Origin of the sequence: Pseudomonas sp. HN11 (assembly GCF_021390155.1) — a bacterium.
Classification (GTDB): domain Bacteria; phylum Pseudomonadota; class Gammaproteobacteria; order Pseudomonadales; family Pseudomonadaceae; genus Aquipseudomonas.
Genome location: NZ_CP089985.1, coordinates 5,857,285 through 5,911,479, shown reverse-complemented (window position 1 = coordinate 5,911,479; position 54,195 = coordinate 5,857,285). Strand labels below are relative to the sequence as shown.

Genomic DNA, 54,195 nt, shown 5'->3' with positions numbered 1-54,195 from the left:
CGACCTGATCCCTCATGAGATCATCGTCACCACCGGTGACACCCATGCCTACAGCAACCACATGGAACAGATCCGTACCCAGCTGGCGCGCACGCCGAAGAAGCTGCCGGAGCTGGTGATCAAGCGCAAGCCTGCGTCGATCTACGACTATAAGTTCGAAGACTTCGAAATCGTCGGTTACGACGCCGACCCAAGCATCAAGGCCGACGTGGCCATCTGATCAATGCCCGTGGCTGCGCCCTACATGCGAGGGCTCAGCCTCGCTGGTTGCCACACTTCCGCTGACTTCCAGCCGCTGCAGAATCCCGCACTCGGGCCCGCCGCCACAGCGTTGGCGCAAGTCCAGCAATTGCTCTTGCAACGCCAACAGCCCATCGATCCGCGCCTTCACATGGTGAATGTGCTCGTCAATCAGCGCATTCACGTTTTCGCACTGGTCCTGGGGGCTGTCGCGCAGGCCCAGCAGGCTGCGGATTTCTTCCAGGGTCATGTCCAGGCTGCGGCAGTTGCGGATGAAGACCAGCCGCTCTGTATGCGCCTGCGTGTACACGCGGTAGTTGGCATCGGTGCGAGCCGGGGGCGGCAGCAGACCTTCCTTCTCGTAGTAACGGATGGTTTCCACCGGGCAGTCGGTCAGTTTGGCCAGTTCACCGATCTTCATCGCAGCAATCTCCAAATGGGTGCTTGACCCTATAGTGGCTACAGGGTCTTTACTTGGCAACAGGCACCTTTACGGACGCGACAGAATGAGCGACTCCATCCACACCCCGCATAAACACGATCACGACCACGATCATGGCCCGAAAAAACTCACGCCTGTGCATGACCACGGCAACGGCGGCTCCTGCTGTTCCGGTACCCCGGCTCCCGCTCTGGTGCAACTGAGCGAGGCGCCTACCGCCGGCTCGCGGCTGAGCACCTTCCGCATCGAAGCCATGGACTGCCCCACCGAGCAAACGCTGATCCAGAACAAACTGGGTAAGCTGGCCGGCGTGCAGCAGCTGGAATTCAACCTGATCAACCGCATCCTGGGCGTCACCCATGACTTGCCGAGCACTGCGCCGATCATCGAGGCCATCAAATCCTTGGGGATGCGGGCTGATCCTGTCGAAGAAGGCACTCCGGTTGCTGAGCCGCCCACCAAGAAACACTGGTGGCCACTGGCATTGTCTGGCGTTGGCGCGTTGGGTGCCGAAGTGCTGCATTTCACCAATGCCGCACCGACGTGGGTGATCGCGCTGGTGGCATTGGTGTCGATCCTCAGCGGCGGCCTCACCACTTACAAAAAGGGCTGGATTGCCCTGAAAAACCTCAACCTGAACATCAATGCCCTGATGAGCATCGCAGTGACTGGCGCGATTATGATTGGCCAGTGGCCGGAGGCGGCTATGGTGATGTTCCTGTTCACCGTGGCCGAGTTGATCGAAGCCAAGTCCCTGGACCGTGCACGCAATGCCATCAGCGGTTTGATGCAGATGACGCCCGAACAAGCCACGGTGCGGCAGGCCGACGGTTCGTGGGCTGAACAAGAGGTCAACAGTATTGAGTTGGGTGCGATCGTGCGGGTAAAGCCCGGCGAGCGCATCGGCCTGGACGGTGAAGTCACTGCCGGCCAATCCACCATCGACCAGGCACCGATCACCGGTGAAAGCCTGCCAATCGAGAAAACCGTGGGCGATAAAGTCTTCGCCGGCACCATCAACCAGGCCGGTTCCCTGGAGTACGCAGTCACCGCTGCGGCCAATAACTCCACCCTGGCGCGCATCATTCATGCGGTGGAGCAGGCTCAGGGCGCACGGGCGCCGACCCAGCGGTTTGTCGACAGCTTCTCGAAGATCTACACCCCGGCGGTGTTCCTGTTCGCCCTCGGCGTGGCTCTGATTCCGCCATTGTTCATGGCCGGCGCCTGGTTCGACTGGATCTACCGCGCCCTGGTACTGCTGGTGGTGGCATGCCCGTGTGCGCTGGTGATTTCCACGCCGGTGACCATCGTCAGCGGCCTCGCGGCGGCGGCGCGCAAAGGTATCCTGATCAAGGGCGGCGTGTACCTGGAGGGTGGTTACAAGCTCGACTACCTGGCCCTCGACAAGACCGGCACCATCACCCACGGCAAACCGGTGCAAACCGATTACCTGGCGCTGTTCCCTAGCGTCGCAGACAGCGCGCCGGCCCTGGCCGCCAGTCTGGCCGGGCGTTCCGATCACCCGGTGTCGCTGGCGATTGCCAATGCGGCTGTGGATAAAAACCTGCCGGTCCACGTTGTGGACAACTTCGAGGCTCTGGCCGGACGTGGCGTGCGCGGCGACATCAACGGCGACACCTATCACTTGGGCAACCACCGCCTGGTGGAAGATCTGGGCCTGTGCTCGCCGGAGCTGGAAGAAAAACTCTTTGCCCTCGAAAAACAGGGCAAGTCCGTGGTGCTGTTGCTCGACAAGTCCGGCCCGCTGGCACTGTTCGCCGTGGCCGACACGGTCAAGGACAGCAGCCGAGAAGCCATCGCGCACCTTCACGAGCTGGGCATCAAGACCCTGATGCTCACTGGCGACAACACCCACACCGCCCAGGCGATTGCCGCCCAGGTCGGCATCGATCAAGCCCAGGGCGACCTGTTGCCGACCGACAAACTGCAAGCCATCGAAACTCTCTATGGCCAAGGCCATCGGGTGGGCATGGTCGGTGACGGCATCAACGACGCCCCGGCGTTGGCCCGTGCCGAGATCGGTTTTGCCATGGCTGCGGCCGGCACCGACACCGCCATCGAGACCGCTGACGTGGCGTTGATGGATGATGATTTACGCAAGATTCCGGCATTCATTCGTCTGTCGCGGCAAACCTCGAGTATCCTCAAGCAGAACATCGCCCTGGCGCTGGTGATCAAGGCGATCTTCCTGATCGTCACTTTCCTGGGCCTGGCTACCATGTGGATGGCGGTGTTTGCCGACATGGGCGTGGCCCTGCTGGTGGTGTTCAATGGCCTGCGCCTGTTGCGCAAATAATTGATGTGAGGGTGATGTGCTGAGTGCCGAGTTGAAGGCGTTTTTCATGGTCGCCCGCCTGGGCAGCATCACCCAGGCGGCGAAAAAGCTCGGCCTGAGCCAACCCACGGTCACCACGCAAATTCGTAACCTGGAAAGCCAGTACGGCGTCGAGTTGTTCTACCGCGGCGGCCGCCGCCTCACCGTCAGCGACGAGGGCGCGCGCCTGCTGCCAATGGTCAAGGAGCTGTTGCAGCAAGAGGCGGATATCGAGTTTTTCCTGCGCAACAGTGGCCAGGTCCAGGGTGCATTGAGGATTGCCGCCACAGCGCCTTACTACATCCTCGACCTGGTCAAAGCCTTTCGCGAACGCTTGCCGCAGGTGGAGGTCTCGGTGGAAATCGGCAACTCCCAACAAGTGCTTGAAGCCTTGGACGACTACCGCGTCGATGTCGCCGCGTCCTCGCAACTGCTGGAAGACCCGCGTCTGATTCGCCGTGTGCTGGGCACCGACCCGCTGGTGCTGGCGGTGCATCGCAATCATCCGCTGGCCAAGCTGGATCATGTGCCGCTGAGTGCTTTGGCCGGGCACACCTTGTTGATGCGCGAAGCCGGTTCCACCACACGACGCCTGACTGAAGAACTCTTGCAAAGCGCCAACGTGAGCTACGGTCCTCTGCTGGAAATCGGCAGCCGCGAGTCGATCCGTGAGGCGGTGCTGCGCAACATTGGCATCAGCATCATTGCGCGGCAGGAAGTGCCACACGATCCGCAATTGCGGGTGCTGACCTTCGAGAATGCGCCGCAGATTCCCGAGTATCTTTACTGCCTCAAGGAGCGCAAAGGCGCGCGGTTGCCGGCGGCATTTCTGGGGTTGGCGCAGGAAATGTCGCCGCTTTAACCAAAATCCACCAATACCACTATCACTCCCTTTTGCCTTTCTGCCACAACAGGGACGCATTGCCTGCCTAGCATGGGCTTCATCCGTTCGATGAGGTGCCTTGCATGAACACAACCCTGATCCAACCCGGCGCGCCGATGAAAGTGCGCGGTATCCAGAAACGCTTCGGCGCCTTTACTGCGCTGGACAACGTCTCCCTGGATGTCGCCGCCGGTGAGCTGGTGTGCCTGCTGGGCCCATCCGGTTGCGGCAAGACCACCTTGCTGCGCTGCATCGCCGGCCTGGAGCGTCAGGACAGCGGCGAACTTTACCTGGGCAGCCGTGATGTTTCCCTGCTGCCACCCCAGGCGCGGGACTACGGCATTCTGTTCCAGTCCTACGCGCTGTTTCCCAATCTTACCGTCGAAGCGAACATCGGCTATGGACTCACCGGCAGCGGCCGCGAAGAAGTGCGCAAGCGTGTCGGACAGATGCTGGAACTGGTCGGCCTGGTCGGCAGCGAAAAGAAATACCCCGGTCAACTCTCCGGCGGCCAGCAACAGCGGGTTGCCCTGGCCCGAGCGCTGGCGCCTGCACCTTCACTGTTATTGTTGGACGAACCGATGTCGGCCCTCGACGCCCGCGTCCGTGAGCATCTGTGCACCGAGCTGCGCCAATTGCAACGCCGCCTGGGCGTCACCACCCTGATGGTGACCCACAACCAGGACGAAGCCATGCTGATGGCCGACCGCATCGCCGTGATGAATAACGGCAAGGTTGAGCAATACGCCACGCCCCAGGAAATTTACGACCGTCCGGCCACGCCGTTCGTGGCGGAATTTGTCGGCCAGGGCAACTGGCTGCCGTTCAGCCGCAACAGTGCCAGCCACGCCCAGGTCGGTGGGATGCACATGCGCTTGGCTGACGATGCCGGCGTGGCCAAGTCCGGCCGTTTGTTCTGCCGTCCGGAAGCCATCAGCGTCAACCCGCAGGTGCATGAAGAGAATCTGTTCCCGGCCAAGGTTCGCGAGATCACCTTCCTCGGCAATCGCTGCCGCATGAGCTTCGAGCTTGAGCAATTGCCCGGCCATCCGCTGCTGGCCGAACTGGCCCCGGAAGCCATGCCGCGCCTGGGTGCTCAGAACATCTGGGTGGCCTTGCCGCCGCGCAGTTTGCAGGTGTTTGCCTGAGATGGTCGCTGTCATGACGCTGCCACGACAGGTGTCCCGCGCCGAAATAGGCGACCGCATTTTTGTAGTCGGTGGCAAACTGCTGTGGCTGTTGCTGCTGGGCCTCGCAGTATTGATGCCGCTACTGGCGATCTTCTGGCGCGGTTTCAGCAGTGAAGCCGGGCAGGGCGGTGGTCTGGTCGCGGCGCGTGAATTGGTCACCAGTGCCAACTTCCACTGGCTGCTGGGCAATAGTCTTAAAGTTTCCCTCAGTGTGGCGGCCATCGTCGTACCGCTGGCCTACCTGTTTGCCTACGCCCTGCAACGCACGTTAATCCCCGGCAAGGCGATCTGGCGCGGCCTGTCGCTGCTGCCATTGATGGCGCCGTCGATGTTGCCGGGCATTGCGCTGGTCTACCTGTTCGGCAACCAGGGCCTGTTGCGCGGGTTGCTCTCGGACAATATCTACGGCTTCTGGGGCATTGTGCTGGGTGAGGTGATCTACACCTTCCCACACGCCTTGATGATTCTACTGTCGGCGCTGTCCCTGGCGGATGCGCGCCTGTTCGATGCGGCCTCCAGCATGGGTGCCAGCTCGGCGCGGGCGTTTCGCAGTATTACCTGGCCTGCCACGCGTCAGGCGGTGTTCGCTGCGTTCTGCCTGGTGTTCACGTTGACCATCACTGATTTCGGCGTGCCCGTAGTGGTGGGCGGGGACTATCAAGTGTTGGCGCTGGAAGCCTACAAGGCAGTGGTCGGCCAGCAACAGTTCGGTCGCGGCGCGTTGATCGGCATGGTGTTGCTGCTGCCGGCATTGTTCAGCTTTGGTGTGGATACCTGGCTGCGCCGCCGTCACGGCGATTCCATGAGTGGCCGCGCGCAGGTGTTTCAACCGGTGCCGTCGCACTTGAGAGATGGTTGCTACCTGGCCATCGTGCTGTTGATTTGCGCCGCGTTGCTGCTGGTGTTCGGCATGGCGGTGTATTCGTCGCTGGTGAAGTTCTGGCCGTACAACCTGTCGTTGTCCCTCAACCACTACCAGTTCGAAGACACCGCCGGCGGCGGCTGGCTGGCCTATCGCAACAGCTTGGCCATGGCGCTGTGCACGGCGCTGATTGGCAGCGTGTTGATCTTCACCGGTGCCTACCTGATGGAAAAGACCAAGGGCCAGAAGGGCCTCAACCTGGCCCTGCGCATGCTCAGCTTTGTGCCGATGGCCGTACCGGGTTTGGTGCTGGGCCTGGGTTACGTGTTCTTTTTCAACCTCCGCGGCAACCCGCTGCATGTGTTCTACGGCACCCTGACCCTGCTTGTGGTGTGCACCATTGCGCATTACCTGACCACGGCACAGATGACCGCCACCACGGCGTTGCGCCAGCTGGACGCCGAGTTCGAAGCCGCCGCTTTGTCCCTCAAGGCGCCGCTCTACCGCCATTACCTGAAAGTAACCGTGCCGATCTGCCTGCCGGCGCTGCTGGATATCGTGCGCTATTTGTTCGTGTCGGCGATGACCACCGTGTCCGCCGCGATCTTCCTCTACAGCCCCGACACCATCCTTGCCGCCGTCGCCGTGTTGAACATGGACGACGCTGGCAACGTGGGTGGTGCGGCAGCCATGTCGACCCTGATCCTGTTCACTTCGGCCGGCGTCTCGCTGCTGCTGGCGTGGGCCTCACGTGGCGCGCTGCGCCGCTCCCAAGCCTGGCGCCAAAGCGCCCCCGGCCAATAAATATCCCTGAAGGAGGTGCTCCATGTTCAAGCCCCTGGCGCTGGTCGCTGCCGTACTGACTGCATTCAGCCTGAATGCCTTCGCCAAGACCGAGCTGACTGTGTACACGGCCCTCGAAGCCGAGCAGTTGAAGACCTATAAAAAGGCCTTCGAACAGGCCAACCCCGACATCGAGATCAAGTGGGTGCGTGACTCCACCGGCATCATCACCGCCAAGCTGCTGGCCGAGAAAGACCGCCCGCAAGCCGACGCAGTCTGGGGCCTGGCAGCCTCCAGCCTGGCGATCCTTGACCAGCAGGGCATGCTGGACAACTACGCCCCGAAGGACTTGGACAAGATCGGCAAGAATTATCGCGACGCCGCCAACCCGCCGGCTTGGGTCGGCATGGATGTGTGGGCCGCGACCATCTGCTTCAACACCGTCGAGGCCCAGAAGCAGGGCCTGACCAAACCAGTGAGCTGGCAGGACCTGACCAAGCCCGAGTACAAAGGCAAGATCGTGATGCCCAACCCGGCCTCGTCCGGCACCGGTTTCCTGGACGTCAGCGCCTGGCTGCAGACCTACGGCGAGAGGCAAGGTTGGCAATACATGGACGAGCTGCACCAGAACATCGGCCAGTACGTTCACTCCGGCTCCAAGCCGTGCAAACTGGCGGCTTCGGGTGAGTTCCCGATCGGGATTTCCTTCGAATACCCGGCTGTGCAGTTGAAGCGCCAGGGCGCTCCGTTGGACATCATCCTGCCGAAAGAAGGCCTGGGCTGGGACATTGAAGCCACTGCCGTCATGAAAGGCACCCACAACGCCGACGCCGCGAAAAAGCTCGCAGACTTCTCCGCCAGCCCGGCTGCCATGGACCTGTACAAGGACAACTTCGCCGTCCTCGCTCAGCCTGGCATTGCCAAGCCGCAGACCGAATTGCCGGCCGACTACGAGCAGCGCCTGATCAAGAACGACTTCGCCTGGGCCTCGAAAAACCGTGACAGCATTCTGACCGAATGGCGCAAGCGTTATGACGGCAAGTCGGAGAAGGTGGCCCCTTAGGATGAACAATCAAAGCGACCTGCTGATCATCGGCGCCGGCATTCTCGGCCTGTCCCACGCCTTTGCCGCCGCCAAGCGCGGCCTCAAGGTCAAAGTCTTCGAACGCAGCGCCACGCCGCTGGGCGCCTCGGTACGCAACTTCGGCCAGGCCCTGGTCACCGGCCAACCGCCGGGGCCGATGCTGGACCTGGCGCGGGAAAGCCGTGAGATCTGGGGCCATTGGGCGCGAGTCGTCGGGTTGCAACTCAAGCGCAACGGCTCGTACCTGTTCGCCCGCACAGAAGCGGAAGAACACCTGCTGGAAGCCTTCTGTGAGGGGCGTGCAAAAGAGCACGGTTACAACGTTGACCTGCTGCAAGGCGCGGCGCTGAAGGATCTGTATGGCGGCCAATTCCGTCATCATCGCGCCGCGCTGCACGGCAAGGACGATCAGCAACTGTATTCCCGTGACGCGATCCCGGCACTGATCAACTACCTGGCGCAAGAACTGAAGGTGGAGTTCTATTTCTCCACTTTGGTGCGCGACGTCGAGCCCGGCCATTTGCACAGCACCGCGGGGAGCTTTCGCGGTGAGCAGATCATTGTGTGCTCCGGCCATGACTACCAGACCCTGGTGGCTGAAGCGATGGCCGAACTCAACCCGAGTATCTGCCGCCTGCAAATGTTGCGTGCGCGGCCAACTGTGAACCTGAACCTGCAACACGCTTTGCTCACCGGCTTGAGCTGCGTGCACTACGGTGCTTTCGCCGACCTGCCGGAAGCCGCGCCGGTGCAAGCACAAATCCTGCGCGAAGCGCCACATCTGCATGAACACGGCATTCACCTGCTGATCAGCCCGACGCCCCATGGCGAACTGATCATTGGTGATTCCCATGACTATGGCAGCGACGCGTCGCCCTTCAATGCCGAGCAGGTGGATGATTGGATGATCGAACTGGCTGAACAGACCTTGGGCTGCAAGATCCAGGTGGTGGAGCGTTGGCAGGGTGTGTACGGCTCGCGGGGCCCGGGACCGTTTTCATTTCTGCGGGCTGCGCCGGGGGTGAGCGCGGCGTTGATGCACACCGGCGTGGGCATGAGTGTGGGGCCGGCGATGGCCGAGCGGAATATCACAACACTGTGGGGAGCGGCGTGATGAACCCGGAACAGGCGATTGTCGAGGTCTTCGGCTTGTACGAAAAACATGGCACGGCGGATTACATCGGCGAGCCGGTGTCGCAGATCGAGCACATGTCCCAGGCTGCGCAATTGGCCATGGCCGAAGGCTTTGATGATGAAGTGGTGCTGGCGGCGTTTTTCCACGACATCGGGCATCTCTGCGGCCAGGGTGGGGAAAACATGGGCGGTTATGGCGTGGTCAGTCATGAGCGGCTAGGCGCCGATTATCTGCGTCGCGCAGGGTTCAGCGAGCGCATGGCCACGTTGGTGGAGTATCACGTGCAGGCCAAGCGTTACCTGACCTTCAGCCAGCCGGACTACTACGCGCGTCTGAGCGAAGCCAGTCGTCGCACACTGGCTTATCAGGGTGGGGTGATGAGTGCCGAAGAAGCTCAGGCGTTTGCACAGGACCCGCTATGCGCTGTGAGTTTGCGCATGCGCTATTGGGACGAACAGGCCAAGCAAATGCACGTGCCGGTGCTCGACCTTGAAGTACTCAAGGCCAAAGCCCGGCAGGTGCTGGCGGCTTAGGTTTCGTCGAGGCGCAGGGCCAAGGCTTCGACCTGCTCCTGGCGCTCGGCCTGGCTCAACTTGGCGTGAGGATTGAGGGACGACCATTGCGGGTGGGCGCGAGCCTTGTGCAGTGCGTCCGGCAATTTACCTTCGCGCCAGGTCTTGTCCTGGGGCGTGTCGACCTTGATGCTGTGCATCGCCGCATGGCCGCGCAGGTTCAGGGCTTTGAGCAACTGGCGCTGACGCAGGGCGAGCAGGCGCAACACGCTGTCGTCGACAGTCAATTCACGTTGGCCTTTGATTTTGCCGAGCAATCGGTTGCCGTAGCTGCGCGCGGTTTGCAAGGCACCACCGGCAATCGCACCCGCGATGGCGGCGGCGCCCAGCGTTAATCCACCGACCAACAAATCCACCCCCGCACCGGCCGCCGCGCCTGCGGCGATTCCGCCACCGACGCGCACACCCAGTTGCTTGAGGGTTTCGGGGTTGAACAGGTCATCGCCCCAGCGCCCGTCCAGCAGCGGCAAATCGCTGGCGGCGGCGTCCTGCGGGCGAAAGCCGAACAGTTTGAGCAGCGCTTCCACACATTTTTGTTCACGTTGGCGCACAGCTTTGCGCAGGTCGCCGATGGCTTGTTGCTCCTCTTCAGTGACCACACTGCGGCGACAGGCGGCGCAGTCGATCAGTAATTCGGCGATCAAGCGTGCCGCACTTTGCTGGCGAGCCAGGCGCTGGGCCTCCTGGTCAAGAATCAACCGTTCCAGCTGTGGCCGTGCGTTTTCCAGCAGCAGGGCGAGGCTTTCATACAAGCGCCGTTCGCCATCTTCCGGCGGCGCCACGCTGTCGAATCGCACCAGCGCATGCAGGCCAAGGCGGGCCAGGGCTTCGCGCCAGTCCGGCTCGCGGTGGCCGCTGCTGCTGACGAAATTAAGCACCGGCAGCATCGGCTTTCCGCAACTGGCCAGCACCTGCAGCTCGTCGCGGTATTTGGCCAGCACCGGTTCGCGGGCGTCGATCACATACAGGCCGGCGTCCGAGGCCAGCAGTTGGCGCAGCACCTTGGCTTCCTGTTCGAAACGCTGGCGCGCTTCGCTGCCTTCCAGAAAGCGCGTCAGGCGGGCCGGGCCGTCGAGGCGTTCGCCGGGGCGGTCCAGGCGTTCCAGGTAGTCGAGCAAGGCGATGGCGTCTTCCAGGCCGGGCGTGTCATACAGCTCCAGCAAGGCTTCGCCATCCACCGACAAGCGTGCGCCTTCCACATGCCTTGTGGTGCTGGGGCGATGGGAGACCTCGCCGAAGCCCACGTCTCGGGTCAGCGTGCGCAGCAATGAGGTCTTGCCGACATTGGTGTGGCCGACCACGGCGAGTTTCAGGGGCTTAGTCATGACCGGTCTCCAGCCAGTTCAACGGCGCGCAGTCGGCGAACGGCAGCTCAAGCTGTTGCAACGCAGTGTGCCAGTCGCCCAGGCGCTCGGCGTCCAGGGCCTGACCGGGTGGCGCTTGCAGCAGCCACACGCGGGTGGCAGTGGCGCTGCGCGCCAGTTCAGCGATCAGCGCCAGGCTGCCGCGATCCGGCGAGCGGCGTGGGTCGCAAGCGATGGCCAGGCGTGCGGGCGGGAAGCGCGTGAGTTGTTCCAATAGTTTGTTGCGTGATTCGCGGCTGTCGAGGATGCCGGCGCTTTTCACGCTGGCGGGCAGTTTGGGCGGCCAGGGGTGGTGGTCGTCCAGTTCGATGGCGACCAGAAGAGCGCCGTCGCTTTCCAGTTCACTGACGCCGCCGCTGATGGGGTGCAGTTGTTCGGGCGCGGCATCGTTGACGCCGAGGCGTTCGCTGCTCGGCATCAGGCGATCGCGCAATTGACTGTAGCCGGGCAGGTTGAGGTCCAGGCGCAGGGCGGCGCGCCCGCGCTTCCAGCGCCACAGGCACAACAGCGCGAGGATCAGGCGTGGCAGCAGACCATAGACCAGCAGCACGCCGACCAGCCAGGCGGCCCAGGCTTGGCGGGCGCTTTCGATATTCAGGGCAGAATCGCCGCTGGCGCGGATCATCTCGACGGTTGGCACGTTGAAGCCCAGCAAAGCAGGCAGGGTGCCAAGGGCCTGGGTGACGGCGACGAAGGTGTCGGCACCGAGAATGGTGGTTTCCCACACGAAGCCGTAGCGGTGGGTGGCGAGCAGTGTAAGCAGAATCACCAGGGCACTGAGCAACGCCAGCAGCCACAGGCTGTTGACCAGCACACCCACGGCCCAGCGATTGAGTTTTTGCCGTTGCAGCAGCAGTAACAGTGCGGGGGCCAGTTGGGCGGCTTTGGCATCACGGGCGAATTTTTCGCTGAGCCACAACCATAGTCGCCCGAGGCTGGCACTGTGTTCGCCGGCAAACAGCAGGCCCAGCGCCCAACTGATCAGCAGGATCAGGTTCAAGCCAAGCAGGCTGCCCAAGGCCCAGAACACATTCACCGGCGTCAGACCATTCCCCAGCGCCGCGAAGGCCAGCCCGGCCCCGCTGATCACCGCGACGATTGCCAGCAGCACCAACGCCAGACGCGCACCTTGCAGCCAGCGGGTGAGGGCCACCGCTAGCCCATCGCGTTCGGCCAGGTGCAAGGCGCGCTGCTGGATACGTGTCGGCAGGTCGCCCCCGGCCGTGCGGGCCAGGCGGTTGGCTTCCTGGTCTTCCAAGGGGCCGGCGTGTTCTTCGCGCAGGCGCACGGTTTCTGTCAGCCAAAGTGTGTGCAGTGGAGTCACGCGTAGTCCTGTTGTGTTTGTGAGCCTGGAGCATAACCCCTGGCTCGGGGCTCTGGTATTCTCGTCGCCATGAAAAAAACTCTCCCTTTAAGCCTGATTGCAGCCCTCGGTGAAAACCGTGTGATCGGCGTCGACAACAGCATGCCCTGGCATTTGCCGGGGGATTTCAAATATTTCAAGGCCACCACGCTTGGCAAGCCGATCATCATGGGGCGCAAGACCTGGGATTCCCTGGGCCGACCGTTGCCGGGGCGCTTGAACCTGGTGGTTAGCCGTCAGACCGGCCTGGCGCTGGAAGGTGCGGAAGTTTTTCCGTCGCTGGACGCGGCGGTAGAGCGCGCTGAGGAATGGGCCAAGGCGCAAGGCGTGGACGAACTGATGCTGATCGGCGGTGCGCAACTGTATGCGCAGGGGCTGGAGCAGGCGGATCGCCTGTATTTGACGCGGGTGGCGTTGAGTCCGGAAGGGGATGCTTGGTTTCCGCAGTTTGATACGAAGCAGTGGAAGCTGGTGTCGAATGTCGAGAATGCGGCTGAGGGAGATAAGCCGGCGTATAACTTCGAGGTTTGGGAAAAGGCCTAGTCGGAACCGGACAAGGCGTACTTGCAGAAGAAGCCTTTATGCGCCACTGTAATGACTAATGTCTTTACAGTGAGGGCTATCCCATGGCTTCTATTAACGTACGTATCGACGACGACCTTAAGGCTCGTGCTTATTACGAGCTGGAAAAGCTCGGCGTCACCCCATCGGAATTGATGCGCCAAGCATTGCAGTATGTGGCAGAGCGCGGCCAGTTGCCCTTCAAACCTGTCCTCATGACTGAAGATGATGAGGCCTTGTTTGTAACCGTCCGGGAGCGGTTGGCTGCGCCTCAGCGAGTGAAGGTCTCACTGGATGACCTATGAGCTAGCAGGGAGCTAGATCCCTGCTAGCTCATTTCGTTATGCTTGCGCTAACTCCGCATGCTCATCCGCATTCAACAACGCTTTATCCGTCTGCCCCATGACCTGGCTGGTGATCGCGCCGGCCGTCATCGATCCATTTACGTTCAGCGCCGTGCGGCCCATGTCGATCAGCGGCTCCACGGAAATCAGCAGCGCCACCAGTGACACCGGCAAGCCCATGGCCGGCAGTACGATCAGCGCGGCGAAGGTTGCACCGCCACCCACGCCGGCAACGCCTGCCGAACTCAGGGTTACAATTGCTACCAACGTCGCGATCCACAGTGGGTCCAGCGGGTTGATGCCTACGGTCGGCGCGACCATCACCGCCAACATCGCAGGGTATAGACCGGCGCAACCGTTCTGGCCGATGGTCGCGCCAAACGAAGCGGCGAAACCGGAGATGGACTGCGGGATGCCCAGGCGACGGGTCTGCGCTTCAATGCTCAGCGGGATCGCCGCTGCGCTGGAGCGGCTGGTGAAGGCAAAGGTCAGCACCGGCCACACCTTGCGGAAGAAACGCAGCGGGTTGATCCCGGCCAGGGACAGCAGCAGGCCGTGCACCACGAACATCAGGCCCAGGGCCAGGTACGAGACCACGACAAAACTGCCGAGCTTGATGATGTCTTGCAGGTTGGAACCGGCGACCACTTTGGTCATCAGCGCCAATACGCCGTACGGGGTCAGCTTCATCACCAGGCGCACCAGGCGCATCACCCAGGCTTGCAGGGTGTCGATGGCGTTGAGGATTTTCTGGCCTTTTTCCACGTCGTCCTTGAGCAGTTGCAACGCGGCAACCCCCAGGAATGCGGCGAAAATCACCACGCTGATGATCGACGTCGGCTTGGCCCGGGCCAGGTCGGCAAACGGGTTGGCTGGCACGAACGACAGCAGCAGTTGCGGGATATTCAGGTCGGCGACCTTGCCGGCGTAATCACTCTGGATCACTTGCAGACGCGCCATTTCCTGGGTGCCGGCCACCAGGCCCTCGGCGGTGAGGCCGAACAGGTTGGTCAGGCCGATACCGATCAGCGCCGCAATTGCGGTGGTGAACAGCAGCGTGCCGATGGTCAAGAAGCTGATCTTGCCCAACGACGAGGCGTTGTGCAGACGGGCCACAGCGCTAAGGATCGAGGCAAATACCAGCGGGATCACGATCATTTGCAGCAGTTGTACGTAGCCGTTGCCGACCAGATCGAACCAGCCGATGGAGGCCTTGAGCACCGGATTGCCATCGCCGTAAATCGTGTGCAGAACGATGCCGAATACCACACCGAGCACGAGGGCGAACAGGACCTTCTTGGCGAGGCTCCAGTTAGTACGACGGGTTTGTGCCAGGCCCAGCAACAGGGCCACGAACACCAGTAAGTTGAGAATCAGGGGCAGATTCATTGAAGCTCCGTTGAGAAGGCAGCCAATCGCGTGAGCCTGCGATTGCGAACCGGAAAGCCTAACAGCTTGAAATATATTGATTTAATACCGATATGGAATGGTGACTGTCGTTTTTGGAATAAGCACCTGACGCTCAGGCACACGCTGTTGGCGCTATCGCGACGCAAGCGGTCGCGCCCGGGCGATAACTGTCACAGGGATTTGTTAGCGTCGGTGTCTTTCACTCAGGGAGAAACGCATATGAAGCTTGCTTCGAGATTGTTTGCCGCCGCGCTATGTCTGGGCCTTGCCGGACAAACCCTGGCCGCCACCGAGTTGAAACACTGGCCGGCCCCGGCCGCCAAGCAACTGAACGAAATGATCGCCGCCAACGCCAACAAGGGCAATTTCGCGGTATTCGACATGGACAACACCAGCTACCGCTACGACCTCGAAGAATCCTTGCTGCCCTACATGGAAAACAAGGGCCTGATCACCCGCGACAGCCTTGATCCGTCGCTCAAGCTGATGCCGTTCAAAGACACCGCCGACCATAAGGAAAGTCTGTTCAGCTATTACTATCGCCTGTGCGAAGTGGACGACATGGTCTGCTACCCGTGGGTCGCCCAGGTGTTTTCGGGCTTCACCCTCAAGGAACTCAAGGAGCAGGTCGATGAGCTGATGGCCTCCGGCAAGCCCGTGCCGGTCAGCTATTTCGAAGGCGACGTGGTGAAGAAGTCCGAAGTGCAACCGCCGAAAGTCTTCACCGGCCAGGCCGAGCTGTACAACAAGCTGATGGAAAACGGCATCGAGGTGTATGTGATGACCGCCGCCTCGGAAGAACTGGTGCGCATGATCGCCGCCGATCCGAAGTACGGCTACAACGTCAAACCCGAGAACGTCATCGGCGTGACCACCCTGCTCAAGGACCGCAAGACCGGCGAGTTGACCACCGCGCGCAAGCAGATCACCGCCGGCAAATATGACGAGAAGGCCAACCTCGGCCTGGAGCTGACCCCGTACCTGTGGACCCCAGCCACTTGGATGGCGGGCAAGCACGCAGCCATCCTCACCTACATCGACGAATGGAAAAAACCGGTGATCGTCGGCGGCGACACACCGACCAGCGATGGCTACATGCTGTTCCACGATGTGGACGTGGCCAAGGGCGGCATCCACCTGTGGATCAACCGCAAGGACAAGTACATGACCCAACTCAACGGCATGATCGCCAAGCACGCGGCGGCGCAAGCCAAGGAAGGGTTGCCGGTGACGGCGGACAAGAACTGGGTGATCGTCAAGCCTGACGAAATCCAGTAGCCCGACGCAATCCTGTGGGAGCCCGGCTTGCTCGCGAATGCGCAGTGTCAGTTGACACTTCAGTGACTGATCCCACGCATTCGCCAGCAAGCCCGCTCCCACATTTTGATCTTCAGTGCCCTGGAGGTTTTCATCAGGCAAAAAAATGCCCCGCACGTGGCGGGGCATTTTTTATGCGCGAGGCTTACAGGCCGTCGAGCATCGCCTTGTTACGCACAGCACCCTTGTCGGCACTGGTGGCCAGCAAGGCATACGCCTTCAACGCGGTCGTCACTTTGCGCGGACGCTTCTCCACCGGCTTCCAGCCTTTCTTGTCCTGCTCGACCCGGCGCGCGGCCAGTTCTTCATCGCTGATCAACAGGTTGATCGAACGGTTCGGAATGTCGATCAGTACCTTGTCGCCATCCTGCACCAGGCCAATTGCGCCGCCCGCGGCGGCTTCCGGCGAAGCGTGGCCGATGGACAGGCCCGAGGTGCCGCCGGAGAAACGGCCGTCGGTCAGCAGGGCGCAGGCTTTGCCCAGGCCCTTGGATTTCAGGTAGGACGTCGGGTACAGCATCTCCTGCATACCCGGGCCGCCTTTCGGGCCTTCGTAGCGGATGATCACGATGTCGCCTTCCTTCACTTCGTCGGCGAGAATGCCACGTACCGAGCTGTCCTGGCTTTCGTAGATCTTGGCGCGGCCTTCGAAGACGTGGATGGATTCATCCACCCCGGCGGTTTTCACCACGCAGCCGTCGAGGGCGATGTTGCCGTACAGCACGGCCAGGCCGCCTTCTTGGGAATAGGCGTGCTCGACACTGCGGATGCAGCCGTTTTCACGGTCGTCGTCCAGGGTGTCCCAGCGGGTCGACTGGCTGAACGCGGTTTGCGTCGGGATACCGGCCGGGCCTGCCTTGAAGAAGGTGTGCACGGCTTCGTCGTCAGTCTGGGTGATGTCCCACTTGGCGATGCCTTCGGCGATGGACTTGCTGTGCACGGTCGGCAGGTCGGTGTGCAGCAGGCCGCCACGGGCCAGGGAGCCTAAGATCGAGAAGATCCCGCCGGCGCGGTGCACGTCTTCCATGTGGTATTTCTGGATGTTCGGCGCGACTTTACACAGTTGCGGCACGTGGCGGGACAGGCGGTCGATATCGCGCAGGTCGAAATCGATCTCGGCTTCCTGGGCGGCGGCCAGCAAGTGCAGGATGGTGTTGGTGGAACCGCCCATGGCGATGTCCAGGGTCATGGCGTTTTCGAACGCCTTGAAGTTGGCAATGTTGCGCGGCAACACCGACTCATCGTTCTCGCCGTAGTAGCGCTTGCACAGCTCGACGATGGTACGGCCGGCCTGCAGAAACAGTTGCTCGCGGTCGCTGTGGGTGGCCAGCGTGGAACCGTTGCCCGGCAAAGCCAGGCCCAGGGCTTCCACCAGGCAGTTCATCGAGTTGGCGGTGAACATGCCGGAGCACGAACCGCAGGTCGGGCAGGCACTGCGCTCGTATTCCGCGACCTTCTCGTCAGAAGCGCTGGAGTCGGCGGCGATGACCATGGCGTCGACCAGGTCGAGGCCGTGGGAGGCGAGCTTGGTCTTGCCGGCTTCCATCGGGCCGCCGGAGACAAAGATCACCGGGATGTTCAGGCGCAGGGCGGCCATCAGCATGCCGGGGGTGATCTTGTCGCAGTTCGAGATGCAGACGATGGCGTCGGCGCAGTGGGCGTTGACCATGTACTCCACGGAGTCGGCGATGATCTCGCGGCTCGGCAGGGAATACAGCATGCCGTCATGGCCCATGGCGATGCCGTCATCCACGGCGATGGTGTTGAATTCCTTGGCGACGCCACCGGCGCGTTCGATCTCGCGGGCGACCAGTTGGCCCAGGTCCTTGAGGTGGACGTGGCCGGGTACGAACTGGGTGAATGAGTTGGCAATCGCGATGATCGGCTTCTTGAAGTCGTCATCTTTCATCCCCGTGGCACGCCACAGTGCGCGCGCGCCGGCCATGTTGCGGCCATGGGTGGATGTTTTCGAACGGTAATCAGGCATTGGAGCACTCCGGGCGGCTAATCGGTATCAATGGGGAGTGAGCTTCTATTGACGTCTGGAACACTCAGAAATGGCCGTGTGTCCGGAAGTTGCCACTCGCGTCGCGGGATCGCCGCGTGCTTGGGCCTCGAGCTCATAAACCCGCCGGGGGATGACTGGCGATGAATAGCGTCGATTCTACACCGCTGGCGGCGAGAGGGAATGGCCGCAACCGTGAAGATAGCGCTTACGGGACGTGCGGGAGGCGCACGACCCACGGTAGGAACCGGCAAGCGGGCTCCTACAGTCGCTTAGCGTCCAGTTCGGGCATTGGTCAGCCAACCCCACAGGCTAAAGACGATGAAGCTCATGGCGATGGTGATCAATAGGTTGGACCCGGTTTGCGCCAGGACGGCACTGCTGACGGCGGCGGTCAGGAACATGATGCTGTTGCCCGCCGAGGCAGCAGTACCTGCACTGCTTGAGAACAGCAGCATTGCCGCAGAAATCGCCGCCGGACGAACCAGGGTCACGGCCAGGGCGCTGATTAGCATCGGGATGAGCAACGTCACAGGGGTGATGGCATCCAGGCTGACGATCAGTGTTAACAGCACGCCCGCGACGAGCAGCAGCCCCAGGCCGATATTGATTTGCCGGGACAGCGAAATCCGCTTTTGCAGGTACGAGGCCGCAACGCCGCCAAGCAAGTAGGCCACGCCATAGACCATCAACACCAACGCGTACTGGTATTCGGAGAGCTTCAGCGCGTCCATGAAAATCAGCGGTGTCACGCTGATCAAGGCGAAGTAGCAGGCGAATACCAGTGCGGCGATCCACCAGTAGCGCAGGAAGTCGCGATTACGGGCGACGGCTTTCAGCGTGCCGATGATCGACACCGGCGTGCGGTGTGGGCTGGCGGACTTGGACGGCAGGATGCAGAGGGCGTGGATCAACATGCCCAGTGCCATTACGGCGAACCCATAAAAGCTGCCTTGCCAGTCGAAGGTGGTTTGCAGCCAGGAGCCGATCAACGGCGACAGCGCGACGAATGAACCGCTCAGGGTCATGTAGTAAAGGCGCACGCGAGCGCGGTCTTGCTCCTCGAACAGGTCTTCCACCAGTGCGTGGCCCAGTACGAAGAACCCGCAACCCATGGCCTGGACACTGCGACACAACAGGAAGGTCAGGTAGTCCGTCGCCAGTGCGCAACCGAGGGCACCCAGGATCGACAGCGTGATGCACCCGAGCAGGACTTCCTTGCGCCCCCATTTGTCCGACAGCGGGCCGGTGATCAGTTGAGAAATGGAAAAGACCAGGGTGAACAGGCTGATGGACAGCGCGACGTCTGCGCTTGGCGTGTCGAATCGGGCCGCCAGGGCAGGGAATGAGGGCAGGAGAATATTGATCGGAAAGAAACTGATCAATGAAATGCAGGTGATGAGGATGAAGCGGGAGAGGTAGGGCCGAGACATTGTTTTTGTTTTCCGGAGTAAAACCAGAAACGGATACTAGTCTGCGAAAAGTGGAATTCAATCAAAAGCGTTGAGAGAAACTTCCTGAATTGACGTGGCTTGCTTGGGTAGGAAAGCTTTTACGGCAACCACCAAACAAATGTGGGAGGGGGCTTGCCCCCGATTGCGTAGTGTCAGCCCCATATTAGCTGGCTGACACACGGCTATCGGGGGCAAGCCCCCTCCCACATTTTTATCTGTGCTTGGCTTTAGCTGTTTGGCAACAACCGGCACGTAATGCTCTTGATGTAACGCGTCTCTGCAATCGCCGGGTGCACCGGGTGATCCGGACCCTGGCCGCCACGCTCCAGCATCTGGATATTGCGATCCAAATGACGAGCGCTGGTCAGCAGGATGTTTTGCAGGTCATCTTCCGGCAGGTGCATGGAGCACGACGCGCTGACCAGGATGCCGTCCTTGCTGAGCAGGCGCATGGCTTGCTCATTCAAGCGGCGGTAGGCGCCTTCGCCGTTCTTCATGTCTTTTTTGCGTTTGATGAAGGCCGGTGGGTCGGCAACGATCACGTCGAAGCGTTCTTCGCTGGCTTTCAGTTCCTTGAGGGCTTCGAACACGTCGCCTTCGAGGCAGGTCATTTTCTCGGCAAAGCCGTTCAGCGCCGCGTTGCGCTCCACGCCGTCGAGGGCGAAGGCGGAGGCGTCGACGCAGAACACTTCACTGGCGCCGAAGGCCGCAGCTTGCACGCCCCAGCCGCCGATGTAGCTGTACAGGTCCAGCACGCGCTTGCCCTTGGCATACGGGGCCAGGCGGGCGCGGTTCATGCGGTGGTCGTAGAACCAGCCGGTTTTCTGGCCCTGGATCACTGGAGCTTCGAATTTCACGCCGTTTTCTTCCAGCGCAACCCACTCCGGCACTAGGCCGAACACGGTTTCGACGTAGCGGTTGAGGCCTTCGGCGTCGCGCGCGGCGGAGTCGTTCTTGAACAGGATGCCGCTCGGCTTGAGCACTTGGGTCAGCGCGGCAATCACGTCTTCTTTATGGGCTTCCATGGTCGCCGAAGCGATCTGCACCACCAGGATGTCGCCGAAACGGTCGACCACCAGGCCCGGCAACAGGTCGGAGTCGCCGTAGACCAGGCGGTAGAACGGCTTGTCGAACAGGCGATCGCGCAGAGACAGGGCGACGTTCAGGCGGTGCACCAGCAGCGACTTGTCCAGCGGCAACTTGATGTCGCGCGATAGCAGGCGGGCGCAGATCAGGTTGTTCGGGCTCACGGCCACGATGCCCAGGGTCTTGCCGCCGGCCGCTTCCAGGATAGCCTGGTCGCCTGCCTGGAAGCCGTGAAGTGGGGTGGCAGCCACGTCGATTTCGTTGCTGTAGACCCACAGGTGGCCGTTGCGCAAACGACGATCGGCGTTGGCTTTGAGACGCAGGCTTGGCAGGGACATGACGTCGCTCCGGAAAAAAGAGCGGGAGTATACCTTGTTATGTAGGAAACGGCCGGGTAGCCGGATGTGCGGGAAGGTGTCGGCGTGCGGTGGATAAGGGTTAGAATCCCCGCCTAGCCCAGAGTGTGTACTTATGTCCCAAGAGCTTTCCGCCGAACAGATCCAACAGGCCCTGCAAGGCATCAGCGTGCCGCCCCAACCGCAAATCATGGTGGATTTGCAGATGGAGCAGTACATGCCCGACCCGGACCTGGAAGTGATCGCGCGGTTGATCTCCCAGGACCCAGGCCTGTCCGGCGCGTTGCTGAAAATCGTCAACTCGTCGTATTTCGGCCTGAGCAACAAGATCGCCTCGATCCAGCGCGCGGTGAACCTGCTGGGCAGCCGTTCGATCATCAACCTGATCAACGCGCTGTCGATCAAGGGCGAAATGAGCGACGACACCATCGTCACCCTCAACCGCTTCTGGGATACCGCCCAGGATGTGGCGATGACCTGCCTCACCCTGGCCAAGCGCACCGGCGCCCAGGCGGTGGACGAGGCTTATGCTCTGGGCCTGTTCCACGATTGCGGCGTGCCGCTGATGCTCAAGCGTTTCCCCAATTACATGGCGGTGTTGGAACAGGCATACGCCAATGCCGGCCCTGACTGCCGCGTGGTCGACACCGAGAACAACGCGTTCAACACCAACCATGCCGTGGTCGGTTACTACACCGCCAAGTCCTGGCGCCTGCCGGAGCATGTGACCGACGCCATCGCCAACCACCACAACGCCCTGGCGGTGTTCAGCGATGAGTCGTCGCGCAATTCGCAGCTGAAAAACCTGCTGGCGATCCTGAAGATGGCCGAACACATCTGTTCGTCCTATCGCGTGCTGGGCAACCATGTGGTGGATCATGAGTGGAATGCCATCGGCCATCTGGTGCTGGACTACGTGGGCTTGTCGGACTACGACTTCGAAAGTATGAAGTTGTCGATCCGCGAGCTGGGCGCTCACTGACCCTTTCTTCAAGAGGTACGCATGCCCGAGTTACCCGAAGTCGAAACCACCCGTCGCGGTATTGCGCCGCACTTGGAAGGCCAGCGCGTCAGCCGCGTGTTGGTGCGTGAGCGGCGCCTGCGCTGGCCGATCCCGGAAGACCTCGATGTACGCCTGTCCGGCCAGCGCATCGTGCTGGTGGAGCGGCGGGCCAAGTACCTGTTGATCAAGGCCGAAGTTGGCACCTTGATCAGCCATTTAGGCATGTCGGGCAACCTGCGACTGGTGGAGGTCGGCATGCCGGCGGCCAAGCACGAGCACGTGGATGTCGAGTTGGAGTCGGGCCTGGCCCTGCGTTACACCGACCCTCGGCGTTTCGGCGCGATGCTCTGGAGCCAGGACCCGCACAACCACGAACTGCTGATCCGCCTGGGGCCCGAGCCGCTGACGGATCTGTTTGATGGCGAGCGCTTGTTCCAACTGTCCCGTGGCCGTTCGATGGCAGTGAAGCCGTTCATCATGGACAACGCGGTGGTGGTGGGCGTGGGCAATATCTATGCGACGGAAGCGCTGTTTGCGGCGGGGATTGATCCGCGTCGGGCTGCTGGCGGCATTTCGCGCGGGCGTTACTTGAAACTGGCGATCGAGATCAAGCGTGTGCTGGCCGCTGCCATCGAGCGCGGCGGTACCACGTTGCGCGATTTTATCGGTGGCGACGGGCAGCCGGGGTATTTCCAACAGGAACTGTTCGTCTATGGCCGTGGTGGCGAGGCGTGCAAGGTCTGCGGGAGCGAGTTGCGCAATGTGGTGCTGGGGCAGCGCGCGAGCGTGTTTTGCCCCAAGTGCCAGTCTTAGGCTTTACCGGTAATCAACCGATACTTGGCCATCAACTGCTCTTCCGTCTCCGGATGGGCTTCGTCCAGCGGGATGCAATCCACCGGGCACACTTGCTGGCACTGAGGCTCGTCGTAGTGGCCGACGCATTGGGTGCACAGGTTGGGGTCGATCACGTAGATCTCTTCGCCTTGGGAAATCGCAGCGTTCGGGCACTCGGGTTCGCAGACGTCGCAGTTGATGCAATCGTCGGTGATGATCAGGGACATGGAAACTCCTGCCAGGGCCGTCAGCCAAGGCATCTGAAAACTAATGCGCGCAATTGTGCCGCATTGGCGCCCGCAGTGCGAGCGGGCGCCGATAGAGCGGTGTTACTTCTTGAAGCGCAGCGTCAACGCATCCGCTACGGCTGGATGCACGAACTTGGTGATATCCCCGCCCAAAGCGGCGATTTCACGCACCAACGTGGAGGAAATGAACGAATAACGCTCCGACGGGGTGAGGAACAGGCTTTCCACGTCCGGCGCCAGTTGGCGGTTCATATTGGCCAGCTGGAATTCGTATTCGAAGTCCGACACCGCACGCAGGCCGCGCAGGAACACATTGGCGTTCTGCTCTTTGGCGAAATGCGCCAGCAGCGTCGAAAAGCCCACTACTTCCACGTTGGGCAGGTGCTTGGTGACCTCGCGCGCCAGCTCCACGCGCTGTTCCAGGGGAAACAGCGGGTTTTTCTTGGGGCTGGCCGCGACCGCGATGATCACATGGTCGAACAAGCGTGAGGCACGCTCGACCAGATCGCCATGGCCTTTGGTAATCGGGTCGAAGGTTCCTGGGTACAACACTCGGTTCATCGCGTCGTCCTGGCGGAGTCCGTTGGGGAACCGGATGGTATCGCAGCCATCCCGGTCGGCCAAGTCGACTTATGTAGATACATGCCGCTGATCGCGCGTTTTTTCATGCTGTTTTCAGACGTTCGGCCAATGCTGTCGCCAGTTGAGCGGTCAATCCATACACCGACAATTGGGGGTTGGCCCCAATGCTGGTGGGGAAAAGCGAGCCATCGTGGATCGACAGGTTGCGCAACTGATGGTGGCGACCGAGGCTGTCGGTCACTGCATTTTTCGGGTCTTCACCCATGGCACAACCGCCCATCACATGGGCGCTGCCCAGGCAGGTGCGGTGCAGTTCCAGGGTGAGTTCTTCGATCATTGTGCGGGCTTCGCCCAGGGTTTTCACGTAGCGCGCATCGTGATGCAACGGCTTGACCGACTTGGCACCGGCGGCGAACTGGATCTCGGCCATGCTGTGGAACGCGCGGCGCAAGCCGTCCCATGTGTAATCCGACACTTGGTAGTCGAGCACCGGCGTGCCATCGCCACGTAGCTCCACGCTGCCGCCGGGGCTGTCGGGGTGGAAACCATCGCGCAGCAGCGCCAGCATCGCGTGAGTATTGGGTAATTGGCTCATGTCCAAGGCGTTCTGAGTGCCATAGCCGCCTAACAACGTGCTGGCCAACGCAGGATGTAAGGGCGGTGCTTCCAGTTTGTAGGACATTTTTCCAGTGGTGCCGTCCTGCCACTGGAAATGGTCGGAATAAATCGATTGTGGCGCGCCGTAGAAAGGGTTGATCACCTCGTCGAACAATCCGGCGGAGAAATTCACCAGGTGCAGGAAGGTGCGTTTGCCCAGCCGCGAATGCGGGTCGGGAGCGTCCGAGCGCATCAGCAATGCCGGGCTGTTGATGCCGCCGCCGGAGAGCACGTAGTGCTTGGCCTTCACGGTGATCTTGCGGCCAGTCGGCGCTACGCACAGGTTATCCATGGCCACGCATTCCAGGCTGCTGATCGTGTCGCCGCTGTAGATGAGGCGTTCGGCGCGGGCCAGGTAAAGGAGTTCACCGCCCTTTTCCAAGGTGGACGGAATCGTGGTCACCAGCATCGACTGCTTGGCATTGACCGGGCAACCCATGCCGCAATACCCCAGGTTGAAGCAGCCGCGCACGTTGCGCGGGATCACGTGCCAGCTATAGCCGAGCTTTTCGCAGCCTTTGCGGATCACGTCGTTGTTGGGGTTCGGCGGCAAGGCCCAGGGCGCTATGCCCAGGCGTTGCTCCATTTTTTCAAACCAGGGCGCCATCTCGGCGCTGCTATGGCCCTTTACTGCGTATTCGCTGGCCCAGTGACTGAGGGTGGCGTCCGGCGTACGGAAGCTCGACGTCCAGTTGATCAGCGTAGTGCCGCCCACCGCGCGACCCTGCAGGATGGTGATCGCGCCATCCTTGCTCATGCGACCGATGCCCTCCTGATACAGGCTGGTGTAGGCCTCGTCTTCCAACAGCTTGAAATCGCTGCTGGTCTTGAGCGGGCCTTCTTCGATCAGCAGCACCTTGTAGCCGGCGGCGCTGAGGATTTCGGCGGTGGTGCCGCCACCGGCGCCGCTGCCGATGATTGCAACATCGGCTTCCAGGGTCAGGTCGTTGTCGAGGGCGGCGCCATTGTGGGTTTTCCAGCCACGGGCCATGCCGTCGCGGAACAGGTCGGGTACGGGCATCAGGGGCGTCTCTAGTTTTTATTGTGGAGGAGGCGATTCAAATTTTCGGCGGGCCGGGGTAGCCGCAATGCACCCAGGACGCCGGTCGGAAGTACCAGGCCATGATCACCAACTTGAGCAACGAACCCTGGCCCATGCGCAGCAGGTTCAGGGAGCTGTTTTCCCAGCGGTGCAGGAAGTTGCGGATCTGTTCGCCGCTGGCGTTTTCCCAACTGCCCCAGATCCCGGTCAACGGCCCTCGAGTGATGCCCATGCCCAGCACGTCGAACAGTTGCTGGGTGAGTTTGAACATTTCCGGCGACAGGTGCTGCAGGCTGTAGTCGAGTTTTTTCAACGTCTCTTCAATTTCTGCGGCAATTTCCTGGGCGCTGGCGGCACCTTCGAGCAATACCGGAGTCACCGCCCGCAAAAAGGGCAGGTCGCTGGCGCGCAGCATGGCAAACCCGCTGGCAGGGGTGCTGCTGGAGCAGCCGCTGAGGCTGGCGCCCAGCCCGGCAGTTGCCAGGAAAGCACTGGCACACAGGCCGATTTTCAGGACGCCGCGCCGCGATAGCGCAGGTGTTTCAGTCAGGCTGGGGTTCATTGTTATTGTGGTCCCGTGGGTGGCGGATTCAGCGAACAAACAGCTTCTGGATCAGCTTCTGGATGGCTTTGCCGTAGGGCGGGTAGATTAGCTTCGCCGCGTTCAGGCGCTGTTTCACCAGCACGCCCTTGGCTTTGCTGAAGGTGAGGAAGCCTTCGTGGCCGTGGTAATGGCCCATGCCCGACGGGCCGATGCCACCGAATGGCATATCGTCCTGGGCCACATGCAGCAAGGTGTCGTTCAGGCACACGCCGCCAGAATGGGTTTCGTGAAGCACACGGTTCTGTTCGCCCTTGTTGTAGCCGAAGTAATACAGAGCCAGTGGGCGAGGGCGCTGGTTGATGTAGGCAAAGGCCTGATCGAGCCCCCGATAGGGCACGATCGGTAGCACCGGGCCGAAGATTTCGTCCTGCATCACGGTCATGTCATCGCTGACGTTCAACAACAGGCTGTGGGCCATGCGTCGCGCCTGGCCCTGCTCGTACAGCGGGATAAGGGTGGCGCCCTTGTCGGTGGCGTCCTTGACGTAGGCATTCAGCCGGGCCAATTGCCGCTCATTGATGATGGCGGTGTAGTCCGGGTTGTCGGCCAGGTTCGGATAAAACCCGCGGACGGCCTGGGTGTAGGCCTCGACAAATCCCTCGACGCGATCTTCCGGCACCAGCACGTAGTCCGGTGCCACGCAGGTTTGCCCGGCATTCAGCGCTTTACCGAAGGCGATGCGCTCGGCGGCGTCCTTGAGCGGCACATCGGCGGATACGATGGCGGGCGACTTGCCGCCCAATTCCAGGGTGACCGGCGTCAGGTGTTCAGCCGCCGCACGCATCACATGCTTGCCAATGCTGGTGGCGCCGGTAAACAACAGGTGATCAAAGGGCAGCTTGGAGAACGCCATGCCGACTTCGGCCTCACCCAGCACCACGCACACCAGGTCCTCGGGGAAAATCTTCGCCAGTAGCACCTTGAGCAGCTCACCGGTGGCTGGGGTGGATTCGCTCAGTTTGAGCATCACCCGGTTACCCGCCGCCAATGCGCCGACCAACGGGCCGATGGCCAAGTACAACGGGTAGTTCCAGGGCACGATCACCCCGACCACGCCCAAAGGCTGGTAGATGACTTTGGCCGAGGCGGGTTGGAAGGCAATGCCCACAGCGCGTCGGGAAGGTTTCATCCAGCCCTTGAGGTGTTTGCTGGCATAGTGAATGCCATGCAGGCTGGGCATCAGTTCGGCGAACAGGGTTTCGTCAGTGCTGCGGTGGCTGAAGTCCTGGCTGATCGCGTTGATCAGCGCCTGGCGCTCGTCACTGAGCAGGTCGCGCAGGGCCTTGAGCCATTGCAGGCGCTGGGCCGCCGGCGGCATCGGGTTGGCCGCGTAGGCACGGCGCTGGGTGTCGAACAGGCCTTGGAGTTGATCCAGCGCCTGGGAATCTTGCAGGTAGGCAACGTTGGCAGACATGGCGGCGTTCCCGATTGTTATAGGTCTGCCTGGGTTTTAGAGTCATTACTCTAAATTGTCAAATGTCATTACGGCCAGATGCGGATTTATCCTCGCAAGAATAGGCCGTAAGATGCCTCATCACGTGTACAGAAGCTGATCCCCCTATGGCACCACGAGTAAAGACCAGCGAGCGCATTGTGCAAACCAGCCTGGAGCTTTTTAACCAGCAGGGCGAGCGCAGTGTGAGCACCAACCACATCGCCGCCCATATGGAAATTTCGCCGGGCAACCTGTACTACCACTTCCCCAACAAGCAGGCGATCATCGCTGTGCTGTTTCGCGAATACGAAGCCCTGGTGGACAGTTTCCTGCGTCCGCCCCAAGGCCGCGCCGTCACTGTCGAAGACAAGCGTTTCTACCTGCAGGCCGTGTTGGCCGGCATGTGGCGCTACCGTTTCCTGCACCGCGACCTCGAACACCTGCTGGAAAGCGACCCCGAACTGGCCACCGGCTATCGGCGCTTTTCCCAGCGCTGCCTGACCCAGGGCGGCGCTATTTACCAAGGGTTTGTCGACGCCGGCATCCTCAATATGGACCCGGTACAAACCGAAGCCCTGACCCTCAATGCCTGGATCATCCTCACGTCCTGGGTGCGTTTTTTGTGCACCACCAACGAAAACTCTGCCCACTTGAGTGCTGAGGCGATCAAGCGCGGGGTCTATCAGGTGCTGGTGCTGGAGGCTGGGTTTGTGACGCCTCAGGCAAAAGAGGCAGTGGATGCATTGTTTAAAGAGTTTTACGTGCCGTTGAATCAGGCACTGGAAGAAGTGAAGTAGGACCTTTCCCGAATCTGTTCATAGGAGTCCGTCATGCCGCTTGCCCAATTGATCGCCCCCCAGCAGCTGGCCGAGCGCCAGAAGTCGGCCGGGGTGGTGATCCTCGATTGCCGCTTTGCCCTGGAAGACCCGGACTACGGGCTCTGCAGCTACGCCGAAGGGCATATCGAGGGCGCGCAGTACGCTGACCTGGAACGCCACCTCAGCGGGCCGGTGACCAAGGGCGTGACCGGTCGCCATCCGTTGCCGGCCGCGGATACCTTCGCCGAACAATTGCGTGCCTGGGGTATCAATGCCGACACCGATATTGTGCTGTATGACGACGGCCCTGGTGCCTATGCCGCTCGGGCATGGTGGTTGCTGGTCTGGCTGGGCAAGCGTGATGGCGTCTTTATTCTGGATGGTGGCCTCAAGGCCTGGCATGCAGCCGGTTTCCCGCTGAGTCTGGACGCACCGGTGGTTGAGCCGGGCACCTTCGCCGGTACGCCGGACAACCGCTTGCTGTTGGACGCCGAACACCTGCAAAAACGCTTGGGCCAGCCGGGACTGACACTGATCGATGCCCGCGCTCAACCACGCTTTCGCGGTGAAGTGGAGCCCATAGACCCGATCGCCGGGCATATCCCTGGCGCACAATGTGCGGCCTTCAACGAAAACCTGGGCACCGACGGCAGGTTCCTCCCGGCTGAACAGCTCAAGCAGCGCTTCGCCGCTCAATTGCAGGGACGCTCGCCGGATGAACTGGTGGCGTACTGCGGTTCTGGCGTGACGGCATGCCATAACCTGTTCGCCCTGAGCCTGGCGGGTTATCCGTTGGGCAAATTGTATGCGGGGTCGTGGAGCGAGTGGATTACCGATCCGGCGCGGGCCATTGCTACCGGCGACTGAGCAACCAGGCGGGAATGCGGCGCTCCAGGTAATAACCGGGGCGCGTGAGGGTTCCATCGACAAAACCGACATGCCCACCTTTGGCCAGCAGCTCAAACTCGGTGCACGCCGACAGTTCGCTCGCCTCGGGCAGGCTGTGGGCGAACACAAACGGGTCATCGGCAGCCTGGATGATCAGGGTTGGCGTGCGGATGTCGCCCAGATAATAGCGGCTCGACGCACGGCGGTAATAATCCTCGGCACTCAGAAACCCGTGCAGCGGCGCGGTGACCCGGCCATCGAAATCCCAAAAGGTACGCATCTTTTCCAGTGAGCCAAGGGCTTCCAGGGCCTTGAGCCCGTCTGCCCGGCCATCCTGGAGAAAACGGCTCTGCTTGACGCGGATATACGCCAGCATCTCACGCATGAAATGCTTCTGATAAATCCGCGAAAAGCCCAGGCCGATGCGGTCCGCACACTGATCCAGACGAAACGGCACCGACACCGCCGCTGCCCCTTCCAGTCCCGATGCCGTACCGGTTTCGCCCAGATGCTTGAGCAGCACGTTGCCGCCCAGGGAATAACCCACTGCATACAACGGCGCCAACGGGCGTTTGGCCCGCAGATGGGCAATCGCCGCCGCCAGGTCTTCGCTGGCACCGGAGTGATAGCTGCGCGCCAACAGGTTCGGTTCGCCCGAACAACCCCGCCAATTCAACGCGGCGCTGGCCCAGCCTTGCGCAGCCAAGGCTTTTTGCAGACCGGACACATAGGGCGAGTTGGAGGAACCGGTCAGCCCGTGCAGTACCAGCACCAATGGCGCTTGCGCGTCGTGGGGGCCGTGCCAGTCGAGGTCGAGGAAGTCGCCATCTTCCAGCCACAGGCGTTCGCGTTGGCGTTCGATGTGGGTGGTGGGGCGCCACAACGGCCCCCACAGTGTTTGCAGGTGGGGATTGCCGAGGCCGAAGGCGGGGATGAACAGGGTTGAAGAGGGGATCATTAGAATCTCGGTAGCAAGCGAACCCACTGTGGCGAGCGAGCTTGCTCGCGCTGGGCAGCGTAGCAGCCCCCATCAAGAACATCGCAATTATTCAACCAGAACACCGATGCCGGTATTTGGGCTGCTGCGCAGCCCAGCGGGAGCAAGCTCCCTCGCCACAACAGTTCACCAGTGCTATACGGCGCTGCGGTGCCACAACGCGTAATACACCCGCCCGGATTTCTGCTCCCGGTGCAGGCGCCAGCTTGCCGGCAAGCCCAGGGTCGAAGGCGCGGTCTCGCTTTCAGTGTAGATCCACGCATCCGGTGCCAGCCACTGGCGATCTTCCAGCAGCGTGCACACGGTCGGCAGCAGGTTCTGGTTGAACGGCGGGTCGAGGAACACCACGTCGTATTCGCTGGCCGGCTGGGTCTCGAGGTAGCGCAGTGCGTCGGCTGTTTGCACCTGACCGGTGGTGCAGCGCAGGGTGCCCAGGTGTTCCTTGAGGCTGGAGACGGCGATATTGCTCGCATCCAACGCCTGGCCCAGGGCGGCGCCACGGGACAGTGCCTCCAGGAACAGCGCGCCGCTGCCCGCGAAGGGGTCGAGCACCTTGGCTCCGGCAATATACGGCGCAAGCCAGTTGAACAGGGTTTCACGCACGCGGTCCGGCGTCGGGCGCAGGCCCACGACGTCGGGGAAGCTCAGCTTGCGGCTGCGCCATTCGCCACCAATGATGCGCAGCTGGCCCACACCGTTATGCACGTTGTGGACGGGTTTTTTCGGGCGAGATGAACTGGCCATTAATGCTCCGGAACCCCGAGCGGCTGCTCGGCGGGTTTATCAGTGGGGGGCGGTAGTGGCTTTTGCGCAATCGTCGGGCCGGCGGTCACGATGACCATCTTGTCGGCGCTCAAGTGTTTGTTCATGGCAGCCTTGACCTGCTCTACGGTCAGGGCCTGAGATTGTTTCATGAAATCTTCCAGATAGGTCAGCGGCAGGTTATAGAAACCCATCGCACCCAACTGCCCGGCGATATCGGCGTTGCTTGCGGTCGACAGCGGGAAGCTGCCGGCCAGCTCGCGCTTGGCGTCATCCAGTTCCTTTTGCGTCGGGCCGTTTTTGAGGTAGTCGGCGACCACGTCTTCCACCAGGCGCAGGGTGCCGCCGCTCATTTCGGCGCGGGTCTGCAGGTTGATCATGAACGGGCCGCGCACCTGCATGGGTGAGAAACCGGAGTACACGCCATAAGTCAGGCCGCGTTTTTCGCGGACTTCGCTCATCAAGCGGGTGCCGAAACCACCGCCGCCGAGGATCTGATTGCCCAGGGACAGGGCAGCATAGTCCGGGTCGGCACGGTCGATGCCCAGTTGGGCGAACAGCAGGTGCGTCTGCTTGGACGGGAATTCGATGCGGTTCAAACCCGGCTTGGGTTCGGTCGGCTGGGCGATTTTTGGCAAGGCCGGCCCTTTAGGCAGCGAGGCGGAAATCTTGCCTGTCATGGCTTCGGCCTCGGCGCGGGTCAGGTCACCGACCACCGCGATTACCGCGTTGCCGGCAGCATAGGCTTTGGCGTGGAAGGCCTGCAACTGCGCCAGGGTAATCTTCGGAACGCTTTGTGGCGTGCCTTCGCTCGGGTGCGCGTAAGGGTGATCGCCATAAAGGCGTTTGAACAGCTCAAGGCTCGCCAGCTTGCCGGGGTTCTGCTTCTGGTACTCGAAGCCTGCGAGGATCTGGTTCTTGATCCGCGCCAGGGAGTCGGCCGGGAAGGTCGGCTTGCCGATCACCTGGTCAAACAGGTTCAGGGCGGCGTCGCGTTTGTCGCTGTCACTCAGGCTGCGCAGTGACACCAGCGCCATGTCGCGATAGGCGCCATTGCCAAAGTCTGCGCCCAGCCCTTCGAAGTCACGGGCGATCTGGCTCACGTCCTTGCCCGGCACGCCTTCGTTGAGCATGGCGTTGGTCATCAGCGCCAGGCCCGGCACGTTGCCGTCCTGGCTGCTGCCGGCGGCGAACAGAATGCGCACGTCGAACATCGGCAGTTCATGGGCTTCGACGAACAGCACCTTGGCGCCTTCGGCGGTGGTCCAGGTTTGCACGTCGAGCTTGCGGTTGCTCGGTGCCTTATCGTCCAGCTCCGCCAGGGATTGCAGCTTGTTGCTCGACTGGGCTTTTTCCAGCGCCGGGCTGGCAACCGAGTCGCTCGGACGCAGGAAGTACACGGCGCTGGCGGCGATCAGGGTGACCGCGATCAGGCTGGGGAAAATCAGGCGGCTGCTTTTGCGATCACTCATGAGCGGTCTCCAGAGGCAAGACATGGGCGACGCTGAGACGTTCGCGGGTGAAATAGGTGCGCGCGGCTTTCTGGATATCTTCCGGGGTCACGCTTTGCAGGTCGGCAAGCTCCGTGTCCATCAGTTTCCAGGACAGGCCGACGGTCTCCAGGGAACCAATGGCCGTGGCCTGGCTGGTGATGGAGTCACGCTGGTAGACCAGGCCGGCAATGACCTGGGCGCGGATGCGTTCCAGCTCTTCGGCGGTCGGTGGCTTCGCTTTCAGCTCTTCCAGCAGGCGCCACAGGCCGGCTTCCGCTTGTGCGACGGTCTTTTTCTTCTGCTGGTTGGGGGTGGCGGTCAGCATGAACAGGGTGTCGCCACGGGTGTAGGCGTCGTAGTTGGTGGAGGCTGCTGAGACCAGCTCTTCACCGCGCTCCAACTGCTCGGAGATGCGGGCACTGTAGCCGCCGTCCAGCAAGGCGGAGATCAGGCGCAAGGCCTGTACCGAACGTTTGTCTTCGGCGGTGGCCAGGGCCGGCACGTTGAAGCCCAGGATCACGCTCGGCAGTTGGGTCTGCACCTTCATGGTCAGCAGGCGCTCGCCGGGCTCGGCCAGTTCCATCGGGATCTTGGCCGGTGGCACGTCACGCTTGGGAATCGGGCCAAAGTAACGTTGGGCCAGGCTCTTCACTTCGTCCGGGGTGACGTCACCGACCACCACCAAGGTGGCGTTGTTCGGCACGTACCAGGACTGGTACCAATGGCGCAGTTCTTCGACCTTCATGCGGTCCAGGTCAGCCATCCAGCCGATGGTCGGCGTGTGATAGCCGCTGGCCGGGAATGCCATGGCCTTGAAGCGCTCGTAGGCCTTGGACATCGGGTTATCGTCGGTGCGCAGGCGACGCTCTTCCTTGATTACCTCGATTTCGCGGCTGAACTCATCGGCCGGCAGGCGCAGGCTGGCCATGCGGTCGGCTTCCAGCTCGAAGGCAACGCCCAGGCGGTCACGGGCCAGTACCTGGTAGTAGGCGGTGTAGTCGTCGCTGGTGAAAGCGTTCTCTTCGGCGCCCAGGTCGCGCAGGATCAGCGAGGCTTCGCCGGGGCCGACCTTGTCGCTGCCCTTGAACATCATGTGCTCCAGGGCGTGGGACAAACCGGTCTGGCCCGGGGTTTCGTAGCTCGAACCGACCTTGTACCAGACCTGGGAAACCACCACCGGCGCTCGATGATCTTCGCGTACGACGACCTTGAGGCCGTTGTCCAGGGTGAATTCATGGGTGGGTTGTGGGTCGGCAGCAAGAGCTGAAAGAGGCAGACAAACTGTGCTGAACAGCAGGCCTGCGGCGCGGCGGGCTAGAGCATTCATTCGTTTTTAAACCTGTTGGGCTGCCCGCTTGGTCTTAGCGTCGGCGGGCGAGGAGGTGCTAGGATACTGATCCGACCTAGGGACGGCCACTATGGCTGTCTTGTAAAGGCCCTATTTTGGCCTTACAAAATGTTGCGCATGAACGAGCTGGCTAAAAAACAGTCTGTTACGCATCGAATTTTATTTACCGGCGCGCCCCTTGGCGCGTCGCTACCTTGAGATAGCCGTCTCCATGTTTGGTTCCAACGACGACAAGAAGACCCCAGCTGCGGCTGGCGAGAAAAAAGGCCTGTTCGGATGGCTGCGCAAAAAGCCGCAGGAAACCGTCGACGAACAGCCACAGGTTCAAGCCGAACCGATCCCTGAGCCTATAGTAGAAGCCGAACCGGTTGCCGAAACCCCGGAGCCGGTGGTGTTGCCGATGGCCGAGCCGGTGCTGCAGCCGGTGGCCGAGCCTCAACCAGAACCAGAACCAGAGCACAAGCCGTGGCCGGCACTGCCGGTGGCCGAAGAACCCGTAGCGCTGGTTGAAGATGTGCAGGCTGAGCACGTGGCTCCGCCAATTCCGGCTGTGGTTGAAGTCGCTGCGCCAGCCGTTATCGAGCCAGAGCCCGTGGCTGCTGTTGTCGAAACCAGCAAAACCGGCTTCTTCGCCCGCCTCAAACAAGGCTTGAGCAAGACCAGCGCCAGTATCGGCGAAGGCATGGCCAGCCTGTTCCTCGGCAAAAAAGTCATTGATGACGAACTGCTGGAAGACATCGAAACCCGCCTGCTTACCGCCGACGTGGGCGTCGAAGCCACCGCCGTGATCATCCAGAGCCTCACCCAGAAGGTCGCGCGCAAGCAGTTGACCGACGCCGACGCCCTGTACAAATCCCTGCAGGCCGAGCTGGCCGCGATGCTCAAACCGGTGGAAGCACCGCTGGTGATTACCCCGAACAAGCCGTTCGTGATCCTGGTAGTGGGCGTCAACGGCGCCGGCAAGACCACTACCATTGGCAAACTGGCCAAGAAGCTGCAGTCCGAAGGCAAGAAAGTCATGCTGGCCGCCGGCGACACCTTCCGTGCCGCTGCGGTTGAGCAGTTGCAGGTCTGGGGCGAGCGCAACAAGATCCCGGTGATTGCCCAGCACACTGGCGCAGATTCCGCATCGGTGATCTTCGACGCCGTGCAAGCCGCCAAGGCCCGTAACATCGACGTGCTGATCGCCGATACCGCCGGTCGCCTGCACACCAAAGACAACCTGATGGAAGAGCTGAAGAAAGTGCGCCGCGTGATCGGCAAGCTGGATGCAGACGCGCCGCACGAGGTGCTGTTGGTGCTGGATGCCGGCACCGGCCAGAACGCCATCAGCCAGGCCAAACAATTCAACCAGACGGTGCAACTGACCGGCTTGGCATTGACTAAGCTCGACGGCACGGCCAAGGGCGGCGTGATCTTCGCCCTGGCCAAACAGTTCGGGTTGCCGATTCGTTATATCGGCGTCGGTGAAGGCATCGACGACCTGCGCACCTTTGAAGCCGAACCCTTTGTACAGGCACTGTTTGCCGAGCGGGAGCGTTCATGATTCGATTCGAACAGGTCGGTAAACGCTATGCCAACGGGCATGTGGGCTTGCATGAGCTGAGCTTTCGGGTGCGTCGCGGCGAGTTTCTGTTTGTAACCGGGCACTCCGGTGCCGGCAAAAGTACCTTGTTGCGCCTGCTGCTGGCCATGGAGCGCCCGACCACCGGCAAGTTGCTGCTGGCGGGCCAGGACCTGGCCACCATCAGCAACGCGCAGATTCCGTTCCTGCGCCGCCAGATCGGCGTAGTGTTCCAGAACCACCAGTTGCTGTTCGATCGCACTGTGTTCAACAACGTGGCGCTGCCGTTGCAGATTCTTGGGCTGTCCAAGGCCGAGATCGTCAAACGTGTGGATTCAGCCCTGGAGCGCGTGGCGCTGTCGGACAAAACCGACCTCTACCCCGGAGACCTGTCCACCGGCCAGCAACAGCGCGTCGGTATCGCCCGTGCCATCGTTCACCGCCCAGCCTTGCTGCTGGCGGACGAACCCACCGGTAACCTCGACCCGCGCCTGGCGGCCGAGATCATGGGCGTGTTCGAAGACATCAACCGCCTGGGCACCAGCGTGCTGATCGCCAGTCACGACCTCGCGTTGATCGCGCGCATGCGCCATCGCATGCTGACCTTGCAACGCGGCCGCTTGATCGGTGACGGGGAGGCCGGCGTATGAGTGCAACACGCAGCCCTAAAGTCTCCGAGCGCGTGGCGCCGAAACCGGCCGACCCGCAGCCGCCGAAGAAAAAACACGATCACGACGATGACGGTCCGGACTTCAGCACCTTGCTGCGCGCCTGGATCGAAAGCCATCGCGCTAGCCTGGTCGACAGTCTGCGTCGCCTGGGCAAACAGCCGATCGGCAGCTTTTTCACCTGCCTGGTGATGGCGGTGGCCCTGAGCCTGCCGATGGGGTTGTCGCTGCTGCTGAATAATGTGGAGCGCCTGGGCGGTTCCTGGCAGCGTGCGGCGCAGATTTCGCTGTACCTGAACATTGATGCCAGCGCCAAAGATGGCGAAGCGTTGCGCGATGACATCAAGCACATCCCAGGCGTGGCGGATGCCGAGTACATCAGTCGCGATCAGGCCCTTGAAGAGTTCCAGCAGCAATCCGGCCTGGGCGAGGCGCTTAAAGAGCTGCCGCAGAACCCGTTGCCGGGCGTGGTGCTGGTGACGCCGAATGAAGTGGACAAGCCGGCGCTGGAAGCCCTGCGACAAAAACTCGCGGAGATGCCCAAGGTGCAACAGGCGCAGCTTGATCTGGTCTGGGTAGAGCGCCTGGCGGCGATCCTCAAGCTGGGCGACCGCTTTGTGTTCGGCCTGACGGTGCTGTTGGTGTCTGCATTACTTTTGGTGATAGGTAATACTATTCGTCTTCATATTGAAAACCGTCGCACCGAGATAGAAGTGATTAAACTGGTCGGCGGCACGGACAGCTATGTGCGTCGTCCTTTTCTGTACATGGGCGCGCTTTATGGCTTCGGTGCCGGGATTTTGTCCTGGGGAGTGCTGGCATTTGGCCTGGACTGGCTGAACGACGCGGTGGTCGGGCTTGCCGGCCTCTACGGCAGTGATTTCGCACTGGCCGGCGTGCCGGTAGCCGATGGTCTGAGCCTCTTGCTTGGCGCAGTATTGTTGGGGTATATCGGTGCTTGGATTGCGGTCGCTCGTCATTTACGCGAGTTGGCGCCCAAGTAGTTAATGTCAGATTAATGTGGTTTCGTTTGTATTGACCGTATTGGTGGTTTAGGGAACTTGTCCTACGGTTCCCGGTCAATTTTCGCAGTGCTTCACTGCACGAGTTATGTGAGTCGGAGGTTTTTTCGTATGACCACTTCTTTGCAACCTGCTTATGCCTTGGTCCCGGGTGCGAACCTGGAAGCCTATGTGCACACGGTAAACAGCATTCCTTTGCTGACGCCCGAGCAGGAGCGTGAACTGGCCGAGAGTCTCTACTATGAGCAGGATTTGGGGGCGGCTCGGCAGATGGTGCTCGCCCACCTGCGTTTTGTCGTACATATCGCCCGTAGCTATAGCGGCTACGGCCTGGCCCAGGCTGACCTGATCCAGGAAGGCAACGTCGGCCTGATGAAGGCAGTGAAACGTTTCAACCCTGAAATGGGTGTGCGCTTGGTGTCGTTTGCCGTGCACTGGATCAAGGCGGAAATCCACGAGTTCATCCTGCGCAACTGGCGCATCGTGAAAGTGGCGACCACCAAGGCCCAGCGCAAGCTGTTCTTCAACCTGCGCAGCCAGAAAAAACGCCTGGCGTGGTTGAATAACGAGGAAGTTCACCGTGTGGCCGAAAGCCTGGGCGTGGAACCTCGTGAAGTGCGCGAGATGGAAAGCCGCCTGACCGGCCATGACATGGCCTTCGACCCGGCCGCTGAAGCGGACGACGACAGTGCCTTCCAATCGCCGGCCAACTACTTGGAAGACCACCGGTACGACCCGGCGCGTCAACTGGAAGACGCCGACTGGAGCGACAACTCCAACCACAACCTGCACGAAGCGCTGGAAGTGTTGGACGACCGCAGTCGTGACATTCTTTACCAGCGTTGGCTGGCGGAAGAGAAAGCCACGCTGCACGACCTGGCGCAGAAGTACAACGTGTCGGCCGAGCGGATTCGTCAGCTTGAAAAGAGCGCGATGAATAAGCTGAAGTTGTCGATCACTGCCTGAAACGCGGTTCCGAAAACAACACGATCGAATGTGGAAGCGGGCTTGCTCGCGAAAGCGGAGTGTCAGTCACCGAAAATGTTGACTGAACCACCGCATTCGCGAGCAAGTCGAATCGTCGCGCCGCCGCTCCCACAATTGTTTTTTGTATTGTGTCAGTCGGACCAAGGGGCTTTGCGCGAATTGTTCAGCTCAAGCAGGTAGCTATCGCCTCCCAGCTGCCCCATCTGCTGCCGAATCCACGCCGCACGCCGCGCCACGTAAGCCGTCGGATGACTGGCACTCCACACCCGAGGGTTGGGCAGTACTGCGGCCAGATAGCTGGCCTGCTGCCGCGAAAGCCCTTTGGCACTCACCCCAAAGTGATGCCGCGCCGCCGCTTCTGCGCCAAATACGCCTTCATCCCATTCAACGCTGTTGAGGTACACCTCAAGGATCCGCTGCTTGGGCCACAGCACCTCGATCAACCCGGTAAACCACGCTTCCAGGCCTTTGCGCAGATAACTGCGGCCGGCCCACAGGAACAGGTTTTTCGACACCTGTTGGCTCAACGTACTGGCGCCGCGAATCGAGCCACCGCGTTCGTTGTGCAGGATGGCGGCCTGGATCGCGCCGAAGTCAAAACCCCAATGCTGCGGGAAACGCTGGTCTTCACCGGCCATCACCGCCACTTTGAGGTCATCGGAGATCTCGTCCCACGGCACCCAGTTGCGCTGCAAGTCAATGGGCTCGCCGTCGAACCAGGATTCGACCTTGCGCTCCACCATCAGTGCAGTGAACGGCGGCGGGACGACGCGAAACAGCAGCACCAGCAGCACACTGCCGATGGCGAACCATTTCACGACATTGAGAAAGCGTTTGAAGAGGAGACGCAGCATAGAGATGGCTTGGCCGAACCCGTTGAGCGGGCCATTATACAGACCCGGCCCTTTGAGTCTGACTGGAGTTCCTCATGTTGCGTGGCTTTCTGATGTTGGCTGCCTTTTTCGGCTTTACCGGTGTCGCGCTTGGTGCGTTCGCCGCCCATGGCCTGAAAAACCGCCTGAGCACCGAGTACCTGGCGATCTTCCATACCGGCGTGACTTACCAGCTGGTGCATACCCTGGCGCTGTTCGGCGTGGCTTTGTTGGCGGCGCATATTCCAGGTCGATTGGTCAATTGGGCGGGTCTCTCGTTTACCGTCGGCATCCTGCTGTTCTCCGGCAGCCTGTATGTGTTGACCATGACCGGGGTCAGCAAACTCGGGATTATCACACCGTTTGGTGGCCTGGCATTTCTGCTTGGATGGTTCTTCCTAGGCCTCGCAGCCTGGCGCTTGCAGCTGACCGCTTGACGCTCGGAGCTGACCTTCAGGCCCCAATCGCGCTAGAATGCGGGCCCCTTAAAACGATGGCGGCCCGTGGCATGCGCATTCAGTTGAACGGCGAATCCTTTGAACTGCCCGACGGCGAAACCGTTGCGGCCCTGCTGACCCGTCTGGACCTCACCGGACGTCGCGTCGCAGTGGAACTCAACCTGGATATCGTCCCGCGTAGCCTGCACGCCGAAACTGCGCTCACCGAGGGAGACCAGGTCGAAGTGGTCCACGCCATCGGCGGCGGCTAGCCGCGCAGCTTCCTGAATTCTGCAGAACCTCACCCCATTTCGAGGATTTCCCATGAGCATCGTCCGTAACGACAAGCCCTTCGTCCTGGCCGGTCGTACCTTCCAGTCCCGTCTGCTGGTCGGCACCGGCAAGTACCGCGACATGGAAGAAACCCGCCTGGCCATCGAAGCCTCGGGCGCCGAGATCGTCACCTTCGCCGTGCGCCGCACCAACCTCGGCCAGATCGAAGGCGAGCCGAACCTGCTTGAGGTGCTGTCGCCGGATCGCTACACCTTCCTTCCGAACACCGCCGGCTGCTACGACGCCATCGAAGCCGTGCGCACCTGCCGTCTGGCCCGTGAGCTGCTCGACGGCCACAACCTGGTGAAGCTGGAAGTGCTGGCCGACCAAAAAACCCTGTTCCCCAACGTGATCGAAACCCTCAAGGCCGCCGAAACCCTGGTCAAGGAAGGTTTCGACGTGATGGTCTACACCAGCGATGACCCGATCATCGCGCGACAATTGGCGCAAATCGGCTGTATCGCCGTGATGCCGCTGGCGGGACTGATCGGTTCCGGCCTGGGTATCTGCAATCCGTACAACCTGCAGATCATCCTCGAAGAAGCCAAGATCCCAGTGCTGGTGGATGCGGGCGTGGGCACGGCCTCCGACGCAACCATCGCCATGGAGCTGGGCTGCGACGCAGTGCTGATGAACTCGGCCATCGCCCATGCCCAGCAACCGGTCATGATGGCCGAGGCCATGAACCACGCCATCGTCGCGGGCCGCCTGGCCTACCTCGCCGGTCGCATGCCGAAAAAACTCTACGCCAGCGCTTCCTCGCCGCTGGATGGTCTGATCAAGTAAGAGCCATTGATGACTGAATCAAACGAAACGCCGAACACCCTTGCAGCGGGCGACGAGTCCAAGCACCGCCGTATCAAGAGTTTTGTGATGCGCGCAGGTCGCATGACCGAAGGCCAGCAAAAAGGCCTGGAGCAAGGTGCGCCGCTGTACGTGTTGCCCCTGGCCGACACGCCGGTGGACTACGATCAGGTGTTCGGCCGTTCGGCCCCGCGTTCCCTGGAAATCGGTTTCGGCATGGGCCACTCTCTGCTGGAAATGGCCGCCGCCGCGCCGGACCAGGACTTTATCGGTGTGGAAGTGCACCGCCCAGGTGTCGGCGCGCTGCTCAACGGTGTGCTGACCCAAGGGTTGACCAACTTGCGGGTCTACGACTGCGACGCGATCGAAGTGCTCAACCGCTGCATCGCCGACAACAGCCTCGACCGCCTGATGCTGTTCTTCCCCGACCCCTGGCACAAAGCCCGTCACCACAAACGTCGTATCGTCCAGGCCTCCTTTGCGGAGCTGGTGCGTAGCAAGCTCAAGGTTGGCGGCATCCTGCACATGGCCACCGACTGGGAACCGTATGCGGAATATATGCTGGAAGTGATGAACGTCGCCCCCGGCTACCGCAACATCGCCGAAGACGGCAAATGCGTGCCACGCCCGGCTGAGCGCCCGATCACCAAGTTTGAACGCCGCGGTGAGCGGTTGGGGCATGGGGTTTGGGATTTGAAGTTCGAGAAAATCGACTGACAAGCCACTGGCTTGGAATACGGTCAAAAATGTGGGAGCGAGCAAGCCCGCTCCTACATTTGTATCTGTGTTGGCGTGGGGGTCAGCGGCGGTCTGCTACTACGCCAATCAGTACCAACACGACCACCAGAACTGGCGCCAGGCTGTAGTTATTGAACTGGCTCAAGCCCCGCACAATCCACGGCGTGGCGTAGATCAACGCAGCGCCGCTGCCGATCATGCACACCAGCGCCATCAGCGGTACGCGCAATGCACCTGCGATGCTGCCCAGGCGGGCTTCCACCCAGCCTTTGATATCGGCGCCAAACAGCACCAGCAGACAGCCGACGAGGGCCAGGGAGATTTCTGATAGGTTGCTGCGGCTCCAGCGGGATACGGTGGCGAGCAGGTCGAGTACCAAATCCATTCGATTTCCTTAAGAGCGTCAGCTCAAAAACTTCTGCAACAGGTCATTGAGAAAGAGTTGCCCGCGGTCGGTCGCCGCCAGGCGTGACGGTTCGACCTGCATTAAGCCACTTTGTTCTGCCTCGCGGCGACCTTCATCGAGGCTCGCCAGTTCCAGGCCGGTACGCTCGGCGTAGAGCTTGGCCTCGACGCCATCGGTGAGGCGCAACGCGTTCATCAGGAACTCGAACGGCAGTTCTTCGTTGGTCAGTTCTTTCGCGCCGGCCTGAAAGTTTTTGGCCGGGTTGAGGTAGTCCTTCGGAGCTCGGGTCTTCCAGGTGCGTACGATGCGCCCGTCGGGGTGGCTGAGCTTGCCGTGCGCACCGGCGCCAATGCCGATAAAGTCGCCGAAGCTCCAGTAATTGAGGTTATGCCGCGCCGGGCGGCCGGGCTGGGCGTAGGCCGATACTTCATACTGCGCGTAACCGTGTTCAGCGAGCAGGGCCTGGCCGGCCTCCTGGATATCCCACAGTGTGTCGTCTTCCGGCAGCGCAGGTGGCTGGTTCCAGAATACGGTGTTCGGCTCTAGCGTAAGTTGGTACCAGGACAGATGCGTCGGCTTCAGCGCGATGGCTTGGCGTAAGTCGCTCAGGGCATCGTCCAGGGATTGATCGGGCAAGCCGTGCATCAAGTCCAGGTTGAAGTTGTCGAACCCGGCCTGGCGCGCCATGCCAGCGGCGCGCACGGCTTCGTCGCCATTGTGGATACGGCCGAGGGCCTCAAGCTTTTCCTGCTGGAAGCTCTGGATGCCGATGGACAGGCGATTGATCCCCAGCTTGCGATACGCGACGAACTTCTCTTGCTCGAACGTACCGGGGTTGGCTTCCAGGGTGATTTCGATATCACTGGCAAACGGGATGCGCGCTTCCACACCTTTGAGCAGTCGACCCAATGCAGCGGCGCTGAACAGGCTCGGCGTACCGCCGCCAAAGAAGATCGAACTCAGTTCTCGACCGTACACGGCGTGCAGGTCCTGATCGAGGTCGGCCAGCAGGGCGTCCACATACTCTTCTTCCGGCAGCACTTTACTGGCGGTGTGGGAATTGAAGTCGCAATAAGGGCATTTGCGCACGCACCACGGGATGTGGATATACAGCGCCAGGGGCGGCAGCACAGGCAGGGCCGCCCGAGGTGTTTGCGCGCCGCCGTGGATCAGCGGCTGCGCAGAGGTGTTCTGGGTCATTTCAGGCTCAGGCGTTGGCGCAGCAAATCCATTGCGCGAGCACGGTGGCTGATCTGGTTCTTGTCGGCCGGGCTCAGTTCGGCGCTGGAGACATTGCGCTCCGGCACCCAGAACAGCGGGTCATAGCCAAAGCCGTGTTCGCCACTGGCCGCATGCAGGATGCGCCCGTACCACAGGCCTTCGCACAGGATCGGCAGCGGGTCATCGGCATGGCGCACCAGGGCCAGCACGCAGACGAACTGCGCGCCGCGCTCAGCGTCCGGCACGTTTTTGAGTGCGTCGAGCAGCTTGGCGTTGTTGGCAGCGTCGCCCTTGCCGTCGGCATAACGCGCCGAATAGATGCCCGGCGCGCCGCCGAGGAAATCCACCGCCAGCCCCGAGTCATCCGCCAACGCCGGCAGCCCGGAGATGCGTGCGGCATTACGCGCCTTGAGGATGGCGTTCTCGACGAACGACAGGCCGGTCTCTTCCGGCTCTACCTGGCTGAACTCACCAATGGAGCGCAGTTGCACGGAGTCGCCGAGCATCGCCTGCAATTCTTTGAGTTTGCCGGCGTTGTGGCTGGCCAGTACGAGTTGGGTGAGTTTCATCATTCGGCCGGAAACAGTTCTTGGTTGAATTGGAAGCTATGGGCTTTGCCGCCGGTTTCAACGTTGATGGTAAACGTCTTGTATTCCCGCTGGGTCACGGAGTAAGGCGCGAGATAATTGACGCCGCCTTTTTCGTTGATTTGCTTGAAGGTCAGGATCTCGCTCTTGCCACCCAGGTCCTTGATGGTGCCGGTGACTTGCGCGGCGACTGGGGTCACGCCTTTGATCACGGTCACGTTGATCAGGCCCTTCTCCTTGCTGCGCACCACGCCGACCTTCTGGGCGGTTTCCGGTTGCAGGAAGCTGGAGGTGAAGGTGTTGTAGTGCACGGTGATGTCACCGAAGTCTTTCTTGCGGTTAGCGTCTATAGCGTCCGCGGCCATGGCGCTGGCGCCCAGGCAGGCGGTCAATAGAAAAATAGCCAAACGACTCATGAGCGTCCCTCTTGAAGATGATTAGACGGCAATCTTGTGGTCGGTCAGGCCAGGACTGCTGACCCGGTAAATACCAATTTCGCCCAACAGGTTGGGCCATAGTTTACTCGCCCAGCCGTGGCGGTGCTGCTGATCGACGGCCAGGCGGTTGATCACCTTGGCTTCACGCTCGCCACACAAGGCTTCGAAGTCTTCGAAGGTGCAGAAGTGGATGTTCGGCGTGTTGTACCAGGTGTAGGGCAGGAAGTCCGACACCGGCATGCGGCCCTTGGTGGCCAGGTACCAGCGGCAGCGCCAGTGGCCGAAGTTGGGGAAAGTGATGATGCACTGGCGGCCGACGCGCAGCATTTCATCGAGGATCCGGTCCGGGTAGTGCACCGCCTGCAGCGCCTGGGTCATCACCACGATGTCGAAGCTGTTGCTGGCAAAGTTACCCAGGCCCTTGTCCAGGTCCTGCTCGATCACGTTGATGCCCTTGGCCACGCACTGGGCGATGTTGTCCGGGTCGTTTTCCAGGCCATAGCCGGTGACCTGCTTGTTGTCACGCAGCCAGCTCAGCAGTTCGCCATCGCCGCAGCCCAGGTCGAGCACGCGGCTGCCGGCGGGGATCCATTCTTGGATGATTTCCAGGTCGGCTCTCATGGCGTTCTCACACAGTAATCCGGTTCATGTAATTGCCGAACGCCTGCAAGTAACGCGGGATCGGAATCAGGAAGGCGTCGTGGCCCTGCGGCGCATCGATTTCCAGGTAGCAGACGTCCTTGCGCGCGGCCATCAGCGCATCCACCAGCTCACGGGAGCGGGCCGGCGAGAAGCGCCAGTCGGTGGTGAACGACATCACGCAGAACTTGGCCGTGGCGCCTTCGAAGGTTTTCGCCAGGTCGTCATCAAAGTTGGCGGCCGGGTCGAAGTAATCCAAAGCCTTGGTCATCAGCAGGTAGGTGTTGGCGTCGAAACGCCCGGAGAACTCTTCGCCCTGATAACGCAGATAGCTTTCCACCTGGAACTCGACGCTGTGGAAGTCGTAGTTGAGCTTTTCGCTCTTGAGGCCACGGCCGAATTTCTCGCCCATGGAGTCATCGGACAGGTAGGTGATATGCCCGACCATCCGCGCCAGCATCAGCCCACGCTTGGGGATCACCCCGGCTTCCTGGAACGAACCGCCGTGGAACTCGGGGTCAGTCAGGATGGCCTGGCGCGCCACTTCGTTGAAGGCGATATTCTGCGCCGACAACTTGGGGGCCGAGGCGATGGCCAGGCAATGGCGCACGCGATCCGGGTAAGTGATGGTCCATTGCAGCGCTTGCATGCCGCCCAGGCTGCCACCGATCACGGCGGCCCACTGGTGGATGCCGAGCACGTCGGCGAGGCGGGCCTGGCTGTGCACCCAGTCTTCCACGGTCAGTACCGGGAAATCGGCGCCGAACGGCTTGCCGGTTTCCGGGTTGAGACTGCTTGGACCGGTGGAGCCGTTGCAGCCGCCGAGGTTGTTCAGGCTGACCACAAAGAACTTGTCGGTGTCGATGGGCTTGCCGGGGCCGATGCAACTGTCCCACCAGCCGGGCTTGCGGTCGTCGACCGAGTGGAAACCGGCGGCGTGATGATGGCCGGACAAGGCGTGGCAGATCAGCACGGCGTTGCTCGCCGTGGCGTTCAGTTGGCCATAGGTTTCATAGATCAGGTCATAGGCAGGCAGCGAACGCCCGCAGGCCAGGGCCAGCGGTTCGCTGAAGTGCGCCATTTGGGGCACGACCAGTCCAACAGAATCGGGGGGAAAGGCAGCTGGCATCGACCCTGCTCTCGTTTAAATGAGGCGTAAGTCTAAAGACCGCTGCACCTAGCGGCAAGCAATGGCGAGGGAGAGGCCTCCCTCGCCATCGAACATCAGATCAGCAGGCGCAGAATCTCTGGCATGCCGGTCATCGCCGCCAGGTTGTTGATCACCAGCATGTCCAGCAACTTGAGCACCATGAACGCCAGGATCGGCGAAATATCCAGGCCGCCCAGGTTCGGCAGCAGGCGACGGAATGGTGCCAGCGCCGGTTCGCAGATCTGGTTCACCAGCTCGGCGCCAGGGTTGTGGCTGCCGGGGGCGACCCAGGACAGGATCACGCTGATGATCAGGGCGAAGAAGAAGATCTTCAGGAACAGCGCGGTCACGCCGATGATTGCCCAGATCAGCAATTGGACGAAATTACCGGTGGTGCCGTACGTCAGCAACAGGGTCAGCGCCATCAAGGCCAGCTGTACCAGGATCGCCAGGACCAGTGATGACATGTCCAGGCCGAACAGGCTCGGGATGATCCGGCGCAACGGCTTGAGCAGCGGCTGGGTGGCCTTGACGATGAATTGGCAGAGCGGGTTGTAGAAGTTCGCGCGCACCAGTTGCAGCACGAAGCGCAACAGCACGATCAGCAGGTACAGGCTGCCGAGGGTTTGCAGCACGTAAACGGCTGCGGTGTTCAAACCAATCATGTTGGCTCCTTATTTGCCCAGTTGTTCGGCGAGTTCCGCCGAGCGGTGCGCAGCGGCACCCAATGCTTTTTCCACCAGGGCTTCAAAACCCCCGGCCTGGAACGACTCGATGGCCGCCTGTGTGGTGCCGCCTGGCGACGTCACGCGACGGCGCAACTCGGCGGCGTCCACATCGCTGGCAACCGCCATATGCGCGGCGCCCAGTGCAGTCTGCTCGGCCAGTTGCTCGGCCACATCCTTGGACAGGCCCAGTTTCACGCCGGCGGCGGTCATGGCTTCGATCAGCAGGAAGAAGTACGCCGGGCCACTGCCGGACACGGCGGTGACCGCGTCCAGTTGCTGCTCCTGCTCCAGCCACAGGGCAAGGCCCACGGCAGACAGCAACTCTTGCGCCTGGCCCCGTTGTTCGGCGCTCACTTCGGCGGTGGCATACAGCCCGCTCACGCCTTGGCTGACCAGCGCAGGGGTATTGGGCATGCAGCGCACGATCGGCTGGGCACCGAGCCAGGTGTTCATGCTGGCGCAGGTGATGCCGGCGGCGATGGACACCACCAGCTGGTGCGGCTGCAGGCTCGGACGCAGGCTTTCGCACACGGCCTTCATGGCTTGCGGCTTAACGGCCAGCACGATGACATCGACGCCCTGGATGGCCTCGGCGTTGTCGGCAAAGGTTTCAATGCCGTGCTCGGCGCTGACGTGGGCACGGGTGTCGGGCCCTGGGTCGCTGGCGCGGATCTGCGCGGCGTCCAGGCCCTTGGCCCGCAGGCCACCGATCAGGCTGGCCGCCATGTTACCGGCGCCGATAAAGGCAATTCGCGTGTCTCTCATGACAGGTCCTTAGCTAAATGGAAGTCAGCCATTTCATGGCTGGCCGTAGTCGCGGGCGCCAAACAGGGCGGTACCGATCCGCACCCAGGTGGCGCCTTGGGCGATGGCGGACTCAAGGTCGTGGCTCATGCCCATGGAAAGTGTGTCCAGCGGCAGGTTCAGACTGTTTTGCAGGTCGCGTACCGCGGCGAACGCTGCGTCTTGCGCGGTGCGATCTTCAGTCGGTTCAGGAATCGCCATCAGGCCACGCAGCTTCAAGCGCGGCAGGGCGCTGATAGCATGGGCCAGGGCCGGCAGGTCGGCGGGGGTACAGCCGGACTTGCTGGCTTCGCCACTGACGTTGACCTGGATGCAGATATTCAGCGGTGGCAGGTCGGCCGGGCGTTGTTCGGACAAGCGTTGAGCGATTTTCAAGCGGTCCACGGAATGCACCCAAGCGAAGTTCTCGGCGATAGCGCGCGTCTTGTTCGATTGAATGGGGCCGATGAAGTGCCAACTCAAGGGCAGGTCGGTTAATTCGGCCTGTTTGCCCAGGGCTTCCTGCAGGTAGTTCTCGCCAAAGTCGCGCATCCCGGCGGCATAGGCTTCGCGCACGGCTTGCGCGGGTTTGGTCTTGCTCACGGCCAGCAGGTGAATGCTGCTTGCGTCACGTTGCACGGCGTCGGTTGCGGCGCGGATGCGCTGGCTAACCTGGCCGATGTTGTCTGCTATCGTCGACATTCAAGATGCGCCCGTGGATATGGAGTCCGCGGCATTCTACTGGAAATGGAAAGCCCTATGGATATCTCAGAATTACTCACGGTCAGCGTGCGCCGTGGCGCCTCCGACCTGCATTTGTCCGCCGGCCTGACGCCGATGCTGCGAGTGGATGGCGAGGTCTGGCCACTGGAGGGGCCAGTGCTTTCACCTACGCAAGTAGCGGACTTATTGAGCCCTTTGCTCAATCAGCACCAACAAAAGGATTTCGAAACATCTCTTGAAACGGATTTTGCCTTCGAACTGCCCGGAGTGGCGCGGTTCCGGGCCAATGTGTTTCGTCAGGATCGCGGCATGAGTGCAGTGTTTCGCACCATCCCGTCCGAAGTCCAAAGCCTGGAAAACCTTGGCCTTGATGAAGTGTTCCGGCGTATCGCTCAACTGCCACGGGGTTTGGTGTTGGTCACCGGCCCGACCGGTTCAGGCAAGTCCACCACCCTGGCGGCGATGATCGATTTTCTCAATCAGCATCGGCGCCAGCACATTCTCACCCTTGAAGACCCCATCGAATTTATCCACACGCCGAAAATGGCGTTGATCAACCAACGCCAGGTGCATCGCGACACCCATGGTTTTTCCATCGCCCTGCGCTCGGCGCTTCGGGAAGACCCGGACGTGATCCTGGTGGGCGAACTGCGTGACCTGGAAACCATCCGTCTGGCGCTGACGGCGGCTGAGACCGGGCACCTGGTGTTTGGCACCCTGCACACCAGTTCGGCGGCCAAGACTGTCGACCGACTGGTGGACGTGTTCCCCGCCGGGGAAAAGGCGATGGTCCGCTCGATGCTGTCGGAGTCGTTGCAGGCGGTGGTGTCCCAAGTGCTGGTGAAGAAGATTGGCGGCGGGCGGGTAGCGGCCCATGAAATCATGCTGGGCACGCCGGCCATTCGGAATTTGATTCGGGAGGACAAGGTGGCGCAGATGGTCTCGGCGATCCAGACCGGCGGGGCGTTGGGGATGAAGACCCTGGATATGAGTTTGAAGGCGCTGGTCGGGGAGGGGGTGATCAGTCGGGAGGATGCGCGGGAGAAGGCGAGGGTGCCTGCAGACATATGAGGTTTTGAAAACGATGTAAATCAAATGTGGGAGCGGGCTTGCTCGCGAAAAAAGTGTCAGTCAACAGATTGATTGACTGATCTACCGCTTTCGCGAGCAAGCCCGCTCCCACATTGGGTACTGCATTTCAGCCTGGAATCAGCGCTGAACGATCCGCAAGTTATTCTGCTCTTTCGGCAGTACTCGCTTGGCAATCACATAGTTCTTGTCCCAGAACGGCTTCTTCAGTGTATCGATACTCACCGACTTGCCACGACGCGGTGCGTGGATAAAGCGGTCATTGCCCAAGTAGATGGCAACGTGGTTCACCTGGCGGCTCTTCAGCTTGAAGAACAGCAAGTCGCCGGGTTTCAGGTCCTTGCGATCAACCTTCTGCCCGTGGCCGGCTGCCATGGCATTGGAGGTGCGCGGCAAATCCACGGCTGCTACGTCGTTAAACGCATATTTCACCAAGCCACTGCAGTCGAACCCTTTACTTGGGCTGCTGCCGCCCCAACGATAAGGCGTACCGAGCACGTTGACGGCGCGGCTGAGGACGGTGCTGCTTTGCTTGGTGTTGACGCCGACAAGGCCTGGAACTGCTTTGCCGTTGCGGGCCTTGCTCAGTTGAGTCGGGCGGTTGACGGTCAGCTTGACCGATTTGGCCGTGCTAGGTGTGCTGTGGACTTTAGGGGTGAAACCGTTAACGTTAGGAAGTCGTTGCTCACGATTGGTGGCGTGGGCGGCCAGTGGCATTAATAGGCAAATGGTTAGCCATGTCTTGAAAAATGGTCGCATTAGGCGTGGCTCTTATGGGTTTGCGCGCAACTTTATAACAGCTTTTTGTGTCGTTCTCAGGCCGTTTGTCGACTGAACCTTGACGTCAAAATCAGGAAAAACGCGACGATTCGCCGCAATTGTCCTACACAAGTCAGGTGGCATAAGGCTTTCAGGGCAGGAAGATACCATTTGCCGTACGTCGGGCGCCTGTAAAAAAGTTACAAAGAAAATGAAAAAATTTATCTATCGAGGCAAAAGAGGTACGCGATGAACACCTATCAGCAGATTGGTCCACAGCAAGACACCCACAGTAAGGTGATCGGTTACCTGCTGTGGATTTTCGGTTTTACCGGAGCGCATCGCTTCTATTACGGCAAGCCGGTGACCGGGACGATTTGGTTTTTCACCCTTGGCCTGTTGGGAATTGGCTGGTTGATCGACTTTTTCCTGATCCCGGCCATGGACCGTGAAGCGGACCTGCGTTTCACCGCCGGGCCCATCGAATACAACGTGGCCTGGATCCTGTTGGCGTTTCTTGGCGTATTTGGCGTGCACCGTATGTACCAGGGCAAGTGGATCACCGGTCTGATCTACCTGTTGACCGGCGGTTTGTTCCTAGTGGGGGTGCTGTATGACTTCTGGACGTTGAATACGCAGATTTCGATCCGCAATGCCGAGCGCAACGCTGGCCGCTGATCTTTACGTCTGGAGGAGATCAACATGTGGGAGGGAGCTTGCCCCATCCCACATTGGATGCAGGATTTATCAGGCCTGGTAGCTGATCCGCCCATCCACCAAGGTGTAGCGCACCGTCGCCGGCAGGCTATGCCCGATAAAGGGGCAATTCTCACCTTTGGACAACCACTGCTCCCCGGCAACCGTGGGGCTGGCCGGATCAAACAGCACCAGGTCCGCCGCCGAACCCACCGCCAACTTACCCGCCGGCAGGCGCAACGCTTCAGCCGGGCCTGCGCTCAGGCGTGCCAGCAGGGTCGGCAAGTCCAGCAGCCCATCCTCTACCAACGTCATCGCCAGCGGCAGCAACAGTTCGACACTGCTGATGCCCGGCTCTGTCGCGCCAAACGGGGCCAGCTTGGCATCCCGCTCATGGGGCTGGTGATGGCTGGAAATCGCCGAGACCACACCGGACTTGACCGCCGCGCGTAAACCTTCGCGGTCGGCCAGTGTGCGCAGGGGCGGCTGCACGTGATACAGGCTGGAGAAGTCGATCAGTGCTTCGTCCGTCAGTATCAGCTGATACAGCGCCACGTCCGCCGTCACCGGCAAACCACGGTCCTGAGCCTGGGCGATCAGCGCCACGCCGCGAGCGCTGGTCAATTGGCTGAAGTGCGCGCGCACGCCGCTTTGCTCCACCAGCAGCAGGTCACGGGCCAGGGCCACGGTCTCGGCGGTTTCCGGAATGCCCGGCAGGCCGAGGAAGCTGGCCACGGCGCCTTCATGGGCCAGGCCGCCTTCGGCCAGATCGCGGTCCTGGGAATGGAAAATCACCGTCAGGTCGAAGGTGGCTGCGTATTCCAGGGCACGCAACAGCGTGCGAGTGCTGCGAAAGCTTTCCAGGCCATTACCGAAGGCCACGCAACCGGCATCGCGCAGGGCGATCAGCTCGGCGAGTTGTTCACCTTCCAGGCCTTTGCTCAGGGCGCCTATAGGGAACACCTTGCAATTGCCGGCTTCACGGGCGCGGTCGAGGATCAGCTCGGTCACGGCCGAAGTGTCGAGGATCGGCTTGGTGTGCGGCGGGCAGCACAGGCTGGTTACGCCACCGGCCGCGGCAGCGCGGGTTTCGCTGGTGATGTTGCCCTTGCGGCTGTAACCCGGCTCGCGCAGGGCGACATTCAGGTCGACCAGGCCAGGTGCGGCCACCAGGCCTTTGGCGTCGATGGTTTCAGTCGCGCTGAAACCCGCCGGGGCGGCGCCGATGGCGATAAGCTTGCCGGCTTCCAAGTGCAGATCAGTAACTTGATCCAGGCCACTGGCCGGATCGATGACGCGAGCGCCAAGAATGCTGAGCTTCACTGGGCGTTCTCCTGCTCGAATTGACGTTGCGCGGTTTGCCCGCTCATGGCCATGGACAGCACGGCCATGCGGACGGCGATGCCGTAGGTGACCTGGTTCAGGATCACCGACTGAGGGCCGTCGGCCACCGCCGACTCAATCTCCACCCCACGGTTGATCGGGCCCGGGTGCATGACGATGGCATCCGGCTTGGCGCCGGCCAGGCGCGCAGTGGTCAGGCCGAACAAGCGGTAGAACTCGCCTTCGCTCGGCAGCAGGCCACCGGCCATGCGCTCACGTTGCAGGCGCAGCATGATCACCACGTCCACATCCTTGAGGCCTGCGGCCATGTCGGTGTAGACCTTCACGCCGTACTGCTCGATGCCGATCGGCAGCAGGGTTTTTGGTGCGATCACGCGGATATCCGGGCAACCCAGGGCTTTGAGGGCCAGCATGTTCGAGCGCGCAACCCGCGAGTGCAGGATGTCGCCGACGATGGTCACCGAGAGGTTTTCAAAGCTGCCCTTGTGCCGACGGATGGTGAGCATGTCGAGCATGCCCTGGGTCGGGTGGGCGTGACGGCCGTCGCCGCCGTTGATGATTGCCACTTGCGGGCACACGTGTTCGGCGATGAAGTGCGCGGCGCCGGAGTCGCCGTGGCGCACCACGAACATGTCGGCGGCCATGGCTTCCAGGTTGCGCAGGGTGTCGAGCAGGGTTTCGCCCTTGCTTGCCGATGAGGTGGACACGTTCAGCGTGATCACGTCGGCCGACAGCCGCTGGGCCGCCAGTTCAAAGGTGGTGCGGGTGCGCGTGGAGTTCTCGAAGAACACATTGCAGATGGTCTTGCCGCGCAGCAGCGGGACCTTCTTCACCGCGCGGCCACCGACTTCAAGGAACGAGTCGGCGGTGTCGAGGATTTCGGTGAGCAGTTCGCGGGGCAAACCGTCGAGGGACAAGAAATGTTGCAACTGGCCCTGAGCATTGAGCTGCAGCGGGCGCTTGGCATCTAGAGGCGTCATCGCGGGGACTCTTTACAAGGCGGTTTAAAGGGCGAGGTCTTGCAGTTCGAGTTCGAGCGGCGTGGGACCGGACAATTTTACCCGCTGGTGGGCCTCCAGCGACAGTGTGGCGCCGACTACATCCGGGCTGATCGGCAGTTCGCCGGCATCCAGGTCCAGCAGGCACACCAGGGTCACGCTGGCCGGTCGGCCGTAATCGAACAATTCGTTCATGGCGGCGCGGATGGTGCGGCCGCTCATCAGCACGTCGTCGATCAGCACCAGGTGCTGGCCTTCGATCTCGAACGGCAGCGCCGACGGGCGTACTTGTGGGTGCAGGCCGTTCTGGCTGAAATCGTCACGGTAAAAGGACACGTCGAGGGTACCGAGTGGCGAGTCGCTGCCCAATGCTTCCAACAGCGCCTGGGCCACCCACACACCGCCGGTGCGAATGCCGATGAAGCGTGGCTCGCTGATTTTGCGGTGTTGCAGATGAGCCGTGAGGCGGGTGGCCATCTGGCTGATCAGTTCGGTGGGGTTCGGCAGGCTCATGCAGGCTCCTTCAGGACCTTGGCGCAGGCAAGGTCCGGGCTCAAACGTAAAAAGACGCGGCAAGCCGCGTCAGTCAGGATTCAAATAAAGCGGTGTTTTCATCCAGCCATCCCTGCAACAGCAGGGCGGCGGCGATGGCGTCCACGGGATTGTCGCGGTAGCTGCCTTTCTGCCCGCCACGGTCACGCCGCTCGCCTTTGGCTTCAAAGGTGGTGAGGCGCTCGTCGTGGGTATAGAAGGGCAGGTTGTAGCGGCCATTGAGGCGGCGGGCGAATTTTTCGGCGCGCAGGCACATGTCGCTGGGAGTGCCGTCCATGTTCAACGGCAGGCCGACCACTACGGCGTCGGGTTTCCACTCTTTAATGAGGGCCTCGACCTGATTCCAGTCCGGAATGCCGTTCTGGGCTTTCAAGGTGCACAGCTCGCGGGCCTGGCCGGTGATGACCTGGCCGACCGCGACGCCGATCTGTTTGGTACCGTAGTCAAAACCCAAGATCAGTCGCAAAGCCATCAGGCGTGCCCCGCCTGACTGGTCAACAGGCTGAGGTTGACCCGCAACTTGGCGGCAGCCGCTTCAAGGCGCAGTTCGCTGGGAGTGTTGAACAGGATTTCGGCATCGAAGGGGCACGTCAGCCAGGCGTTGCTGGCCAGTTCGGCTTCCAATTGGCCGGCTTCCCAGCCCGCGTAGCCGAGGGTGATCACACTTTGTTCAGGGCCCTCGCCGTCGGCGATGGCGAACAACACATCCTGGGAAGTGGACAGCGACACACCCTCCAGATCGACCGTAGCCTGGAACTTCGGCCCGGTCGGGTGCAGTACAAAACCGCGATCAGTCTGCACCGGCCCGCCAATGTAGATCGGCACACCCTGGCAGCGTGCCGGCGGGTCAAGCTCGGGGCGAAGTTGCTCGAGGATATCCGCCAGGTTCAGCTCTTGCGGGCGGTTGACCACCAACCCCATGGCACCATTGGCGGTGTGCTCGACGATGTAGGTCAAGGTCTGCGCAAAGTTCGGGTCGGCCATATGGGGCATGGCGATCAGGAAATGATGCTTGAGGTAGGTCGGGCTGACGTTTTTCATGTTCGATAGTGTGGCGGTGGAGGGGCGAGCTGACAAGCTGGTGATGTGCCACAGGTGGCAATTGTCATCAATTGCTCGACAACCGATCGCCCTTGGCGAACTTCCAGGTGCGGATGATTT

Annotated in this window: 58 protein-coding genes (2 of these 58 cut by a window edge); 25 read left to right on the top strand and 33 right to left on the bottom strand. The window is 61.4% G+C overall.

Going from position 1 to position 54,195, the window contains the following annotated elements:
- On the top strand, nt 1–220 hold the 3' portion of the coding sequence (locus tag LVW35_RS27185; RefSeq protein WP_233892804.1) for a thymidylate synthase. It extends 614 nt beyond the left edge of the window; 220 of the gene's 834 nt are visible here — the last part of the coding sequence; the start codon falls outside the window, past its left edge; the stop codon is at nt 218–220.
- Here LVW35_RS27185 and cadR read toward each other — a convergent pair whose 3' ends face one another.
- On the bottom strand, nt 221–661 hold the full coding sequence (cadR, locus tag LVW35_RS27180; protein WP_233892803.1) for a Cd(II)/Pb(II)-responsive transcriptional regulator: 441 nt from the start codon (nt 659–661) through the stop codon (nt 221–223).
- A gap of 85 nt (nt 662–746) precedes the next feature.
- Between cadR and LVW35_RS27175 the strand changes: the two genes are divergently transcribed.
- The 7 genes from LVW35_RS27175 to LVW35_RS27145 all read left to right on the top strand — a co-directional run bounded on the left by LVW35_RS27175 (nt 747) and on the right by LVW35_RS27145 (nt 9,487).
- Nucleotides 747–2,999: a heavy metal translocating P-type ATPase gene (locus LVW35_RS27175; protein WP_233892802.1), complete on the top strand. Its 2,253-nt coding sequence runs from the start codon at nt 747–749 to the stop codon at nt 2,997–2,999.
- Between the two features lie 16 nt (nt 3,000–3,015).
- Complete coding sequence (locus tag LVW35_RS27170; RefSeq protein WP_233892801.1) at nt 3,016–3,879, top strand: LysR family transcriptional regulator; 864 nt, start codon at nt 3,016–3,018, stop codon at nt 3,877–3,879.
- A gap of 104 nt (nt 3,880–3,983) precedes the next feature.
- Complete coding sequence (locus LVW35_RS27165; RefSeq protein ID WP_233892799.1) at nt 3,984–5,048, top strand: putative 2-aminoethylphosphonate ABC transporter ATP-binding protein; 1,065 nt, start codon at nt 3,984–3,986, stop codon at nt 5,046–5,048.
- Between the two features lies 1 nt (nt 5,049).
- The gene (locus tag LVW35_RS27160) at nt 5,050–6,756 is read left to right on the top strand and encodes a putative 2-aminoethylphosphonate ABC transporter permease subunit (protein ID WP_233892798.1); all 1,707 of its coding nucleotides are present in this window, start codon (nt 5,050–5,052) and stop codon (nt 6,754–6,756) included.
- Between the two features lie 22 nt (nt 6,757–6,778).
- Entirely contained in the window at nt 6,779–7,798 is a 1,020-nt protein-coding gene (locus LVW35_RS27155) for a putative 2-aminoethylphosphonate ABC transporter substrate-binding protein (RefSeq protein ID WP_233892797.1), read from the top strand.
- Nucleotide 7,799: 1 nt separating this feature from the next.
- Nucleotides 7,800–8,933 (top strand): TIGR03364 family FAD-dependent oxidoreductase, encoded by a 1,134-nt coding sequence (locus tag LVW35_RS27150; protein WP_233892796.1) that lies wholly within the window; start codon nt 7,800–7,802, stop codon nt 8,931–8,933.
- Nucleotides 8,933–9,487, top strand: a complete 555-nt coding sequence (locus tag LVW35_RS27145) for a phosphonate degradation HD-domain oxygenase (RefSeq protein WP_233892795.1) — start codon at nt 8,933–8,935, stop codon at nt 9,485–9,487. The genes LVW35_RS27150 and LVW35_RS27145 overlap by 1 nt, the downstream gene beginning before the upstream one ends.
- Here the strand turns inward: LVW35_RS27145 and LVW35_RS27140 are convergent.
- Complete coding sequence (locus tag LVW35_RS27140) at nt 9,484–10,851, bottom strand: GTPase/DUF3482 domain-containing protein (RefSeq protein ID WP_233892794.1); 1,368 nt, start codon at nt 10,849–10,851, stop codon at nt 9,484–9,486. The two genes, LVW35_RS27145 and LVW35_RS27140, sit on opposite strands and share 4 nt — an antisense overlap.
- Nucleotides 10,844–12,214: a DUF2868 domain-containing protein gene (locus LVW35_RS27135; RefSeq protein WP_233892793.1), complete on the bottom strand. Its 1,371-nt coding sequence runs from the start codon at nt 12,212–12,214 to the stop codon at nt 10,844–10,846. Before LVW35_RS27135 ends, LVW35_RS27140 begins: the two co-directional genes overlap by 8 nt.
- Nucleotides 12,215–12,283: 69 nt before the next feature.
- On the opposite strand from LVW35_RS27135, the gene LVW35_RS27130 reads away from it, so the two are divergent.
- Both LVW35_RS27130 and LVW35_RS27125 read left to right on the top strand, forming a co-directional pair.
- Nucleotides 12,284–12,796, top strand: a complete 513-nt coding sequence (locus LVW35_RS27130) for a dihydrofolate reductase (RefSeq protein WP_201146072.1) — start codon at nt 12,284–12,286, stop codon at nt 12,794–12,796.
- Between the two features lie 83 nt (nt 12,797–12,879).
- A complete protein-coding gene (locus LVW35_RS27125; protein WP_071494503.1) occupies nt 12,880–13,119 on the top strand; it encodes a type II toxin-antitoxin system RelB/DinJ family antitoxin in 240 nt (79 codons plus the stop codon).
- Nucleotides 13,120–13,155: 36 nt separating this feature from the next.
- Here LVW35_RS27125 and LVW35_RS27120 read toward each other — a convergent pair whose 3' ends face one another.
- Complete coding sequence (locus LVW35_RS27120) at nt 13,156–14,547, bottom strand: L-cystine transporter (RefSeq protein WP_233892792.1); 1,392 nt, start codon at nt 14,545–14,547, stop codon at nt 13,156–13,158.
- A gap of 240 nt (nt 14,548–14,787) precedes the next feature.
- Here LVW35_RS27120 and LVW35_RS27115 point away from each other — a divergent pair, with 240 nt between their 5' ends.
- Nucleotides 14,788–15,846, top strand: a complete 1,059-nt coding sequence (locus LVW35_RS27115) for a haloacid dehalogenase-like hydrolase (RefSeq protein ID WP_233892790.1) — start codon at nt 14,788–14,790, stop codon at nt 15,844–15,846.
- 184 nt (nt 15,847–16,030) lie between these two features.
- On the opposite strand, the gene ilvD is transcribed toward LVW35_RS27115, so the two are convergent.
- From ilvD to LVW35_RS27100, 3 genes are all read right to left on the bottom strand, one after another.
- Nucleotides 16,031–17,872, bottom strand: coding sequence for a dihydroxy-acid dehydratase (gene ilvD, locus LVW35_RS27110; RefSeq protein WP_003195159.1), 1,842 nt, complete (start codon nt 17,870–17,872; stop codon nt 16,031–16,033).
- A 290-nt stretch (nt 17,873–18,162) separates the two neighbouring features.
- The gene (locus LVW35_RS27105) at nt 18,163–19,323 is read right to left on the bottom strand and encodes an MFS transporter (RefSeq protein ID WP_233892788.1); all 1,161 of its coding nucleotides are present in this window, start codon (nt 19,321–19,323) and stop codon (nt 18,163–18,165) included.
- 248 nt (nt 19,324–19,571) lie between these two features.
- Entirely contained in the window at nt 19,572–20,768 is a 1,197-nt protein-coding gene (locus LVW35_RS27100) for a class I SAM-dependent rRNA methyltransferase (RefSeq protein ID WP_233892787.1), read from the bottom strand.
- A gap of 187 nt (nt 20,769–20,955) precedes the next feature.
- On the opposite strand from LVW35_RS27100, the gene LVW35_RS27095 reads away from it, so the two are divergent.
- Nucleotides 20,956–21,768 (top strand): HDOD domain-containing protein, encoded by an 813-nt coding sequence (locus tag LVW35_RS27095; protein WP_233896555.1) that lies wholly within the window; start codon nt 20,956–20,958, stop codon nt 21,766–21,768.
- Nucleotides 21,769–21,789: 21 nt separating this feature from the next.
- The gene (gene mutM / locus LVW35_RS27090; protein ID WP_233892786.1) at nt 21,790–22,602 is read left to right on the top strand and encodes a bifunctional DNA-formamidopyrimidine glycosylase/DNA-(apurinic or apyrimidinic site) lyase; all 813 of its coding nucleotides are present in this window, start codon (nt 21,790–21,792) and stop codon (nt 22,600–22,602) included.
- Here the strand turns inward: mutM and LVW35_RS27085 are convergent.
- The 5 genes from LVW35_RS27085 to LVW35_RS27065 form a co-directional block, all read right to left on the bottom strand.
- Nucleotides 22,599–22,850: a YfhL family 4Fe-4S dicluster ferredoxin gene (locus LVW35_RS27085; protein WP_017139475.1), complete on the bottom strand. Its 252-nt coding sequence runs from the start codon at nt 22,848–22,850 to the stop codon at nt 22,599–22,601. The two genes, mutM and LVW35_RS27085, sit on opposite strands and share 4 nt — an antisense overlap.
- A 102-nt stretch (nt 22,851–22,952) precedes the next feature.
- Nucleotides 22,953–23,432 carry a pantetheine-phosphate adenylyltransferase gene (gene coaD / locus LVW35_RS27080; protein ID WP_003176711.1) on the bottom strand — a complete coding sequence of 160 codons (480 nt, stop codon included), beginning with the start codon at nt 23,430–23,432 and terminating at the stop codon, nt 22,953–22,955.
- 103 nt (nt 23,433–23,535) lie between these two features.
- The gene (locus LVW35_RS27075; protein ID WP_233892785.1) at nt 23,536–25,131 is read right to left on the bottom strand and encodes a GMC family oxidoreductase; all 1,596 of its coding nucleotides are present in this window, start codon (nt 25,129–25,131) and stop codon (nt 23,536–23,538) included.
- Nucleotides 25,132–25,168: 37 nt separating this feature from the next.
- Entirely contained in the window at nt 25,169–25,714 is a 546-nt protein-coding gene (locus LVW35_RS27070) for a twin-arginine translocation pathway signal protein (RefSeq protein WP_233892784.1), read from the bottom strand.
- A gap of 28 nt (nt 25,715–25,742) precedes the next feature.
- Nucleotides 25,743–27,170, bottom strand: a complete 1,428-nt coding sequence (locus LVW35_RS27065; RefSeq protein ID WP_233892783.1) for a coniferyl aldehyde dehydrogenase — start codon at nt 27,168–27,170, stop codon at nt 25,743–25,745.
- 146 nt (nt 27,171–27,316) lie between these two features.
- Between LVW35_RS27065 and LVW35_RS27060 the strand changes: the two genes are divergently transcribed.
- Both LVW35_RS27060 and LVW35_RS27055 read left to right on the top strand, forming a co-directional pair.
- Nucleotides 27,317–27,988, top strand: coding sequence for a TetR/AcrR family transcriptional regulator (locus tag LVW35_RS27060; RefSeq protein ID WP_016976019.1), 672 nt, complete (start codon nt 27,317–27,319; stop codon nt 27,986–27,988).
- A 33-nt stretch (nt 27,989–28,021) separates the two neighbouring features.
- The gene (locus LVW35_RS27055; protein ID WP_233892781.1) at nt 28,022–28,876 is read left to right on the top strand and encodes a sulfurtransferase; all 855 of its coding nucleotides are present in this window, start codon (nt 28,022–28,024) and stop codon (nt 28,874–28,876) included.
- Here LVW35_RS27055 and LVW35_RS27050 read toward each other — a convergent pair.
- The 4 genes from LVW35_RS27050 to LVW35_RS27035 form a co-directional block, all read right to left on the bottom strand.
- The gene (locus LVW35_RS27050) at nt 28,863–29,855 is read right to left on the bottom strand and encodes a hydrolase (RefSeq protein WP_233892780.1); all 993 of its coding nucleotides are present in this window, start codon (nt 29,853–29,855) and stop codon (nt 28,863–28,865) included. The genes LVW35_RS27055 and LVW35_RS27050 overlap by 14 nt on opposite strands.
- 174 nt (nt 29,856–30,029) lie before the next feature.
- Nucleotides 30,030–30,638 carry a 16S rRNA (guanine(966)-N(2))-methyltransferase RsmD gene (gene rsmD, locus LVW35_RS27045; protein WP_233892778.1) on the bottom strand — a complete coding sequence of 203 codons (609 nt, stop codon included), beginning with the start codon at nt 30,636–30,638 and terminating at the stop codon, nt 30,030–30,032.
- A complete protein-coding gene (locus LVW35_RS27040) occupies nt 30,638–32,128 on the bottom strand; it encodes a M16 family metallopeptidase (RefSeq protein ID WP_233892777.1) in 1,491 nt (496 codons plus the stop codon). The genes rsmD and LVW35_RS27040 overlap by 1 nt, the downstream gene beginning before the upstream one ends.
- The gene (locus LVW35_RS27035) at nt 32,121–33,476 is read right to left on the bottom strand and encodes a M16 family metallopeptidase (protein ID WP_233892776.1); all 1,356 of its coding nucleotides are present in this window, start codon (nt 33,474–33,476) and stop codon (nt 32,121–32,123) included. The genes LVW35_RS27040 and LVW35_RS27035 overlap by 8 nt, the downstream gene beginning before the upstream one ends.
- Before the next feature lie 232 nt (nt 33,477–33,708).
- Between LVW35_RS27035 and ftsY the strand changes: the two genes are divergently transcribed.
- The 4 genes from ftsY to rpoH all read left to right on the top strand — a co-directional run bounded on the left by ftsY (nt 33,709) and on the right by rpoH (nt 37,717).
- On the top strand, nt 33,709–35,043 hold the full coding sequence (gene ftsY / locus LVW35_RS27030; protein ID WP_233892775.1) for a signal recognition particle-docking protein FtsY: 1,335 nt from the start codon (nt 33,709–33,711) through the stop codon (nt 35,041–35,043).
- Nucleotides 35,040–35,711, top strand: a complete 672-nt coding sequence (gene ftsE, locus LVW35_RS27025; protein WP_003234627.1) for a cell division ATP-binding protein FtsE — start codon at nt 35,040–35,042, stop codon at nt 35,709–35,711. The genes ftsY and ftsE overlap by 4 nt, the downstream gene beginning before the upstream one ends.
- Nucleotides 35,708–36,733, top strand: a complete 1,026-nt coding sequence (ftsX, locus tag LVW35_RS27020) for a permease-like cell division protein FtsX (protein ID WP_233892774.1) — start codon at nt 35,708–35,710, stop codon at nt 36,731–36,733. Before ftsE ends, ftsX begins: the two co-directional genes overlap by 4 nt.
- Nucleotides 36,734–36,862: 129 nt before the next feature.
- Nucleotides 36,863–37,717 carry an RNA polymerase sigma factor RpoH gene (rpoH, locus tag LVW35_RS27015; RefSeq protein ID WP_233892773.1) on the top strand — a complete coding sequence of 285 codons (855 nt, stop codon included), beginning with the start codon at nt 36,863–36,865 and terminating at the stop codon, nt 37,715–37,717.
- Nucleotides 37,718–37,869: 152 nt separating this feature from the next.
- Here the strand turns inward: rpoH and mtgA are convergent, their stop codons facing one another.
- Entirely contained in the window at nt 37,870–38,592 is a 723-nt protein-coding gene (mtgA, locus tag LVW35_RS27010) for a monofunctional biosynthetic peptidoglycan transglycosylase (RefSeq protein WP_233892772.1), read from the bottom strand.
- 74 nt (nt 38,593–38,666) lie between these two features.
- On the opposite strand from mtgA, the gene LVW35_RS27005 reads away from it, so the two are divergent.
- From LVW35_RS27005 to trmB, 4 genes are all read left to right on the top strand, one after another.
- Entirely contained in the window at nt 38,667–39,047 is a 381-nt protein-coding gene (locus tag LVW35_RS27005; RefSeq protein WP_233892771.1) for a DUF423 domain-containing protein, read from the top strand.
- 71 nt (nt 39,048–39,118) lie between these two features.
- Nucleotides 39,119–39,319, top strand: a complete 201-nt coding sequence (gene thiS, locus LVW35_RS27000; RefSeq protein WP_015886354.1) for a sulfur carrier protein ThiS — start codon at nt 39,119–39,121, stop codon at nt 39,317–39,319.
- Between the two features lie 52 nt (nt 39,320–39,371).
- On the top strand, nt 39,372–40,166 hold the full coding sequence (locus tag LVW35_RS26995) for a thiazole synthase (RefSeq protein WP_233892770.1): 795 nt from the start codon (nt 39,372–39,374) through the stop codon (nt 40,164–40,166).
- Nucleotides 40,167–40,175: 9 nt separating this feature from the next.
- Nucleotides 40,176–40,901: a tRNA (guanosine(46)-N7)-methyltransferase TrmB gene (gene trmB / locus LVW35_RS26990; protein ID WP_233892769.1), complete on the top strand. Its 726-nt coding sequence runs from the start codon at nt 40,176–40,178 to the stop codon at nt 40,899–40,901.
- Nucleotides 40,902–40,983: 82 nt separating this feature from the next.
- On the opposite strand, the gene LVW35_RS26985 is transcribed toward trmB, so the two are convergent.
- The 9 genes from LVW35_RS26985 to LVW35_RS26945 form a co-directional block, all read right to left on the bottom strand.
- Nucleotides 40,984–41,307, bottom strand: a complete 324-nt coding sequence (locus tag LVW35_RS26985; protein WP_016972961.1) for a DUF3392 domain-containing protein — start codon at nt 41,305–41,307, stop codon at nt 40,984–40,986.
- Between the two features lie 18 nt (nt 41,308–41,325).
- On the bottom strand, nt 41,326–42,528 hold the full coding sequence (gene hemW / locus LVW35_RS26980; RefSeq protein WP_233892768.1) for a radical SAM family heme chaperone HemW: 1,203 nt from the start codon (nt 42,526–42,528) through the stop codon (nt 41,326–41,328).
- On the bottom strand, nt 42,525–43,121 hold the full coding sequence (gene rdgB, locus LVW35_RS26975) for an RdgB/HAM1 family non-canonical purine NTP pyrophosphatase (RefSeq protein WP_233892767.1): 597 nt from the start codon (nt 43,119–43,121) through the stop codon (nt 42,525–42,527). Before rdgB ends, hemW begins: the two co-directional genes overlap by 4 nt.
- The gene (locus LVW35_RS26970) at nt 43,118–43,552 is read right to left on the bottom strand and encodes a DUF4426 domain-containing protein (RefSeq protein ID WP_233892766.1); all 435 of its coding nucleotides are present in this window, start codon (nt 43,550–43,552) and stop codon (nt 43,118–43,120) included. Before LVW35_RS26970 ends, rdgB begins: the two co-directional genes overlap by 4 nt.
- Nucleotides 43,553–43,573: 21 nt before the next feature.
- Nucleotides 43,574–44,194: a methionine biosynthesis protein MetW gene (gene metW / locus LVW35_RS26965; protein WP_010207236.1), complete on the bottom strand. Its 621-nt coding sequence runs from the start codon at nt 44,192–44,194 to the stop codon at nt 43,574–43,576.
- A 7-nt stretch (nt 44,195–44,201) separates the two neighbouring features.
- The gene (gene metX, locus LVW35_RS26960; RefSeq protein WP_233892765.1) at nt 44,202–45,341 is read right to left on the bottom strand and encodes a homoserine O-succinyltransferase MetX; all 1,140 of its coding nucleotides are present in this window, start codon (nt 45,339–45,341) and stop codon (nt 44,202–44,204) included.
- Between the two features lie 95 nt (nt 45,342–45,436).
- Nucleotides 45,437–46,027: a YggT family protein gene (locus LVW35_RS26955; RefSeq protein WP_185709128.1), complete on the bottom strand. Its 591-nt coding sequence runs from the start codon at nt 46,025–46,027 to the stop codon at nt 45,437–45,439.
- Between the two features lie 9 nt (nt 46,028–46,036).
- A complete protein-coding gene (gene proC, locus LVW35_RS26950; protein WP_233892764.1) occupies nt 46,037–46,855 on the bottom strand; it encodes a pyrroline-5-carboxylate reductase in 819 nt (272 codons plus the stop codon).
- Nucleotides 46,856–46,888: 33 nt separating this feature from the next.
- Nucleotides 46,889–47,575, bottom strand: coding sequence for a YggS family pyridoxal phosphate-dependent enzyme (locus LVW35_RS26945; protein WP_233892763.1), 687 nt, complete (start codon nt 47,573–47,575; stop codon nt 46,889–46,891).
- Nucleotides 47,576–47,632: 57 nt separating this feature from the next.
- Here LVW35_RS26945 and LVW35_RS26940 point away from each other — a divergent pair, with 57 nt between their 5' ends.
- Entirely contained in the window at nt 47,633–48,667 is a 1,035-nt protein-coding gene (locus LVW35_RS26940; protein WP_233892762.1) for a type IV pilus twitching motility protein PilT, read from the top strand.
- 138 nt (nt 48,668–48,805) lie between these two features.
- On the opposite strand, the gene LVW35_RS26935 is transcribed toward LVW35_RS26940, so the two are convergent.
- Nucleotides 48,806–49,444 carry a C40 family peptidase gene (locus LVW35_RS26935; protein ID WP_233892760.1) on the bottom strand — a complete coding sequence of 213 codons (639 nt, stop codon included), beginning with the start codon at nt 49,442–49,444 and terminating at the stop codon, nt 48,806–48,808.
- A gap of 267 nt (nt 49,445–49,711) precedes the next feature.
- Between LVW35_RS26935 and LVW35_RS26930 the strand changes: the two genes are divergently transcribed.
- Nucleotides 49,712–50,122 (top strand): NINE protein, encoded by a 411-nt coding sequence (locus LVW35_RS26930; protein WP_164393875.1) that lies wholly within the window; start codon nt 49,712–49,714, stop codon nt 50,120–50,122.
- A 69-nt stretch (nt 50,123–50,191) separates the two neighbouring features.
- On the opposite strand, the gene LVW35_RS26925 is transcribed toward LVW35_RS26930, so the two are convergent.
- From LVW35_RS26925 to LVW35_RS26900, 6 genes are all read right to left on the bottom strand, one after another.
- Nucleotides 50,192–51,463 carry a dihydroorotase gene (locus LVW35_RS26925; RefSeq protein WP_233892758.1) on the bottom strand — a complete coding sequence of 424 codons (1,272 nt, stop codon included), beginning with the start codon at nt 51,461–51,463 and terminating at the stop codon, nt 50,192–50,194.
- On the bottom strand, nt 51,460–52,464 hold the full coding sequence (locus LVW35_RS26920; RefSeq protein ID WP_233892757.1) for an aspartate carbamoyltransferase catalytic subunit: 1,005 nt from the start codon (nt 52,462–52,464) through the stop codon (nt 51,460–51,462). The genes LVW35_RS26925 and LVW35_RS26920 overlap by 4 nt, the downstream gene beginning before the upstream one ends.
- 24 nt (nt 52,465–52,488) lie before the next feature.
- Nucleotides 52,489–52,995 carry a bifunctional pyr operon transcriptional regulator/uracil phosphoribosyltransferase PyrR gene (gene pyrR, locus LVW35_RS26915; RefSeq protein ID WP_233892756.1) on the bottom strand — a complete coding sequence of 169 codons (507 nt, stop codon included), beginning with the start codon at nt 52,993–52,995 and terminating at the stop codon, nt 52,489–52,491.
- 73 nt (nt 52,996–53,068) lie between these two features.
- Nucleotides 53,069–53,506 (bottom strand): Holliday junction resolvase RuvX, encoded by a 438-nt coding sequence (ruvX, locus tag LVW35_RS26910; RefSeq protein ID WP_005792259.1) that lies wholly within the window; start codon nt 53,504–53,506, stop codon nt 53,069–53,071.
- Nucleotides 53,506–54,075 carry a YqgE/AlgH family protein gene (locus tag LVW35_RS26905; RefSeq protein ID WP_233892755.1) on the bottom strand — a complete coding sequence of 190 codons (570 nt, stop codon included), beginning with the start codon at nt 54,073–54,075 and terminating at the stop codon, nt 53,506–53,508. The genes ruvX and LVW35_RS26905 overlap by 1 nt, the downstream gene beginning before the upstream one ends.
- A gap of 67 nt (nt 54,076–54,142) precedes the next feature.
- Nucleotides 54,143–54,195, bottom strand: partial view of an energy transducer TonB gene (locus LVW35_RS26900; protein ID WP_233892754.1) — the 3' portion only. It continues 853 nt past the right edge of the window; 53 of the gene's 906 nt are visible here — the last part of the coding sequence; the start codon falls outside the window, past its right edge; its stop codon occupies nt 54,143–54,145.

Excerpts from the sequence above, each read along its gene's own strand:
- ftsX (WP_233892774.1), top strand. The coding sequence starts at position 35,708 with ATGAGTGCAACACGCAGCCCTAAAGTCTCCGAGCGCGTGGCGCCGAAA.
- LVW35_RS27165 (WP_233892799.1), top strand. The coding sequence starts at position 3,984 with ATGAACACAACCCTGATCCAACCCGGCGCGCCGATGAAAGTGCGCGGT.
- LVW35_RS27120 (WP_233892792.1), bottom strand. The coding sequence starts at position 14,547 with ATGAATCTGCCCCTGATTCTCAACTTACTGGTGTTCGTGGCCCTGTTG.
- LVW35_RS27100 (WP_233892787.1), bottom strand. The coding sequence starts at position 20,768 with ATGTCCCTGCCAAGCCTGCGTCTCAAAGCCAACGCCGATCGTCGTTTG.
- LVW35_RS27060 (WP_016976019.1), top strand. The coding sequence starts at position 27,317 with ATGGCACCACGAGTAAAGACCAGCGAGCGCATTGTGCAAACCAGCCTG.
- LVW35_RS27140 (WP_233892794.1), bottom strand. The coding sequence starts at position 10,851 with ATGACTAAGCCCCTGAAACTCGCCGTGGTCGGCCACACCAATGTCGGC.
- LVW35_RS27175 (WP_233892802.1), top strand. The coding sequence starts at position 747 with ATGAGCGACTCCATCCACACCCCGCATAAACACGATCACGACCACGAT.
- LVW35_RS26905 (WP_233892755.1), bottom strand. The coding sequence starts at position 54,075 with ATGAAAAACGTCAGCCCGACCTACCTCAAGCATCATTTCCTGATCGCC.
- hemW (WP_233892768.1), bottom strand. The coding sequence starts at position 42,528 with ATGACCCAGAACACCTCTGCGCAGCCGCTGATCCACGGCGGCGCGCAA.
- mtgA (WP_233892772.1), bottom strand. The coding sequence starts at position 38,592 with ATGCTGCGTCTCCTCTTCAAACGCTTTCTCAATGTCGTGAAATGGTTC.
- thiS (WP_015886354.1), top strand. The coding sequence starts at position 39,119 with ATGCGCATTCAGTTGAACGGCGAATCCTTTGAACTGCCCGACGGCGAA.
- metX (WP_233892765.1), bottom strand. The coding sequence starts at position 45,341 with ATGCCAGCTGCCTTTCCCCCCGATTCTGTTGGACTGGTCGTGCCCCAA.
- LVW35_RS27150 (WP_233892796.1), top strand. The coding sequence starts at position 7,800 with ATGAACAATCAAAGCGACCTGCTGATCATCGGCGCCGGCATTCTCGGC.
- LVW35_RS26945 (WP_233892763.1), bottom strand. The coding sequence starts at position 47,575 with ATGTCGACGATAGCAGACAACATCGGCCAGGTTAGCCAGCGCATCCGC.
- LVW35_RS27075 (WP_233892785.1), bottom strand. The coding sequence starts at position 25,131 with ATGCCCGTACCCGACCTGTTCCGCGACGGCATGGCCCGTGGCTGGAAA.
- coaD (WP_003176711.1), bottom strand. The coding sequence starts at position 23,432 with ATGAACCGAGTGTTGTACCCAGGAACCTTCGACCCGATTACCAAAGGC.
- mutM (WP_233892786.1), top strand. The coding sequence starts at position 21,790 with ATGCCCGAGTTACCCGAAGTCGAAACCACCCGTCGCGGTATTGCGCCG.
- ftsE (WP_003234627.1), top strand. The coding sequence starts at position 35,040 with ATGATTCGATTCGAACAGGTCGGTAAACGCTATGCCAACGGGCATGTG.
- rpoH (WP_233892773.1), top strand. The coding sequence starts at position 36,863 with ATGACCACTTCTTTGCAACCTGCTTATGCCTTGGTCCCGGGTGCGAAC.
- LVW35_RS27130 (WP_201146072.1), top strand. The coding sequence starts at position 12,284 with ATGAAAAAAACTCTCCCTTTAAGCCTGATTGCAGCCCTCGGTGAAAAC.
- trmB (WP_233892769.1), top strand. The coding sequence starts at position 40,176 with ATGACTGAATCAAACGAAACGCCGAACACCCTTGCAGCGGGCGACGAG.
- ftsY (WP_233892775.1), top strand. The coding sequence starts at position 33,709 with ATGTTTGGTTCCAACGACGACAAGAAGACCCCAGCTGCGGCTGGCGAG.
- LVW35_RS27050 (WP_233892780.1), bottom strand. The coding sequence starts at position 29,855 with ATGATCCCCTCTTCAACCCTGTTCATCCCCGCCTTCGGCCTCGGCAAT.
- cadR (WP_233892803.1), bottom strand. The coding sequence starts at position 661 with ATGAAGATCGGTGAACTGGCCAAACTGACCGACTGCCCGGTGGAAACC.
- LVW35_RS26995 (WP_233892770.1), top strand. The coding sequence starts at position 39,372 with ATGAGCATCGTCCGTAACGACAAGCCCTTCGTCCTGGCCGGTCGTACC.
- ruvX (WP_005792259.1), bottom strand. The coding sequence starts at position 53,506 with ATGGCTTTGCGACTGATCTTGGGTTTTGACTACGGTACCAAACAGATC.
- LVW35_RS27115 (WP_233892790.1), top strand. The coding sequence starts at position 14,788 with ATGAAGCTTGCTTCGAGATTGTTTGCCGCCGCGCTATGTCTGGGCCTT.
- proC (WP_233892764.1), bottom strand. The coding sequence starts at position 46,855 with ATGAGAGACACGCGAATTGCCTTTATCGGCGCCGGTAACATGGCGGCC.
- pyrR (WP_233892756.1), bottom strand. The coding sequence starts at position 52,995 with ATGAGCCTGCCGAACCCCACCGAACTGATCAGCCAGATGGCCACCCGC.
- LVW35_RS27125 (WP_071494503.1), top strand. The coding sequence starts at position 12,880 with ATGGCTTCTATTAACGTACGTATCGACGACGACCTTAAGGCTCGTGCT.
- rdgB (WP_233892767.1), bottom strand. The coding sequence starts at position 43,121 with ATGATGAAACTCACCCAACTCGTACTGGCCAGCCACAACGCCGGCAAA.
- LVW35_RS27040 (WP_233892777.1), bottom strand. The coding sequence starts at position 32,128 with ATGAGTGATCGCAAAAGCAGCCGCCTGATTTTCCCCAGCCTGATCGCG.
- LVW35_RS27035 (WP_233892776.1), bottom strand. The coding sequence starts at position 33,476 with ATGAATGCTCTAGCCCGCCGCGCCGCAGGCCTGCTGTTCAGCACAGTT.
- LVW35_RS27085 (WP_017139475.1), bottom strand. The coding sequence starts at position 22,850 with ATGTCCCTGATCATCACCGACGATTGCATCAACTGCGACGTCTGCGAA.
- LVW35_RS26970 (WP_233892766.1), bottom strand. The coding sequence starts at position 43,552 with ATGAGTCGTTTGGCTATTTTTCTATTGACCGCCTGCCTGGGCGCCAGC.
- LVW35_RS26935 (WP_233892760.1), bottom strand. The coding sequence starts at position 49,444 with ATGCGACCATTTTTCAAGACATGGCTAACCATTTGCCTATTAATGCCA.
- LVW35_RS27145 (WP_233892795.1), top strand. The coding sequence starts at position 8,933 with ATGAACCCGGAACAGGCGATTGTCGAGGTCTTCGGCTTGTACGAAAAA.
- LVW35_RS26985 (WP_016972961.1), bottom strand. The coding sequence starts at position 41,307 with ATGGATTTGGTACTCGACCTGCTCGCCACCGTATCCCGCTGGAGCCGC.
- LVW35_RS27105 (WP_233892788.1), bottom strand. The coding sequence starts at position 19,323 with ATGTCTCGGCCCTACCTCTCCCGCTTCATCCTCATCACCTGCATTTCA.
- LVW35_RS27155 (WP_233892797.1), top strand. The coding sequence starts at position 6,779 with ATGTTCAAGCCCCTGGCGCTGGTCGCTGCCGTACTGACTGCATTCAGC.
- LVW35_RS27065 (WP_233892783.1), bottom strand. The coding sequence starts at position 27,170 with ATGTCTGCCAACGTTGCCTACCTGCAAGATTCCCAGGCGCTGGATCAA.
- LVW35_RS27160 (WP_233892798.1), top strand. The coding sequence starts at position 5,050 with ATGGTCGCTGTCATGACGCTGCCACGACAGGTGTCCCGCGCCGAAATA.
- LVW35_RS27005 (WP_233892771.1), top strand. The coding sequence starts at position 38,667 with ATGTTGCGTGGCTTTCTGATGTTGGCTGCCTTTTTCGGCTTTACCGGT.
- LVW35_RS26920 (WP_233892757.1), bottom strand. The coding sequence starts at position 52,464 with ATGACGCCTCTAGATGCCAAGCGCCCGCTGCAGCTCAATGCTCAGGGC.
- ilvD (WP_003195159.1), bottom strand. The coding sequence starts at position 17,872 with ATGCCTGATTACCGTTCGAAAACATCCACCCATGGCCGCAACATGGCC.
- LVW35_RS26940 (WP_233892762.1), top strand. The coding sequence starts at position 47,633 with ATGGATATCTCAGAATTACTCACGGTCAGCGTGCGCCGTGGCGCCTCC.
- metW (WP_010207236.1), bottom strand. The coding sequence starts at position 44,194 with ATGAGAGCCGACCTGGAAATCATCCAAGAATGGATCCCCGCCGGCAGC.
- LVW35_RS27055 (WP_233892781.1), top strand. The coding sequence starts at position 28,022 with ATGCCGCTTGCCCAATTGATCGCCCCCCAGCAGCTGGCCGAGCGCCAG.
- LVW35_RS27070 (WP_233892784.1), bottom strand. The coding sequence starts at position 25,714 with ATGAACCCCAGCCTGACTGAAACACCTGCGCTATCGCGGCGCGGCGTC.
- LVW35_RS26955 (WP_185709128.1), bottom strand. The coding sequence starts at position 46,027 with ATGATTGGTTTGAACACCGCAGCCGTTTACGTGCTGCAAACCCTCGGC.
- rsmD (WP_233892778.1), bottom strand. The coding sequence starts at position 30,638 with ATGGCCAGTTCATCTCGCCCGAAAAAACCCGTCCACAACGTGCATAAC.